Source organism: Actinokineospora lacus (assembly GCF_053813445.1).
Genome location: NZ_JBQERA010000019.1, coordinates 1 through 53,104 on the forward strand (window position 1 = coordinate 1; position 53,104 = coordinate 53,104).

At 70.2% G+C, this 53,104-nt stretch carries 64 protein-coding genes and 4 pseudogenes (1 of these 68 cut by a window edge); 34 read left to right on the top strand and 34 right to left on the bottom strand.

Annotation, left to right across the window (positions count from 1 at the left end):
• Positions 1-282: 282 nt before the first annotated feature.
• The gene (locus ACTG9Q_RS31320) at positions 283-423 is read left to right on the top strand and encodes a sigma 54 modulation/S30EA ribosomal C-terminal domain-containing protein (protein ID WP_455576565.1); all 141 of its coding nucleotides are present in this window, start codon (positions 283-285) and stop codon (positions 421-423) included.
• A gap of 416 nt (positions 424-839) precedes the next feature.
• Here the strand turns inward: ACTG9Q_RS31320 and ACTG9Q_RS31325 are convergent, their stop codons facing one another.
• The gene (locus tag ACTG9Q_RS31325) at positions 840-1,550 is read right to left on the bottom strand and encodes a CBS domain-containing protein (RefSeq protein WP_455576566.1); all 711 of its coding nucleotides are present in this window, start codon (positions 1,548-1,550) and stop codon (positions 840-842) included.
• Between the two features lie 147 nt (positions 1,551-1,697).
• Here ACTG9Q_RS31325 and ACTG9Q_RS31330 point away from each other — a divergent pair, with 147 nt between their 5' ends.
• Together ACTG9Q_RS31330 and ACTG9Q_RS31335 are read left to right on the top strand one after the other, a co-directional pair.
• Positions 1,698-2,708, top strand: a complete 1,011-nt coding sequence (locus ACTG9Q_RS31330; protein ID WP_455576567.1) for an Acg family FMN-binding oxidoreductase — start codon at positions 1,698-1,700, stop codon at positions 2,706-2,708.
• A gap of 25 nt (positions 2,709-2,733) precedes the next feature.
• A complete protein-coding gene (locus ACTG9Q_RS31335) occupies positions 2,734-3,324 on the top strand; it encodes a hypothetical protein (protein WP_455576568.1) in 591 nt (196 codons plus the stop codon).
• Positions 3,325-3,388: 64 nt separating this feature from the next.
• Here ACTG9Q_RS31335 and ACTG9Q_RS31340 read toward each other — a convergent pair whose 3' ends face one another.
• Positions 3,389-3,784, bottom strand: coding sequence for a hypothetical protein (locus ACTG9Q_RS31340; protein WP_455576569.1), 396 nt, complete (start codon positions 3,782-3,784; stop codon positions 3,389-3,391).
• 180 nt (positions 3,785-3,964) lie between these two features.
• On the opposite strand from ACTG9Q_RS31340, the gene ACTG9Q_RS31345 reads away from it, so the two are divergent.
• From ACTG9Q_RS31345 to ACTG9Q_RS31355, 3 genes are read left to right on the top strand one after another with little or no spacing between them, the layout of a single operon-like run.
• Positions 3,965-4,105 carry a hypothetical protein gene (locus tag ACTG9Q_RS31345; protein ID WP_455576570.1) on the top strand — a complete coding sequence of 47 codons (141 nt, stop codon included), beginning with the start codon at positions 3,965-3,967 and terminating at the stop codon, positions 4,103-4,105.
• Complete coding sequence (locus tag ACTG9Q_RS31350; protein WP_455576571.1) at positions 4,102-4,560, top strand: hypothetical protein; 459 nt, start codon at positions 4,102-4,104, stop codon at positions 4,558-4,560. The genes ACTG9Q_RS31345 and ACTG9Q_RS31350 overlap by 4 nt, the downstream gene beginning before the upstream one ends.
• Positions 4,547-4,978: a universal stress protein gene (locus ACTG9Q_RS31355; protein WP_455576572.1), complete on the top strand. Its 432-nt coding sequence runs from the start codon at positions 4,547-4,549 to the stop codon at positions 4,976-4,978. Before ACTG9Q_RS31350 ends, ACTG9Q_RS31355 begins: the two co-directional genes overlap by 14 nt.
• 77 nt (positions 4,979-5,055) lie before the next feature.
• Here ACTG9Q_RS31355 and ACTG9Q_RS31360 read toward each other — a convergent pair whose 3' ends face one another.
• From ACTG9Q_RS31360 to ppdK, 5 genes are all read right to left on the bottom strand, one after another.
• Complete coding sequence (locus ACTG9Q_RS31360) at positions 5,056-5,322, bottom strand: metal-sensitive transcriptional regulator (RefSeq protein WP_455576636.1); 267 nt, start codon at positions 5,320-5,322, stop codon at positions 5,056-5,058.
• A 99-nt stretch (positions 5,323-5,421) separates the two neighbouring features.
• Entirely contained in the window at positions 5,422-6,300 is an 879-nt protein-coding gene (locus ACTG9Q_RS31365) for a sulfite exporter TauE/SafE family protein (protein ID WP_455576573.1), read from the bottom strand.
• Between the two features lie 4 nt (positions 6,301-6,304).
• Positions 6,305-6,880, bottom strand: a complete 576-nt coding sequence (locus ACTG9Q_RS31370; RefSeq protein WP_455576574.1) for a rhodanese-like domain-containing protein — start codon at positions 6,878-6,880, stop codon at positions 6,305-6,307.
• Positions 6,877-8,265 (bottom strand): MBL fold metallo-hydrolase, encoded by a 1,389-nt coding sequence (locus ACTG9Q_RS31375; RefSeq protein WP_455576575.1) that lies wholly within the window; start codon positions 8,263-8,265, stop codon positions 6,877-6,879. Before ACTG9Q_RS31375 ends, ACTG9Q_RS31370 begins: the two co-directional genes overlap by 4 nt.
• A gap of 264 nt (positions 8,266-8,529) precedes the next feature.
• A complete protein-coding gene (gene ppdK, locus ACTG9Q_RS31380) occupies positions 8,530-11,223 on the bottom strand; it encodes a pyruvate, phosphate dikinase (RefSeq protein WP_455576576.1) in 2,694 nt (897 codons plus the stop codon).
• A 336-nt stretch (positions 11,224-11,559) separates the two neighbouring features.
• On the opposite strand from ppdK, the gene ACTG9Q_RS31385 reads away from it, so the two are divergent.
• From ACTG9Q_RS31385 to pflA, 3 genes are read left to right on the top strand one after another with little or no spacing between them, the layout of a single operon-like run.
• Complete coding sequence (locus ACTG9Q_RS31385) at positions 11,560-12,597, top strand: zinc-dependent alcohol dehydrogenase family protein (RefSeq protein WP_455576577.1); 1,038 nt, start codon at positions 11,560-11,562, stop codon at positions 12,595-12,597.
• Entirely contained in the window at positions 12,594-14,840 is a 2,247-nt protein-coding gene (gene pflB, locus ACTG9Q_RS31390; RefSeq protein ID WP_455576578.1) for a formate C-acetyltransferase, read from the top strand. The genes ACTG9Q_RS31385 and pflB overlap by 4 nt, the downstream gene beginning before the upstream one ends.
• Complete coding sequence (pflA, locus tag ACTG9Q_RS31395) at positions 14,837-15,562, top strand: pyruvate formate-lyase-activating protein (RefSeq protein ID WP_455576579.1); 726 nt, start codon at positions 14,837-14,839, stop codon at positions 15,560-15,562. Before pflB ends, pflA begins: the two co-directional genes overlap by 4 nt.
• Before the next feature lie 131 nt (positions 15,563-15,693).
• Here the strand turns inward: pflA and ACTG9Q_RS31400 are convergent, their stop codons facing one another.
• Positions 15,694-16,485 (bottom strand): universal stress protein, encoded by a 792-nt coding sequence (locus ACTG9Q_RS31400; RefSeq protein WP_455576580.1) that lies wholly within the window; start codon positions 16,483-16,485, stop codon positions 15,694-15,696.
• A 354-nt stretch (positions 16,486-16,839) separates the two neighbouring features.
• On the opposite strand from ACTG9Q_RS31400, the gene ACTG9Q_RS31405 reads away from it, so the two are divergent.
• Both ACTG9Q_RS31405 and ACTG9Q_RS31410 read left to right on the top strand, forming a co-directional pair.
• Positions 16,840-17,844 (top strand): Acg family FMN-binding oxidoreductase, encoded by a 1,005-nt coding sequence (locus ACTG9Q_RS31405; RefSeq protein WP_455576581.1) that lies wholly within the window; start codon positions 16,840-16,842, stop codon positions 17,842-17,844.
• Between the two features lie 170 nt (positions 17,845-18,014).
• Positions 18,015-18,167, top strand: coding sequence for a hypothetical protein (locus ACTG9Q_RS31410; protein WP_455576582.1), 153 nt, complete (start codon positions 18,015-18,017; stop codon positions 18,165-18,167).
• A gap of 66 nt (positions 18,168-18,233) precedes the next feature.
• Here ACTG9Q_RS31410 and ACTG9Q_RS31415 read toward each other — a convergent pair whose 3' ends face one another.
• Together ACTG9Q_RS31415 and ACTG9Q_RS31420 are read right to left on the bottom strand one after the other, a co-directional pair.
• Positions 18,234-18,563: a universal stress protein gene (locus tag ACTG9Q_RS31415; protein WP_455576583.1), complete on the bottom strand. Its 330-nt coding sequence runs from the start codon at positions 18,561-18,563 to the stop codon at positions 18,234-18,236.
• A gap of 184 nt (positions 18,564-18,747) precedes the next feature.
• Positions 18,748-19,119, bottom strand: a pseudogene (locus ACTG9Q_RS31420) (universal stress protein); the annotation flags it as partial.
• A 267-nt stretch (positions 19,120-19,386) separates the two neighbouring features.
• Between ACTG9Q_RS31420 and ACTG9Q_RS31425 the strand changes: the two are divergent.
• Together ACTG9Q_RS31425 and ACTG9Q_RS31430 are read left to right on the top strand one after the other, a co-directional pair.
• A complete protein-coding gene (locus ACTG9Q_RS31425; protein WP_455576584.1) occupies positions 19,387-20,031 on the top strand; it encodes a hypothetical protein in 645 nt (214 codons plus the stop codon).
• A gap of 98 nt (positions 20,032-20,129) precedes the next feature.
• Positions 20,130-20,837, top strand: a pseudogene (locus tag ACTG9Q_RS31430) (response regulator transcription factor).
• Here ACTG9Q_RS31430 and ACTG9Q_RS31435 read toward each other — a convergent pair.
• The 4 genes from ACTG9Q_RS31435 to ACTG9Q_RS31450 all read right to left on the bottom strand — a co-directional run bounded on the left by ACTG9Q_RS31435 (position 20,800) and on the right by ACTG9Q_RS31450 (position 24,708).
• The gene (locus ACTG9Q_RS31435) at positions 20,800-21,171 is read right to left on the bottom strand and encodes a CBS domain-containing protein (RefSeq protein WP_455576585.1); all 372 of its coding nucleotides are present in this window, start codon (positions 21,169-21,171) and stop codon (positions 20,800-20,802) included. The pseudogene ACTG9Q_RS31430 and the gene ACTG9Q_RS31435 overlap by 38 nt on opposite strands.
• Positions 21,168-21,392 carry a hypothetical protein gene (locus ACTG9Q_RS31440; RefSeq protein ID WP_455576586.1) on the bottom strand — a complete coding sequence of 75 codons (225 nt, stop codon included), beginning with the start codon at positions 21,390-21,392 and terminating at the stop codon, positions 21,168-21,170. Before ACTG9Q_RS31440 ends, ACTG9Q_RS31435 begins: the two co-directional genes overlap by 4 nt.
• A 182-nt stretch (positions 21,393-21,574) precedes the next feature.
• On the bottom strand, positions 21,575-24,097 hold the full coding sequence (locus tag ACTG9Q_RS31445) for a cation-translocating P-type ATPase (protein ID WP_455576587.1): 2,523 nt from the start codon (positions 24,095-24,097) through the stop codon (positions 21,575-21,577).
• A complete protein-coding gene (locus ACTG9Q_RS31450) occupies positions 24,094-24,708 on the bottom strand; it encodes a hypothetical protein (protein ID WP_455576588.1) in 615 nt (204 codons plus the stop codon). The genes ACTG9Q_RS31445 and ACTG9Q_RS31450 overlap by 4 nt, the downstream gene beginning before the upstream one ends.
• Positions 24,709-25,066: 358 nt before the next feature.
• Between ACTG9Q_RS31450 and ACTG9Q_RS31455 the strand changes: the two genes are divergently transcribed.
• The 4 genes from ACTG9Q_RS31455 (at position 25,067) to ACTG9Q_RS31470 (ending at position 27,024) form a co-directional block, all read left to right on the top strand.
• Entirely contained in the window at positions 25,067-25,507 is a 441-nt protein-coding gene (locus ACTG9Q_RS31455) for a universal stress protein (RefSeq protein ID WP_455576637.1), read from the top strand.
• Between the two features lie 18 nt (positions 25,508-25,525).
• Positions 25,526-25,786 carry a DUF1918 domain-containing protein gene (locus tag ACTG9Q_RS31460; protein WP_455576589.1) on the top strand — a complete coding sequence of 87 codons (261 nt, stop codon included), beginning with the start codon at positions 25,526-25,528 and terminating at the stop codon, positions 25,784-25,786.
• Positions 25,787-25,802: 16 nt separating this feature from the next.
• The gene (locus tag ACTG9Q_RS31465) at positions 25,803-26,234 is read left to right on the top strand and encodes a BON domain-containing protein (RefSeq protein WP_455576590.1); all 432 of its coding nucleotides are present in this window, start codon (positions 25,803-25,805) and stop codon (positions 26,232-26,234) included.
• Positions 26,235-26,442: 208 nt separating this feature from the next.
• Positions 26,443-27,024, top strand: a complete 582-nt coding sequence (locus ACTG9Q_RS31470) for a hypothetical protein (protein WP_455576591.1) — start codon at positions 26,443-26,445, stop codon at positions 27,022-27,024.
• A gap of 282 nt (positions 27,025-27,306) precedes the next feature.
• On the opposite strand, the gene ACTG9Q_RS31475 is transcribed toward ACTG9Q_RS31470, so the two are convergent.
• From ACTG9Q_RS31475 to ACTG9Q_RS31485, 3 genes are all read right to left on the bottom strand, one after another.
• Complete coding sequence (locus ACTG9Q_RS31475) at positions 27,307-28,065, bottom strand: TerC family protein (protein ID WP_455576592.1); 759 nt, start codon at positions 28,063-28,065, stop codon at positions 27,307-27,309.
• A gap of 199 nt (positions 28,066-28,264) precedes the next feature.
• The gene (locus tag ACTG9Q_RS31480) at positions 28,265-28,525 is read right to left on the bottom strand and encodes a GlsB/YeaQ/YmgE family stress response membrane protein (protein WP_455576593.1); all 261 of its coding nucleotides are present in this window, start codon (positions 28,523-28,525) and stop codon (positions 28,265-28,267) included.
• 29 nt (positions 28,526-28,554) lie between these two features.
• Positions 28,555-28,953 (bottom strand): helix-turn-helix domain-containing protein, encoded by a 399-nt coding sequence (locus tag ACTG9Q_RS31485; protein WP_455576594.1) that lies wholly within the window; start codon positions 28,951-28,953, stop codon positions 28,555-28,557.
• 185 nt (positions 28,954-29,138) lie between these two features.
• Here ACTG9Q_RS31485 and ACTG9Q_RS31490 point away from each other — a divergent pair, with 185 nt between their 5' ends.
• The 5 genes from ACTG9Q_RS31490 (at position 29,139) to ACTG9Q_RS31510 (ending at position 33,414) form a co-directional block, all read left to right on the top strand.
• Complete coding sequence (locus ACTG9Q_RS31490) at positions 29,139-30,494, top strand: hemolysin family protein (RefSeq protein WP_455576638.1); 1,356 nt, start codon at positions 29,139-29,141, stop codon at positions 30,492-30,494.
• The gene (locus tag ACTG9Q_RS31495; RefSeq protein ID WP_455576595.1) at positions 30,491-31,540 is read left to right on the top strand and encodes a hemolysin family protein; all 1,050 of its coding nucleotides are present in this window, start codon (positions 30,491-30,493) and stop codon (positions 31,538-31,540) included. The genes ACTG9Q_RS31490 and ACTG9Q_RS31495 overlap by 4 nt, the downstream gene beginning before the upstream one ends.
• 94 nt (positions 31,541-31,634) lie before the next feature.
• The gene (locus tag ACTG9Q_RS31500; protein ID WP_455576596.1) at positions 31,635-32,720 is read left to right on the top strand and encodes a sporulation protein; all 1,086 of its coding nucleotides are present in this window, start codon (positions 31,635-31,637) and stop codon (positions 32,718-32,720) included.
• Positions 32,721-32,778: 58 nt separating this feature from the next.
• A complete protein-coding gene (locus ACTG9Q_RS31505; protein ID WP_455576597.1) occupies positions 32,779-33,015 on the top strand; it encodes a hypothetical protein in 237 nt (78 codons plus the stop codon).
• A gap of 216 nt (positions 33,016-33,231) precedes the next feature.
• Positions 33,232-33,414: a PspC domain-containing protein gene (locus ACTG9Q_RS31510; protein WP_455576598.1), complete on the top strand. Its 183-nt coding sequence runs from the start codon at positions 33,232-33,234 to the stop codon at positions 33,412-33,414.
• Positions 33,415-33,438: 24 nt separating this feature from the next.
• Here the strand turns inward: ACTG9Q_RS31510 and ACTG9Q_RS31515 are convergent, their stop codons facing one another.
• From ACTG9Q_RS31515 to ACTG9Q_RS31530, 4 genes are all read right to left on the bottom strand, one after another.
• Positions 33,439-33,801, bottom strand: coding sequence for a hypothetical protein (locus ACTG9Q_RS31515; protein WP_455576599.1), 363 nt, complete (start codon positions 33,799-33,801; stop codon positions 33,439-33,441).
• 79 nt (positions 33,802-33,880) lie between these two features.
• Complete coding sequence (locus tag ACTG9Q_RS31520) at positions 33,881-34,369, bottom strand: transposase (RefSeq protein ID WP_455576600.1); 489 nt, start codon at positions 34,367-34,369, stop codon at positions 33,881-33,883.
• A gap of 107 nt (positions 34,370-34,476) precedes the next feature.
• Positions 34,477-34,968 (bottom strand): winged helix-turn-helix domain-containing protein, encoded by a 492-nt coding sequence (locus ACTG9Q_RS31525; RefSeq protein ID WP_455576601.1) that lies wholly within the window; start codon positions 34,966-34,968, stop codon positions 34,477-34,479.
• Positions 34,969-35,252: 284 nt separating this feature from the next.
• The gene (locus tag ACTG9Q_RS31530; protein WP_455576602.1) at positions 35,253-36,011 is read right to left on the bottom strand and encodes a recombinase family protein; all 759 of its coding nucleotides are present in this window, start codon (positions 36,009-36,011) and stop codon (positions 35,253-35,255) included.
• 808 nt (positions 36,012-36,819) lie between these two features.
• Between ACTG9Q_RS31530 and ACTG9Q_RS31535 the strand changes: the two genes are divergently transcribed.
• On the top strand, positions 36,820-37,059 hold the full coding sequence (locus tag ACTG9Q_RS31535; RefSeq protein WP_455576603.1) for a hypothetical protein: 240 nt from the start codon (positions 36,820-36,822) through the stop codon (positions 37,057-37,059).
• Between the two features lie 382 nt (positions 37,060-37,441).
• Here the strand turns inward: ACTG9Q_RS31535 and ACTG9Q_RS31540 are convergent, their stop codons facing one another.
• Positions 37,442-37,573, bottom strand: coding sequence for a hypothetical protein (locus tag ACTG9Q_RS31540; protein WP_455576604.1), 132 nt, complete (start codon positions 37,571-37,573; stop codon positions 37,442-37,444).
• 528 nt (positions 37,574-38,101) lie between these two features.
• Between ACTG9Q_RS31540 and ACTG9Q_RS31545 the strand changes: the two genes are divergently transcribed.
• Positions 38,102-38,404 (top strand): hypothetical protein, encoded by a 303-nt coding sequence (locus ACTG9Q_RS31545; protein WP_455576605.1) that lies wholly within the window; start codon positions 38,102-38,104, stop codon positions 38,402-38,404.
• A gap of 4 nt (positions 38,405-38,408) precedes the next feature.
• Here ACTG9Q_RS31545 and ACTG9Q_RS31550 read toward each other — a convergent pair whose 3' ends face one another.
• Positions 38,409-38,861, bottom strand: a complete 453-nt coding sequence (locus ACTG9Q_RS31550) for a hypothetical protein (protein ID WP_455576606.1) — start codon at positions 38,859-38,861, stop codon at positions 38,409-38,411.
• A 547-nt stretch (positions 38,862-39,408) separates the two neighbouring features.
• Between ACTG9Q_RS31550 and ACTG9Q_RS31555 the strand changes: the two genes are divergently transcribed.
• On the top strand, positions 39,409-39,609 hold the full coding sequence (locus tag ACTG9Q_RS31555) for a hypothetical protein (RefSeq protein ID WP_455576607.1): 201 nt from the start codon (positions 39,409-39,411) through the stop codon (positions 39,607-39,609).
• Positions 39,610-39,970: 361 nt separating this feature from the next.
• Here ACTG9Q_RS31555 and ACTG9Q_RS31560 read toward each other — a convergent pair whose 3' ends face one another.
• The 4 genes from ACTG9Q_RS31560 to ACTG9Q_RS31575 all read right to left on the bottom strand — a co-directional run bounded on the left by ACTG9Q_RS31560 (position 39,971) and on the right by ACTG9Q_RS31575 (position 42,244).
• Entirely contained in the window at positions 39,971-40,891 is a 921-nt protein-coding gene (locus ACTG9Q_RS31560) for a phosphotransferase family protein (protein WP_455576608.1), read from the bottom strand.
• Positions 40,892-40,896: 5 nt separating this feature from the next.
• Positions 40,897-41,409 carry a glycine-rich domain-containing protein gene (locus tag ACTG9Q_RS31565; RefSeq protein WP_455576609.1) on the bottom strand — a complete coding sequence of 171 codons (513 nt, stop codon included), beginning with the start codon at positions 41,407-41,409 and terminating at the stop codon, positions 40,897-40,899.
• Between the two features lie 388 nt (positions 41,410-41,797).
• Positions 41,798-41,983 carry a hypothetical protein gene (locus tag ACTG9Q_RS31570; protein WP_455576610.1) on the bottom strand — a complete coding sequence of 62 codons (186 nt, stop codon included), beginning with the start codon at positions 41,981-41,983 and terminating at the stop codon, positions 41,798-41,800.
• Positions 41,984-42,055: 72 nt separating this feature from the next.
• Positions 42,056-42,244 carry a hypothetical protein gene (locus ACTG9Q_RS31575; RefSeq protein ID WP_455576611.1) on the bottom strand — a complete coding sequence of 63 codons (189 nt, stop codon included), beginning with the start codon at positions 42,242-42,244 and terminating at the stop codon, positions 42,056-42,058.
• A 121-nt stretch (positions 42,245-42,365) separates the two neighbouring features.
• On the opposite strand from ACTG9Q_RS31575, the gene ACTG9Q_RS31580 reads away from it, so the two are divergent.
• From ACTG9Q_RS31580 to ACTG9Q_RS31615, 8 genes and pseudogenes are all read left to right on the top strand, one after another.
• Positions 42,366-42,509, top strand: coding sequence for a hypothetical protein (locus ACTG9Q_RS31580; RefSeq protein ID WP_455576612.1), 144 nt, complete (start codon positions 42,366-42,368; stop codon positions 42,507-42,509).
• A 370-nt stretch (positions 42,510-42,879) separates the two neighbouring features.
• The gene (locus ACTG9Q_RS31585; protein WP_455576613.1) at positions 42,880-43,320 is read left to right on the top strand and encodes an NUDIX domain-containing protein; all 441 of its coding nucleotides are present in this window, start codon (positions 42,880-42,882) and stop codon (positions 43,318-43,320) included.
• Positions 43,317-43,688, top strand: a pseudogene (locus tag ACTG9Q_RS31590) (RNA polymerase sigma factor); the annotation flags it as partial. The gene ACTG9Q_RS31585 and the pseudogene ACTG9Q_RS31590, both read left to right, overlap by 4 nt.
• 113 nt (positions 43,689-43,801) lie before the next feature.
• Positions 43,802-44,050 carry a zf-HC2 domain-containing protein gene (locus tag ACTG9Q_RS31595; protein WP_455576614.1) on the top strand — a complete coding sequence of 83 codons (249 nt, stop codon included), beginning with the start codon at positions 43,802-43,804 and terminating at the stop codon, positions 44,048-44,050.
• Between the two features lie 35 nt (positions 44,051-44,085).
• A complete protein-coding gene (locus tag ACTG9Q_RS31600; protein ID WP_455576615.1) occupies positions 44,086-44,553 on the top strand; it encodes a helix-turn-helix domain-containing protein in 468 nt (155 codons plus the stop codon).
• A 477-nt stretch (positions 44,554-45,030) separates the two neighbouring features.
• Positions 45,031-45,501, top strand: a complete 471-nt coding sequence (locus ACTG9Q_RS31605; RefSeq protein WP_455576616.1) for a hypothetical protein — start codon at positions 45,031-45,033, stop codon at positions 45,499-45,501.
• 516 nt (positions 45,502-46,017) lie between these two features.
• Positions 46,018-46,305: a hypothetical protein gene (locus ACTG9Q_RS31610; protein WP_455576617.1), complete on the top strand. Its 288-nt coding sequence runs from the start codon at positions 46,018-46,020 to the stop codon at positions 46,303-46,305.
• Positions 46,306-46,472: 167 nt separating this feature from the next.
• Positions 46,473-46,739, top strand: coding sequence for a hypothetical protein (locus tag ACTG9Q_RS31615; protein WP_455576618.1), 267 nt, complete (start codon positions 46,473-46,475; stop codon positions 46,737-46,739).
• Positions 46,740-46,831: 92 nt separating this feature from the next.
• Here ACTG9Q_RS31615 and ACTG9Q_RS31620 read toward each other — a convergent pair.
• The 6 genes and pseudogenes from ACTG9Q_RS31620 to ACTG9Q_RS31645 all read right to left on the bottom strand — a co-directional run.
• Positions 46,832-47,332 (bottom strand): annotated as a pseudogene (locus ACTG9Q_RS31620) (M50 family metallopeptidase); the annotation flags it as partial.
• A gap of 272 nt (positions 47,333-47,604) precedes the next feature.
• Positions 47,605-47,754 (bottom strand): hypothetical protein, encoded by a 150-nt coding sequence (locus ACTG9Q_RS31625; RefSeq protein ID WP_455576619.1) that lies wholly within the window; start codon positions 47,752-47,754, stop codon positions 47,605-47,607.
• 212 nt (positions 47,755-47,966) lie between these two features.
• Positions 47,967-48,191 carry a hypothetical protein gene (locus ACTG9Q_RS31630; RefSeq protein ID WP_455576620.1) on the bottom strand — a complete coding sequence of 75 codons (225 nt, stop codon included), beginning with the start codon at positions 48,189-48,191 and terminating at the stop codon, positions 47,967-47,969.
• A 119-nt stretch (positions 48,192-48,310) separates the two neighbouring features.
• On the bottom strand, positions 48,311-48,610 hold the full coding sequence (locus tag ACTG9Q_RS31635; RefSeq protein ID WP_455576621.1) for a hypothetical protein: 300 nt from the start codon (positions 48,608-48,610) through the stop codon (positions 48,311-48,313).
• Between the two features lie 159 nt (positions 48,611-48,769).
• Positions 48,770-49,714 (bottom strand): phosphotransferase family protein, encoded by a 945-nt coding sequence (locus ACTG9Q_RS31640; protein ID WP_455576622.1) that lies wholly within the window; start codon positions 49,712-49,714, stop codon positions 48,770-48,772.
• Between the two features lie 976 nt (positions 49,715-50,690).
• Complete coding sequence (locus ACTG9Q_RS31645; protein ID WP_455576623.1) at positions 50,691-52,229, bottom strand: recombinase family protein; 1,539 nt, start codon at positions 52,227-52,229, stop codon at positions 50,691-50,693.
• 381 nt (positions 52,230-52,610) lie between these two features.
• Here ACTG9Q_RS31645 and ACTG9Q_RS31650 point away from each other — a divergent pair, with 381 nt between their 5' ends.
• A complete protein-coding gene (locus tag ACTG9Q_RS31650; RefSeq protein ID WP_455576624.1) occupies positions 52,611-52,964 on the top strand; it encodes a DUF4365 domain-containing protein in 354 nt (117 codons plus the stop codon).
• On the opposite strand, the gene ACTG9Q_RS31655 is transcribed toward ACTG9Q_RS31650, so the two are convergent.
• Positions 52,943-53,104, bottom strand: partial view of an NACHT domain-containing protein gene (locus ACTG9Q_RS31655; protein WP_455576625.1) — the 3' end only. 3,069 nt of this gene lie beyond the right edge of the window; the window shows 162 of its 3,231 coding nt (coding positions 3,070-3,231); its start codon lies beyond the right edge, outside the window — the gene reads right to left on this strand; its stop codon occupies positions 52,943-52,945. The two genes, ACTG9Q_RS31650 and ACTG9Q_RS31655, sit on opposite strands and share 22 nt — an antisense overlap.

A 53,104-nucleotide genomic window follows, 5' to 3' on the forward strand; every position in this document is an offset into this window, starting at 1 on the left:
CTGGCCACGAGGTCTCCGGTAGTCACTGGTTTGCTTGGTCGCTAACCCGTCTACCGGAGACCTCACCTATCTGATCAACAACACGCCGGACCAGCACACACGACTTCGAGACACGGCCTAGAAGCCCTCGGTTACCGGTTCCACCTGTTCACCCACGACTCCGGCGAGGACTGCCTGCTGTCGCGCACGGAGGACGGCTACCGCCTCTCCGCCGCGCACGGCACGCCGCCGTCGGCTGGTCCTGGTCTGCGCGTCGAGGCGTCGGACCAGCACCCTCCCCGGTTGGACGCCCAGCAGGCGCAGGCGCGCTTGGACCTGTCCGCCGAGACCGCACTGTTCTACATCGACGCCGACACCGACCGCGGTCGCCTGCTGTACCGGCGCGACGACGGTGGCTATGCATTGGTAACGCCCGTGTCCTAGGTGGTCCGCGCCTTGGACCATCCGACCCCGGGGACCGCCTTGGCCCACTCCGGCTGCCGGAGTGGGACGAGGCGTGACCGGCGCGGCCCTTCCGGGCCGTGGAAAGAGAAAGCGGCCCCTGGGCAAGGGGTCGCCCTGGGGCCGCTCGTTCGCGGCATACCCCGGCCTGGCCGCCGCCGGGGACACCTGGCCGTTGTGGAAGCACTCGGCAGAAAGACCAATTTGGCAGGAACGCTTCTCCCCAGTCGGCGAAGCCGCACCGGCGGACTCCGCCGCGTGACCGAGGACGACCAAGTGGGTCCGTGCTGACTGACCGATCCACAGAACCGAGGAACCGGTCAGCAGACCCGCGCCGTCCACAACGCCGACGTCACCGGCACGAAAGCTCAAGTCGTCGGCGGTGGTCGGTCCGCCGGCTAGCGCTGCGGCTCGTAACGGATGTCGACGACCATCCCCTCGGGGATGGTCACACCGGTGTCGTCCCAGGACCAGCCGAGTCGGTTGTGGACGGACACGACGCCGTCGACGCGCTCGACGAGCGCCTCGGCGATCCGCGCCGAGCTGCGCCGGTCGACGGTGCCGTCGAGGACGACCTGGCCGCCGTCCACGGTGACCTGGACCTTCTCGACCGGGGTGTCCAGCGACCGCTGGAACACCTCGTGCCGGATCTCCTTCGCGATCGCGTCGTCGCCGCGCAGGAAGACACCTAGCAGGTCCGACCGGCTGACCACACCCACCAGCGCACCGTTCGCGGCCACGACCGGCAGACGCTTGACGCGGTGCTCGGACATCAACCGGGCGGCGGTGTTGAGCGAGGTGCCCGCGGTGGTGGTCACGGCGGGACTGCTCATCAACTCGACGGCGACGGTGCCCGCGGCACGCGTCTTGTCGGCGTGCCTGCGCAGCAGCGCTCGCAGGGAGTGCGGCGCGCCGTCGGCGCGGGCACTCTCCTTGGCCAGCAGGTCGGCCTCGGACACCACGCCGACCACAGCGCCGTTCTCGTCGGTCACCGGCAGGGCGCTGACCGAGTGCTCGGTCATCAGCCTGACCAACTCGGCGAATCCCGTGCCCTGCCGGGCGGTGACCACGTCTTGGGTCATCACATCGGCCACTGTGCGCTTGTTCATCTCGACCTCCTCGGAGTCTGTGCACACCAGTCAATCCGCTCCGCCACCTCGGGTGAGGAAGCCAAGGTCCCTGATCGATACCCACCTTCGACCCTCCTGCGCGCCCTGCCGAACGGTGAGAGTTGTGCCAAGACGGAAGGAGACGCCATGACCGCGAGGACGCCGGACACCGGCACGATCCGCACCGTGCTCGCCCTGGCCGGACGCGCACCGTCGGTGCACAACACCCAGCCGTGGCGCTGGGTCATCGGAGCGAAGTCGGTGCACTTGATGGCCGACTGGGACCGTCAGTTGCGAGCCACCGACCCCGACGGGCGGGACCTGCTGGTCAGCTGCGGCGCCGCACTGCACCACCTGCGCACCGCCTTCGCGGGCATGGGTTTCACAACCAGGGTCCACCGGCTGCCCAACCCGGCCGACCCGACCCACTTGGCCGCCGTGGAGCCCCGCGCGGCCACGGCCACCGACGAGCAGATCGCGCTGGCCTCGGCGATCGGCAAGCGGCGCACCGACCGACGCCGGTTCTCGTCATGGCCGGTGCCGGAGGGCCTCATCGACCTGTTCGCCGCGCGGGCCGCCGAGGAGGGTGTGCTCGCCATCCCGATCACCGACCCCGCGCGGCGGCGCGCTCTGGCGACGGCAGTCGTGCTGGCCGCGGCGGACCAGGAACACGCCGAGGGCTACGGCACCGAACTGCGGCTGTGGACCGGGCGCGGGCGGACGGGCACCGATGGCGTGCCCGCCTCCGCTGCCGCGCCATCGGCCACCTCGCACGGCGGCGTCCTCATGCGCCGGTTCAGCGCGGGTTCCCTCCCGGTGCCCGACCTGGACGAGGAAGACGCCGACGCGGGCGCACTGCTGGTGCTGGCCACCACCGGTGACGACACCCTGTCGCGGCTTCGCGCGGGGGAGGCGGCCAGCGCCGTGTTGCTCGCGGCGACCCACCTCGGCCTGGCGACCTGCCCGCTGTCCCAACCGCTCGAAATACCCGAGACCCGTGCGGCGATCCGGGATGACGTGCTCGACGGGAGCGCCATCCCGCAGCTGGTCCTGCGGATCGGCTGGGCGCCCACGTCGGCTCCCTCGCTGCCCGCGACTCCGCGCCGCCCGGTGGCGGAGGTCCTGTCCCGCCTGCCGGACATCGACTCGAACACCTGACGAACACCGATCAATGGAGGTAGAGATGTCCCTGCACCACGCCGAGCGCCCCACCCAGAGGGTCGCGCACCACGGTCCTGCCACCGGCACCGGCTGGACGGCGACCGCGGGCAAGCTGCTCGCCGCCACCCGGATCACGATGGGCCTGGTCTTCCTCTGGGCCTTCCTCGACAAGTTCTTCGGCCTGGGCTACGCCACCGCTTCGACGAATGCCTGGATCAACGGTGGCTCACCCACCAAGGGCTTCCTCGGCGGGATCGACCACGGCCCCTTCGGCGCGGTGTTCCGCTCCTGGGCAGGCCAGGCGTGGGCTGACTGGTTGTTCATGGCCGGGCTGCTCGGTGTCGGCGTCGCCCTGCTGCTCGGCATCGGCCTGCGTGTGGCCGCGGTGGCGGGCTCGCTGCAGATGCTGCTGATGTGGGCCGCGGAGTGGCCCCTCGCCCGCTTCACCGACACCGGTGAGCTGACCCGCTCGACCAACCCGGTGCTCGACTACCACATCGTCTACGCACTCGTGCTGGTCCTCCTCGCCGCCGCCCTCGCGGGCAACGTGTGGGGCATGGGCAAGCGCTGGGCCCGGCTGGACGTCGTCGACCGCAACCGCTGGCTGCGCTGATGCCCTCTGGCACAAGAATTCCCCGACCCGCAAAGGGTCGGGGAATCTCTGCGTCGGAGCCCGGTTATCGACCTGCCAGGGCGGTGGCCAGCCGCGCCACGGAGGTGACCGTGACCCGCGCCGTCAGGCCCGCGGGGGCGGCAGGTTCGACCAGCGGGTCCGCCTCGACCACGAACACCGGCCTGCCCGCCCGCAGCGCGCACACGACACCGTACTCGCGAACGGTGAGTTCCTCGTCGGTGCCGCGCACGTCCACCACCAGGTCGACGCGGTCGACCCTCCCGTCCAGGGGGCAGCTCGATCCAGGGGCCAGCGCGCGGCACAGACCGCTGTCTCCGTGGCAGGTGCTCACCTGCGCCCCGGTCTCGCGCAACCGGGCGGCGACGGGCTCGGCATCACCGAATCGGGCTTCGGTGAGCAGTACGTGCTGCTCACGGCGGTGGGTCGGTTCAGTGGACATGGTGTCCTCGCTTCTCTCGGCAGACCTGTGCTTCCACCGTCGTCCACCCCGGTGCCCGCGAGCAGTGGCGAAGGTCCCGCACGCACGGGGAGATCCGGCACCGCGACGGGGACCCGATTGCCCTGTCCGGGGCCACGCGCCCACCGCAAGCTCAAGGGGGGTGCGATCAGGAGGAGAATCATGAGCCGACGGACGATCAATTCACCCGCTGTGGGCAGCGGCGATGCCGAGCCCGTGGGCGGTGAAGGCATCAACCCCACGGTCATCACGCCAGTGGAACGTCACATCCCGCTGAACGTCGCCCTGTGGGGTGTCCGATGACCGCGGCGCTGCGCGGGCGCACCCGCAGGCGCTGGGAAGAGCTCGGCGGTGTCCTCACCGGGCTCATGGCGATCTGGGCGTACGCGGGCGCGGTCGGCGTCATTGGCGGCGGTGTCGACTTCGGGCGGGAGGTCACCGACCGGTTCCCCTGGGGAAGTACGGCAGTGGCCGGAACCGCGCTGCTGGTCTGCGTCGCACTGCCGATGACCACCGCCACCGCACTCGTCTGGCGACACTCACCCAAAGCACCCACAGCCCTGCTGGTCGCCGGGGCGATCCTCGTGGCCTGGATCATCGTGCAGCTGATGGTCATCCGGACGTTCTCCTGGCTACAGCCTGTCTGCTTCAGCTACGGCCTCATCGTCGCCCGGCTCGGCGCCTTGTCCCGAGTGGACATCAATCTTCTTTCCGGCTGGAAGCACATCGAAATGGAGGATCACCATGGGCACGGATAAACGGATCATCGTCGGCTTCGACGGGTCACCCTCGAGCGTGGCGGCGCTGCGGTGGGCGCTGGCGGAGGGCCGGGCACTGCCCGCGACGGTCACCGCCGTGGAGGTGTGCCCCCCGGAGACCACGTTCCTCCCCGCGACATCAATGAGCCTGCACCCCAGGGGCACGGTCCCGCACAGTGGTCTCAGTCCGCTCGCCCGCATCGCCGGGCAGGTCGCCGACGAGGCGGGTGCGCGGCTGGAGGTGCGCCGGGTGAGCGGCCGGACCGGCAAGGCTCTGGCCGAGACCGGCGACGCCGACCTCATCGTCATCGGCGCCCACCACCGGGCCATGAACCTGACCACCGGCATGGGCGCCTTCGCGATGGACTGCGTCCGCCATGCCCGCTGCCCGGTGGCCATCGTCCCCGAGAACGCTTAGCCAGGGCCGCGGGCAGAAGCGCAGGTGCTGCCCGCGGCCTGATGACCACCCACTTGGTCGTGGCCGGGTTCAACCGGTCAGGCGAGGGAGAGGAAGAGCTTCTCCAAACGGGCGCGATCCAGGGTGTTGCCCTCCTCGCCCGCGGTGATGCACTGCTCCAGACCGGTGGCGATGATGGCGAAGCCCGCCTTGTCCAGGGCGCGGGAGACGGCGGCCAGCTGGGTGACGACGTCCTCGCAGTCCCGGCCCGCCTCCAGCATCCGAACCACCCCGGCCAACTGGCCCTCCGCCCGGCGCAGGCGCTTGATCACGTCGTTGACGACCTGGGTGTTCTCCAGTTGCATTTCCCTCATCCTCATTCCAGCTCATACCCCAGCGGGTACCCGTATGGTGCAGCGCCGCGCGGCCCCCGGACATTCCGGAGGTGTCGCCCGGCAGGGCGGTCAGGTCTTGGCGGTCGTCGACCGGTGCCCGGTGCCGAGGTGCCGCAGCGGGCACCGGGACGTCAGACCCGCGCACACGCCCGCGGCGACACCGATGACCGCAACCACGATAAGCGCGGGGACCCTGAGCCGGTCCGGGGCCTGCTGGGCCAGCACGAAGGCTCCCATGGCCAGCACGAACCAGCCAAAGCCCCGGCGCAGCGCGTCGGCGGGAATCCGGTCCACCAGCCGGTTGCCCACGAAGCTGCCCGCGACCGCCGCGGCGGTGACCGTTCCGGTGAGCGCCCAGTCGATGGGCACGGTGGCCAGGTAGCCCGCCAGGCCCGCGAACGACTTCATGGCGATGACCAGCAGTGAGGTGCCGACCGCGACCGTCATGGGCAGCCCGGCGAGCAAGGTCAGCGCCGGGACCACCAAGAAGCCCCCGCCCGCGCCGACCAGGCCGGTGGCCAGGCCGACGACGACCCCGTCCACCAGTACCCGAACCGTGGACAGCTGGGCATGCGCGGTGGCGGGCACGGGTGCGCGGCGACCACGGATCATGGCCACCGCGGTGGCGATCATCATCGCCGCGAAGACCCCCATCAGCACCGGGCCGGGCAGGTGGCCACCCACCAGTCCGCCCGCGAAGGCCCCCGCCATGCCCGCGACGCCGAACAGCAGGCCGGTGCGCCAGCGGACCCGCCCTTGGCGAGCGTGTCCGACGACGCTGATCGCAGAAGTCACCCCCACGACCACCAGGGAGGCGGCGATGGCCTCCTTGGTGCCCATCCCCGCCACATAGACCAGCAGCGGCACCATGAGGATCGACCCGCCGCCGCCGAGCAGCCCCAGCGTGATCCCCACAACGACGGCGAGCGCCACGGTCAGCACCACCATGGGGTCACCGGCCCCTGGAGAGCTGGTCGATCCCCGAGACGCCGTGGGCATGCCCCCGCCGATTCCAGGGCATCCTGGCCAAGGCCATGCCCAAGGCGCAGGTGTTGGTCAAGGCGGCGAAGACCAGTCCGGCGCCGACCAGGCCCGCGACCCACTTCGCGGCGGGCAGGGCCGCGCTGGCGAGCACGGCCGTGAGGACCAGCGAACCTGACAGGAAGCGCACCTGGCGCTCCAGCTCCCACACCCGGCGACCGCGGTTGAGCTCGCCGCCGGTCCGCTCCCAGTCGGCGATGCCGCCCGCGAGCACCGCGCTGTCGTCGACGCCTGCGCGGGCGAGTGCCTCTTGGGCCTGACCTGCCCGCTGACCCGACCGGCAGACCAGGACGACGTCCTGGCCGTGGAGCAGCGGGCAAAGGGCTTCCAACTGCTCCCTGAGCACGTCCAACGGCACGTTGACCGCGCCGGGGATGTGCCCGGCCTCGAACTCCGCGGGTGTGCGGGCGTCGATCAGGCGCGAGGTGGAGGCATCCCCGCCGAGTTGTTCCCGCAGCGACGGCGCATCGATGAAGGCCCTGGTCATGCCGAGACTCCCTGGTCGTCGAGGGCGGGGGTGCTGAGGGGTAGGCCTGCCGGGCCCGCGTTGTCGAAGGAGTCGTCGACCGCGACGACATCGACGCCGCGGGCGTTGAGGAGGGCGGCCACCACGGCGGCGCGGTAGCCCCCGGCGCAGTGGACCCAGACCGGGCCGGGTGGGATCTCGTCCAGGCGGTCGAGCACCTCGTGGATCGGGATGTGCGCGGAGCCGGTGATGTGCTGTTCGGCGCGCTCCTGGTTTCGGCGGACGTCGAGGACGACCGCCTCCGGGTTCCGGGACAGCTCGGCGGCGAGGTCGGCGAACGAGGCGGTGGCGTGGCGGCGCAGCGGCTTGTCGCCTGCCCAGTCCTCGGGCCCGCCGGTGGCCATCGCGGCGGGGCGGTCGATGCCGATGCGGACCAATTCGCGCTGGGCCTCGGCGACGTCCTGCGCGGTCGCGCCCAGCAGCGTCACCGGTGTGCCCCAGGGGATGAGCCAGCCGAGGTAGGTGACGAACGGGCCGTCGAGGCCGAAGTTCACCGTGCCTGCCACGTGCCCCGCCGCGAACGCGGTCCGCTCGCGCAGGTCGACGACCCATTCGCCGTCCCCGATGCGGCGGCGCAGTTCGACCGGATCGGCCTCGACGGGCGGGGACAGGTCCGGCGCGCCGGGGCCGGCGGAGTTCACGGGTCCCATGTGCGCGTAGTACGCCGGGTAGGCGTCGAGGCCAGCGAGCAGGTGTTCGACGTAGGCGTCGATGTCCCTGGTCAGCACCGGGTTGACCAGCTTCTCCTGCCCGATCGTGCCCGAGGCCCCGCCGGACTGGGTGGCCGAGCAGAAACTGCCGAAGCCGTGCGTCGGGTAGACGGCGGTGGAGTCGGGCAGCTCGCCCGCCAGCCTGCGGGCGGAGTGCCACTGGGCGTGCGCCAGCGCATCGGTGTGGTCGGGGCCGAGCAGGTCCGGGCGTCCGGTGGAGCCGTGGAGCAGTGACCCGCCGGTGAACACCGCGACCGGTTCACCGCCCTCCGACAGGGCGAAGGACAGGTGGGTGTGCGTGTGGCCAGGGGTGAGCAGGACCTTCACCCGCATCCGGTCCCCGACCTCGACGACGTCGCCGTCACGCACGCCGACCCGCTCGAAGGACACCGGATCGTCGGCGTTGAGCAGGTACTGCGCGCCCACCTCGCGTGCCAACTGGTGGCCGCCGCTCACGTAGTCGTTGTGGATGTGGGACTCGAAGACGTGGGTGACGCGCACACCCGCCGCGCGCGCCAAGTCGAGCACCCGGTCGTAGTCGCGCTGCGGGTCGACCACCAAGGCGACCTCGCCGTCATGGGCCAGGTAGGTGCGGTCTCCGAGCCCAGGTGTGTCGATGGGCAGGACAGTGATCATCGGCTCAGCCCCTCTCAGGCTGTCACGGTCTCGACGGGCGGCAAGGCCCCCCCGCCTCATACCCCAGGGGGTATATCCAAGACAACGGTAGCATCCCTGCACGTATGCCCCCGGGGGTATGCTTGCTCTGATGGGCCCGATCACAGAACAACCGCACTTGCCCGGAGTGGCTGACGACAGACCCCGCCGACGGCAAACGCCCCGGAGCGAGGTGTGGTCGCTCCGGGGCGTTTCGCTGGCTGCCGTCACGCGGACTCGGTCTTCCTAGCGGTTGTCGGTGGCGGCGCCTGCCTCGCCGACCACGGCACGGCCCGCTTCGAGGCGGGCGACGGGCACTCGGAACGGTGAGCAGGAGACGTAGTCGAGGCCGACCTCGTGGAAGAAGCGGATCGATGCGGGATCGCCGCCGTGCTCGCCGCACACGCCCAAGGTGAGTTCCGGGCGGGCGGCGCGGCCCTCCCGCACCGCGATCGCGATCAGCCTGCCGACCCCCTCGCGGTCGATCGTCTCGAACGGGGACACCTCGAACACGCCCTCGGCGAGGTACACCGGGAAGAACGACCCTTCGACGTCGTCCCGGGAGAAGCCCCACACCGTCTGCGTCAGGTCGTTGGTGCCGAAGGAGAAGAACTCGGCGGTCTCGGAGATGCGGCCCGCGGTGAGCGCGGCGCGCGGCAGCTCGATCATCGTGCCGATGTGGAATGGGATGTCCACGCCGGAGCCTCGGGCGACGTCGGCGAGGGTTCGCTGGGCTCGCGCCGCGACCACCTCCAGCTCGCGCGCGTCGCCGACGAGCGGGATCATGATTTCCACCCGCGGTTCCCCGCCCGCTCGGATTCGCGCCGCCGCGGCCTCCGCGATCGCGCGAACTTGCAGGTCGTACAGTGCCGGGATGATCAGCCCGAGCCGCACGCCACGCGTGCCGAGCATCGGGTTCTGCTCGTGCAGCCGGTCGACCGCGCGCAGGAGGTCCTCCGGTGCGTCGGTCTCGCCGAGTGCCTTCGCGACCGCGACCCGTGCGGTGAGCTCGACGTGGTCGGGCAGGAACTCGTGCAGTGGCGGGTCGAGCAGCCTGATGGTGACCGGCAGGCCGTCCATCTCCTCGAGGATGCGCGTGAAGTCCGCGCGCTGCAACGGGAGCAACGCGGCGAGCGCCTCGGCGCGAGTGGTGTCGTCGGTCGCCAGGATCAGTCGTTCGACGAGCACCCTGCGGTCGCCGAGGAACATGTGCTCGGTGCGGCACAGTCCGATCCCGGCGGCGCCGAGCCGGCGGGCCCGCCTCGCGTCCTCCGGGGTGTCGGCGTTGGCCCGCACCTCCAGCCGGTGCCTGCGGTCGGCGTGGGTGATGATCCGGTCCACGGCCCGCAGCAGGTCGTCGCTGTCGGCGGGGCGGCGGCCCTCGAAGTAGTCGGCGACCGGGGATGGGGCCACGGCCAGCTCGCCGAGGTACACCGTGCCCGCCGTCCCGTCGACCGAGATCACATCGCCTTCGGCGACCACCGTGCCGTCGGCGGTGGTGAAGCGGCGGGCCTCGACGTCGATGGTCAGCGACTCCGCACCGCACACGCAGGTCCGACCGAGGCCGCGGGCGACGACGGCGGCGTGCGAGGTCTTGCCGCCGCGGCTGGTGAGGACCCCTCGGGCGTGGATCAACCCGTCGAGGTCGTCGGGGTTGGTCTCGCGGCGCACGAGGATCACCGCCGCACCCGTCTCCGCCCGGCGGACCGCGGTCGCGGAGTCGAACACCACCTCACCGACCGCCGCGCCCGGCGACGCGGCGACGCCGGTGGCCAGCGGCGCCCGGTCGGTGTCGCCGAAGCGCGGGAACATCAACTGGGCCAGTTGCGCACCGGTCACCCGCCGCAACGCCTCATCGGCGTCGATCAGGCCCTCCTCGCGCAGTGCGTTGGCGATGCGGAACGCGGCGGCCGCGGTGCGCTTCCCGACACGGGTCTGCAGCATCCACAGCTTGCGGCGTTCGATGGTGAACTCGATGTCGCACAGGTCGCGGTAGTGCTCCTCCAACGTGCCCATGATCTCCAGCAGCCGCTCGTGCGCCTGGGGATGCAGGGCGGCGAGCCGGTGCAACGGCAGCGTGTTGCGGATGCCTGCCACGACGTCCTCGCCTTGGGCGTTGGGCAGGTAGTCGCCGTAGACGCCGGGCGCGCCCGTGGCGGGGTCGCGCGTGAACGCGACGCCCGTGCCCGAGTTCTCGCCCAGGTTGCCGAACACCATCGCGCACACGTTGACCGCCGTGCCGAGGTCGTCCGAGATGTGTTCGGCGCGCCGGTAGGTCCGGGCCCGCTCGGTGCGCCAGGACTCGAAGACCGACGCGATCGCCATGTCCAACTGCTCACGCGGGTCCTGCGGGAACTCCCGGCCTGACCGTTCGCGGACGATGTCCTTGAACGTCGTGGTCAGCGCGCGCAGGTCCTCGGCGTCCAGGCCGAGGTCGCCGTCGACGCCCTTGGCCCGCTTGGCCTCCCGCAACGCGCCCGCGAAGTGCTCCGCGTCGACACCGAGCACCGTCGTGCCGAACATCTGCACCAGCCTGCGGTAGGAGTCCCACGCGAGCCGCTCGTCCCCCGCCCAGGCGGCGAGCCCGGCCACCGAGTCGTCGGTCAGGCCGATGTCGAGGACCGTGTCCATCATCCCGGGCATCGAGAACCGCGCGCCAGAGCGGACCGCGACCAGCAGCGGCTCGTCGACCTGCCCGAGCTTGCGGCCCATCGCCCGCTCCAGCGTGTGCAGGTGCTCGTCCACCTCCGCGGCGAGCCCTTGCGGCGCCTCACCGGTGGCCAGGTAGGCGCGGCAGGCTTCGGTGGTGATCGTGAAACCGGGCGGCACGGGCAGCCCCATCACGGTCATCTCGGCGAGGTTGGCGCCCTTGCCGCCGAGCAGGTCCGCCATGAACCGGTTGCCCTCAGCGAAGTCGTACACGTATTTGGGCATCGTCATCACTCCTCGTTTAGTCACTTGTGGACAGTGCGACGACCCGATCGCTCATGACGGCACTCCGTCCGGTTCCATCCCGTCCTCCCAAGGTGCACCGGCCGCGGCGGTCGCGCCGCCGCCGAAGGTCCCCCGGTCGACCCGCCGAACGTCCCTGATCACCACGCGGCACCGAGCCCCGGGATGCGCCCTTCCTCCTCAAGGACCTCAACCCTGTACCTGCGGTGTGCCGGCTCCGTTTGGTTGACAGCGGCGAAGAACCCTGCCCTGGCGGGACCTCGGGCCCTGTCTCGCCGCCGCGCCCGGGGAGACGCTCTGAGTGACCCATCAAGGAGGAAAACCATGAAGGCGCTCGTTTATCGCGGCCCTGGTCATCGCGCATGGGAGGACGTGCCCGCCCCCGAGTTGGTCGACCCGACCGACGCGATCGTGCGGGTCACCGCGGCCACGATCTGCGGCACGGACCTGCACATCCTGAAGGGGGACGTGCCCGAGGTGGAACCCGGCCAGGTGCTGGGCCACGAGGGTGTGGGCGTGGTGGAGTGGGTCGGCGCGGCGGTGACCGGGATCAAGCCGGGTGACCGGGTGCTGGTGTCGTGCATCAGCGCGTGCGGGCGCTGCTCGTACTGCCGGACCGGGGTGTACGGCCAGTGCCTGGGCGGTGGCGGCTGGATCCTGGGCCACACCGTGGACGGAACGCACGCGGAGTACGTGCGGGTGCCGTTCGCGGACACCTCGACCTACGTGCTGCCCAGCGGCGTCACCGACGCCGCCGCGGTCATGCTGTCGGACATCCTGCCCACGGCGTTCGAGGTCGGTGTGCTCAACGGCAAGGTCGAGCCGGGGCAGACGGTGGTGATCGTGGGCGCCGGGCCGATCGGGCTGGCCGCGATCGAGACCGCGCGCTTCTACAGCCCTGGTCACATCGTGGCGGTGGACCTGGCCGCGTCGCGGCTGGAGGCGGCCAAGCAGTTCGGCGCGGACGTGACCGTGAACGCGGCCGACGACGTCGAGCGGGTGGTGGCCGAGCTGACCGGCGGCCTGGGCGCGGACCTCGCCATCGAGGCGGTGGGCGTGCCGGAGACCTTCGAGCTGTGCGCGCGGCTGGTCCGCCCCGGCGGGCGGATCGCGAACGTCGGCGTGCACGGCAAGCCCGCGACGCTGCACCTGGAGCAGCTGTGGATCCGCAACGTCACCATCACCACCGGCCTGGTGGACACGGTGACCACGCCCAGGCTGCTGACGATGCTGGCCAACGGCAGGCTCGACGCCGAGCGGTTCGCCACGCACCGCTTCGCGCTGGAGGACATGGACGAGGCCTACGACGTGTTCGCGCGCGCGGGCGAGACCGGCGCGCTGAAGGTGGTGCTGACGCGATGACCACCGTGACGGAGCGATCCGACGCGTGGACCGGCTTCCGCGACGGGGATTGGCGGCACGACATCGATGTGCGCGGGTTCATCCAGGCGAACCACACCTCGTACGAGGGCGACGACGCGTTCCTGGCCGGGCCGACCGAGCGGACGGCAGGGCTGTGGCGCGACCTGTCGGGGCTGTTCGCCGAGGAGCGCAGGCGCGGCATCCTGGACGTGGACGTGCACACACCGTCGACCATCACCTCGCACCGGCCGGGCTACCTCGACCGGACACAAGAGCTGATCGTCGGCCTGCAGACCGACGCACCGCTCAAGCGGGCGATCATGCCCAACGGCGGGCTGCGGATGGTGGAGGCGAGCCTGCAGGCGTACGGCTACGAGCTGGACCCCGCGGTGCGGGAAATCTTCTCGAAGTACCGCAAGACGCACAACGACGGTGTCTTCGACGCTTACACCGACGAGATCCTGCGCGCCCGGCGGGCAGGCGTCATCACCGGGCTGCCGGACGCCTACGGGCGCGGGCGGATCATCGGCGACTACCGGCGGGTCGCGCTGTACGGCGTGGACCGGCTGATCGAGGCCAAACGGGCCGAGCGGGCAGCCATCGACGCGATTCCGTCCACCGAGGACGTCATCCGTGACCGCGAGGAATTGGCCGAGCAGGTCCGAGCGCTGGACGAGCTCAAGCGGATGGCCGCCTCCTACGGCGACGACATCTCCGGTCCCGCGACGACCGCCCGCGAGGCCGTCCAGTGGCTGTACTACGCCTACCTGGCCGCGGTGAAGGAGCAGAACGGCGCGGCGATGTCGCTCGGCCGCACCTCGACGTTCCTGGACGTATACTTCCAGCGCGACCTGGAGGCCGGGCGGCTGACCGAGTCGCAGGCCCAGGAACTGGTCGACGACCTGGTGATCAAGCTGCGGATCGTGCGGTTCCTGCGCACCCCCGCCTACGACGAGCTGTTCTCCGGCGACCCGACCTGGGTCACCGAGAGCATCGGCGGCATCGGCGAGGACGGCAGGCCGCTGGTCACCAGGACCAGCTTCCGTTTCCTCAAGACCCTGTACAACCTGGGTCCGGCGCCGGAGCCGAATCTGACCGTGCTGTGGTCGCCCGCGCTGCCGGAGGGCTTCAAGCGGTTCTGCGCACGGGTCTCGGTGGACACCAGCTCGATCCAGTACGAGAACGACGAGCTGATCCGACCCAGGTTCGGCGACGACACCGCGATCGCCTGCTGCGTCTCGGCCATGAAGGTCGGCAAGCAGATGCAGTTCTTCGGCGCGCGGGTGAACCTGGCCAAGGCGCTGCTGTACGCGGTCAACGGCGGCCGCGACGAGATGACCGGCGAGCAGGTCTCACCCGCGCGGCCCCCGCTCGCGGGCGAGTACCTCGACTACGAGCAGGTACGCGCGGAGTTCGGCCGGACGCTCGACTGGCTGGCCCGCACCTACGTGGACGCGCTGAACATCATCCACTACATGCACGACAAGTACGCCTACGAACGCATCGAGATGGCCCTGCACGACCACCCCGCGGAACGGCTGCTCGGCTGCGGCATCGCGGGCCTGTCGGTCGTCGCGGACAGCCTCTCGGCGATCAAGCATGCGCAGGTGCGGGTGATCCGTGACGACACCGGCCTGGCCGTCGACTTCGCGGTGGAGGGCGACTTCCCCCGCTACGGCAACAACGACGACCGGGCCGACGCCCTGGCGGTGGGGCTGGTCCAGGACTTCATGGCGCTGGTCCGCCGCTACCCGACCTACCGGCACGCGGGGCACACCCAGTCGGTGCTCACCATCACCTCGAACGTGGTCTACGGCCGCCACACCGGCAACACCCCGGACGGAAGGCGCGCGGGCGAACCGTTCGCGCCCGGCGCCAACCCGATGAACGGCCAAGACCGCCACGGCCTGGTCGCCGCCGCCCTGTCGGTGGCGAAGCTGCCCTACGACGAGGCGCTGGACGGCATCTCGCTGACCGCGAGCATCACGCCGGACGGGTTGGGCCGCGACATCGGGGAACGGGTCACCAACCTCGTCGGCGTGCTCGACGGGTACACCGACGCCGGTGGGTTCCACCTCAACGCCAACGTGCTCAACCGGGAGGTGCTGCTGGACGCGATGGAGCACCCGGAGAAGTACCCGCAGCTGACCATCCGGGTGTCGGGGTACGCGGTCAACTTCGTGCGCCTGACACCCGAACAACAGCGGGACGTGGTCAACCGCACGTTCCACGGGTCACTGTGACCACCGGGGCGGTCCACTCCTGGGACCTCGCCACGGCGGTGGACGGCCCCGGCACCCGGTTCGTCGTGTTCACGGCCGGGTGCCCCCTGCGCTGCCTGTACTGCCACAACCCGGAGACCCGGTTCGCGCGGTACGGGCAGCGCGTCGGCGTGGACGACCTGGTGGCCGAGATCGGCAAGTACCGCCGGTTCATCCAGGTCGCAGGCGGCGGAGTCACGATCAGCGGTGGAGAACCGCTGCTACAGCCGGAATTCACCGCAGAGCTGCTGCACCGGGTGAAGGAACTCGGCCTGCACACCGCCCTGGACACCTCCGGGTTCCTCGGTGACCGGGCCACCGACGAGCTGCTGGCCGACACGGACCTGGTGCTGCTGGACATCAAGTCGTGGGACCCGACCACCTACCGGCACGTGACCGGCGGCGAGGTCGAACCGACACTGCGCTTCGCCCGCAGGCTCGCAGACCTGGGCAAGCCGATGTGGATCCGGTTCGTACTGGTGCCGGGACAGACCGACGACCCTGACAACGTGGCGGGCATCGCCTCCTTCGTCGCCACCCTGCCGTCGGTCGAGCGCGTGGACGTGCTGCCCTTCCACAAGATGGGCACGCCCAAGTACGAGGCCATCGGCCTCCCGTTCCCGCTCGCCGACACCCCGACCCCGGACGCCGAACTGGTCGAACGGGTGCGCGCGCAGTTCACCGCCCACGGTCTGCGGGCATGAGAAGGCTCGCGGCACAGGGACCACGGCCAGCCGATGTGATGGATGGTGAAACGCCCCGGAGCGATCGCATGATCGCTCCGGGGCGTTCACCGCCAGCGTTGACAGGCCGAATGCTGTCGGGCACCCCCGCCTCACGGTGCGGGGACGACCGCCACGGGGCATTCGGCGTGATACATCACGCTCTGGGCGGTGCTGCCGAGAACGAGACCGCCGAGGGGGCTGTGGCCGCGGCTGCCGACGACCAGCAGTTGGGCGTCGTCGGCGTGGTCGAGGATGGCGCGGGCGGGCCGGTCACGGACGACGACGCGCTCGACGGAGACCTCGGGGTACTTCTCGTTCCAGCCCGCCAGCCGTTCCGCCAGGAACGCGGCCTCGTCCTCGACGATCGCGTCCCAGCCAGCCAGGTAGGGCAGCGGGGCCCAGCCGCTGGCGTAGACGGTGTCCTTCCAGGCGTGGACGGCGCGCAGGCCGACGCCGTGGTGCGCGGCCTGGTCGAAGGCGAAGGCGAGTGCCGCCTCGCCCGCCGGGGACCCGTCCACGCCCACGACCACCGGCCCCTGCCGGGGCACGGTGCCGCGGATGACGACGACCGGGCTGTGGGAGTGGGCGGTCATCGTCAGCGCCAGCGAGCCCGCGAGGAGACCGCGGAACCCGCCGAGACCGCGGCTGCCCATGACGACGGCGTGCGCGCCATCGGATGCCTCGACGACCACCTGGGACGGCGGGCCCATGCGCTGGTCGAGAATGGGATCGATGCCGGGCGCCGCGGCGCGGGCGGTGGCGGAGGCGTCGGCGAGCACCCGGTCGGCGAACTCGGTCATGGCCGCCACCCACCGGTCGACAGGGTCGAGGGCGGCCGGCAGCCGGGGCGGGGGCGGCGGATAGGCGTGCAGCAGCCGCAGCGGCAGGCCCCGCTGCCTCACGGGCCGCCCAGCGAACGGCGTCGAGGGCAGGGGCAGAGCCGTCGACAGCAGCGATGATCTGGGACATCAGCGAACCTTTCCGGACGAGCGCGGCTGCGCCGCGCGAGAACGATGGAACATCGGCGCACCCTCGATAACGGGGCGCCCAACCGCTGGACGGCCTGCGAACCACCGACCACTGTCACTTCGGCTCCATCCACATCGGACATGGCGGTCTCCTTGGTGGCTTCGACCAGCCTCCCGCCGTTCCCCGCGCACGGAGAGGGTCCAACGTCCCGGCAAGGCGGGACATCCGACGACAGCGCCCAGAACCCTCATCCGGTGTGATGAGTGGAAACGAACCGAGGAGCCGCTATGTCCGATTCGCCGCCGCGGCCGGACGACGAGACACTCAGGTCCGCGATCACTCTCGCCTGCCGCGCCCCGTCCGTGCACAACACCCAGCCGTGGGCGTGGGTGACCGGGGAGCACTCTCTGCACCTGATGGCCGATCGCACCCGATGGCTGACCGCCACCGACCCACACGGCCGTGACCTGCTGATGAGCTGTGGCGCCGCCCTGCACCACCTGAGGGTGGCGCTCGCGGCCCAGGGATGGTCCACCGTGGATCTCCTGATCGATCCGGTTGACCGTGACCACCTCGCCGCCCTCAGCCTCCAGCCCAGCCTGCCGCAGGGCGCGCCGCTCGCCGCGGCGATCCCGCTGCGGCGGACCGACCGACGCCGCTACAGCGCGCGCCCCGTCCCGGACGAGGCCATCGCGGCGCTGGTGCGGGCGGCGTCGGACTTCGCCGTGACCGCCGTCCCGATCGAGGACCGGGATGACCGGCTGGAGGTGGCCGTCAGCCTCTTGGCCGGAGCGACCCGCCAGCAAGCCGACCAGCGAATCCATCGAGAACTGACCTATTGGGCGGGCCGCACCGGTGGTCTCCCCGAAGGCGTCTCGGCCGCCAGTGCGCTCCCAGGCGCACCTCGTCACGGCGGCGTGCCCATGCGGTACTTCCCCAGCGGGGTGCTCGACGACCCGCTCCGCGGACCGGGCGAGCCCGACGCGGCGCTGTTGCTGTTCCTGACCACCGGCGACGACTCGCCGACCGCGTGGCTCCGCGCGGGCGAGGCGATGAGCGCCGTGCTGCTCACGGCCACCGCACTGGGCCTGGCCAGCTGCCCGCTCTCGCAGAACGTCGAGGTCGACGGCATCCGAGCACGGTTGCGCGCACGCGTCCTCTTCGGCGCGGGCGAGCCACAACTGGTCATCCGGGTCGGCTACGCGGCGGAGAAGGCGGCCGCGTTGCCCGTCACCCCGCGCCGACCCGTGAACGAGGTGTGCCACCCGCTGCCCGGCGCCGGAAGGCGATGACCTGACGGAGAAGGCCACCACAAGCACGCGACAGGTCGGGGCAGCGCTCCCGACGGGCGACCCGTGCGCAGCACGGCTTGGAGCAGACCTCGGAGGTCGCACTTCGCGGCGAGCGCGTATCCGGCATCGTTGGCGGGACCACGTCGACGGTGAAGGTGGTCACGCCATCGGTGCGGACGAGTGCGATCAACTCCTCCAGCAGCACGTGCGCCTGCTCGTGGTGGGCGATCGAGGACGACCCCGCCGACCGGCACGTGGCCCGCGTCCTGGCCGAATCCGTTCCCGGCGTCCAAGCGGTGACGGTCGCCGCCAAGCCGTCCTGATAACCGGCACAGCCCGAGAGGAAGGGCCGCTTCCGAATCCGGAAGCGGCCCTTCCTCTCAGCCCACTCACGCCCGCGAGCGCACAATGGCCACAGGGCAGGTCGCGTGGTGCAGCACACCCTGGCTCACCGAGCCCAGCAGCAGGCCGCGGAAGCCGCCCGCTCCCCGGGAGCCGACCACCAGCAGGGCGGCGCCCGCGGCGATACCGGTGAGCGTGCGCGCCGGGTGGCCCCGGGTGACCGCGCGGCGCACCGGCACGTCCGGGTACTTCTCCGTCCACCCGGACATGGCCTCGGCGAGGGCCCGCGCGTGGCCGGGCTCGTCGTCGTCGGCCAGCAGCACACCGGCGGCGACGGGGTCGGTGATCGCGTACGGGCTGACGGACAGCGCCAGCACCCCGGTGCCCAGCCCGCCGCGCCTCGACGAAGGCGAAGTCGATGGCGTCGGCCGAGTGGCGGGAACCGTCGACGCCGACCACGACGTCGCCGCGGGCCACCGTCCGCGCGTCGGAGTCGCCTGTGCGGACCACCACGACCGGCACCGGGGCGTGCGCGGCGACCTGGACGGCGGTCGAGCCCAGCAGCAGGCCACTGAACCCGCCCAGGCCACGCGATCCCAGCACGACGAGACAGGCCGAACCAGACTCGCGCAGCAGGGCGGGGACGGGGACGGTCTCCGGCATGGTGCTGTCGATCTCGATGTCCGGCGCCGTCTCGCGGGCCCGGTGCACCGCCTCGACGAGGATGCGCCGCGCGCCGTTGCGCAGCCCGCCGTCGATGTCGCCGAACTCGGCGGGACCGAGCGGGACACCCAGCTTGGGCCAGATGAACGCGTGCACGATGCGCAAATCCGTGCCCCTCGCTGCGGCTTCGCGCGCCGCCCACTGAACGGCGGCCAGACTCGACTCCGACCCGTCGGCCCCGACGACGACCGGGGCGCTGTTGACCGACATGAATCCTTTTTGGTCGCTTCACCTCCAGAATCCGCGAAACCGACAGGTCACGGACAGCAGCGGAGAGCATCTCCGGCCAGGACCTGAATCCTTCGAGCGTGGTGTGCGATGGCCCTGGCAGCAGCTCCCGCTCCAGTGTGGACTGGCCGCACGAGCGGCGGGAGGAGCGAGATGGCAGGCGAATTTCCGGACGCGGCCGTCATGCGTGCCGCGCTGGCTTTGGTGGACCGGACTGCGAACCCGCACGGTCACCGAGGTTGGCACTGGATGCCTGCCGCAGGCGGGATGCACCAGTGTGCTGCCGACACGTCCGCCGAGACCGTCCTCGCCGCGGGCGCCGCGCTGTACGACGCGTCGGTGGTGTTCGCGGCCTTCGGGTGGCAAGCGGTCGTGCGCAGGCTGCCTGACCCGGTTTCCCTGGCCCACATCGGGTTCCGCCCGCGCGCTGCCTGCCCCGACGACATCGACCGGGCGGCGGCCTTGTTCCGGCGACGCGCCGACCACCACCAGTACATGGGGTGGGATCTGCGCCCCGACCAGGTAGCGACACTCGCCGCCACAGCCGAGAGTGCTGGTGTGCGCGCTGCCGTCGTGTCCGCGGACACGGTGTGTGGGTCCCTGCTGCCTACCTTGACCTATGCCGAGGCAGCCGGGAGGCCCGCTCCGTGGCGAGCGGGTTCGACACCCGGTCCGGGCACGCTGCTGGTGCTCGGTGGCACCGAGGTCACCACCGCCGCGCTGCTGCGCGCGGGTGAGGCGACCAGCGCGGTCCTGCTGGCCGCCACCCGGCTCGGCCTGTCATCATGCGCCCTGACCTGGCCCCTGGCACGCAAGGCTGTCAGCACGGCGCTGGAGCGCGGCGTGGACATGTTTCCCCTGGTGGTGATCAGGGTCGGGCTGTCCGCCGAGTAGACGGTGGGACTTTGGTCCCTGGCCTGCCGGGCCGGTGGTCGCCTGCCTCTCGTTCCTCGCGTGCCTGGGCTGTCCGCAGAACGCGAGAAGGGTGTTCGATGACACGGATCTTCCTGGTGGACGACCACGAGATCGTCCGCGGAGGCATCACCGACCTGTTCGAGGACGTGCCCGACTTCGAGGTGGTCGGCCAAGCGGGGCTCGGTGGCCGAGGCCTTGGTCCGGGTGCCGGTCAGCGGCGCGGAGGTGGCGGTGCTGGACGTGCACCTGCCCGATGGCACCGATGTGGAGCTGTGCCGTGAGCTGCGCTCCCGTCTCCCCGAACTGCGCTGCCTCATGCTGACCTCGTTCGCCGATGACGAAGCCCTCTTCGATGACGAAGCCCCCTTCGAGGCCATCATGGCCGGGGCATCCCGGGTACCTGCTCAAGCAGGTGCTCGGCGCCGACTTGGTCGCCGCCGTGCGGACCGTCGGCGCGGGCGGCTCCCTGCTACACAGCCGGACCACCACCGCGCTGCTGGAGCGCATCCGCCGCGAGCGCATCGAGTCCGGCCGCTGACTCCCTTGATCGAGCAGGAGCGCGCCGTCTTCGAACTCATCGGCGAGGGGCTGACCAACCGCCAGATCGGTGATCGCATGGCCTGGCCGAGAAAACGGTGCAGAACTACGTCTCCAAGGTGCTGGCCAAGCTGCAGATCGAGCGCCGCACCCAAGCCGCCGTGCTCGCCGGCAGGCTGCGCAAGGGGGACCACGCCGCCCGCCGAGTGATCAACAGCTCACGACCCGTACCAGGTCCGCGCTGGTGAGGATGCCGACCACCGCGCCCGCCGACGTGACCACGACCGCGTCCGCCCCGGACTCCAGCACCGCCGCCGCTGCCTCCGGCAGCGGGACCGCCAGGTCCACCGACGGGGTTGGCGTGCGCATGACCTCGGTCACCGAGCAGCTCGCGTCGCCGCTGGCCCACGCGTGCCAGAGGGCGTCGGACTCGGTCAACAACCCCACACACCGCCCATTGGTGATCACCGGCAGGTGGCGGACTCGGGCCTGCGCCATCATCCGCAGCGCCGTGTCGAGGGTGGCCTCGGGCACGATGCCGAGGACGCGGTCGGTCATGGCGGCTTCGACGGTGGCGCTCATGCTGCGCCCCTCCGGATCACGGCGACCATCGCGAGTCCCACCATCCGGCCCGCGGTGAGGTCGACAGCGCTCGACGACGCGGGCGCTGGAGGTTCGGGGGCGGGGGCGATGCCCTCGGCCGCGGTGAGGCCGAGCATCTCCAGCAGGTCGGCGGTCTCAGTGGCGTCGACTGACCGCGCGGCGACGACCCGGGCGGCTCGGTGGCGTTCCCAATTGCTCATCGCGAGCTCCTCTCGAGAGTGGTGCCCGGATAGCGGGCCAATTCGATGTTCGACAGGGGCAGGATGTGGTGATCCAGCCGGCACCTGTCGGTCGAGGACGGCGCGTTGGCACGATCGCCGCCGTGGACGGATTGGGCAGGCTCTCAGGCTCGATGAATCCCGGCCCTTAGTTGGCACAGTGGTCATCGCCGCCGCCTCCAGACCGCTTTCGCCGTCAGGTCCGCGCCGAGCACCAGTGGCACAACCGCCACGGCCAGCATCCAGCCCAGCGCGGTGGGTCCGGTACCGCCGAGCAGTTCGGGCATGGGCGGCACGTAGAGGAAGACACCGAGCACGACCAGTTCGACCGCGATCGCGGCGAGCAGTGCCGGGTTTCCGCGCCAGCCCGCCCAGCGGCTCTCGGAGCGGCAGGCGAGCGCGGTGCCGAGTTGGCCGAGGACGATCGCGGCGAACGCGGTGCCCGACGCCGTGGCGAGCAGGGCGGGATCGGGGTCGGTGCCGAAACGCCAGCCGCCGACTGTCAGGACGATGAGGAAGGCGGTGAGGGCCGCCACGGCTTGGACCGGGCCGAGCAGTCCGAACGAGCGGCGCACGACCGGGCCATCGAGCAGCTGACCACGCCGGGCCGGACCGGAGAGCGTGCGCCGATTGGCAGGCTCGGCGCCCAAAGCCAGCGCGGGCAGCAGGTCGGTGCCGATGTCGATGGCCAGCACCTGCAGCACCGTGATGGCCAGCGGGATCTGCCCACCCGACAGCGCCCACATCACGAACGGCGCCAGCTCGGCGACGTTGTCGGTCAGGTGGTAGGTGAGGAACCGGCGGATGTTGGCGAACGTGGCCCGGCCCAGCTCGACAGCGGCCACGATGGTGCCGAAGTGGTCGTCGAGCAGCACCAGGTCCGCGGCTTCGCGGGCGACATCGGTGCCGGAGGCCCCCATCGCCACGCCGATGTCCGCCGCGCGCAGCGCGGGGCCGTCGTTGACGCCGTCGCCGGTCATGGCCACCACGTGCCCGCGGGATTGCAGCGCCCGCGCGATGCGCAGCTTGTCCTCCGGCTGGACACGGGCGACGACCACGCCGTCACGGTCGACCAGCTCGGCGAGGGCGGCGTCGTCGGCGGGCAGGTCCGCCCCGGTCAGGACGGGGGCTCCGGGGGTGGCCAAACCGACCTCGCGGGCGATGGCCGCGGCGGTGCCCGGGTGGTCCCCGGTGACCATGCCGACGCGGATGCCCGCTCGCCTGCACGCGGCGATCGACTCGGTGATGTCCGGCCGAGGCGGGTCCTCCAGTGCGATGAGGCCGAGCAGGTCCAGGTCGCGCTCGTCTTCGCCAGGGCCGGACCGGTGGGCGACGGCCAGCAGCCGCAGCCCCCGCGTGCTGAGCGCCGCCATCTGGCGGTGCGCTTCCTCTGGTACCGCCCGGCACAGCGGCAGGACAGCGTCAGGGGCGCCGACGACGTGGACGCCGTCGCGGTCCACCACCGACGAGCGCCGCCTGCGCGGGTCGAACGCCGTGCGCGCGGTGGGGGCAGGCGGCGCGGGCACGCCCGCCTTGGTCGCCAGCACGTGCAGGGCGACCTCCATCGGGTCGCCGACAGGGTGCGGTCGGCCGTGCAGGGTGACGACGTGCGCGTCCGGTGAGCACCGCGCGGCGGAGTCGGCCACCGCGGGAACCAGTGCCAGGGCGTCCGCCGCTCCCGTCGCGGCGCCTTCCTCCCCGTATCCGCTGCCGGAGATCTCGACCAGGCCTGCCGGAGTCCACACGCGGACGGCGGTCATCTCGTTGCGGGTGAGGGTGCCGGTCTTGTCGGTGCAGATGAACGTCGTGGCCCCCAGCGTCTCCACGGCCTCCAGTCTGCGGACCAGCGCCTTGCGCGCGGCCATCCGCCGAGCGGCCACCGCCAGCGACAACGTCACCGTGGGCAGCAGGCCCTCCGGGACCAAGGCCACGGTGACACCGATGGCGAACAGGAAGCTCTCGGCCAAGGGGAGTTCCAGCAGCATGGCGATGCCGAAGAAGAGCAGGCCGACACCGAGGGCCACCCCCGCGACGATCAGCTCCGTGTGGTGCAGCCGCACAGCCAGCGGGCTGGGCGGGCGACGGGCACCCGCGGTCACCGCCGCCACGGCGGCCAAGCGGGTGCCCGCCCCGGTCGCGGTCACGTGGGCCTGACAGATCCCTTCCACGACGTGGGTTCCCGCGGTGAGCGGATCACCGGGTTGCTTGCGCACCGGCAGGCTCTCACCGGTCAGCGTGGACTCGTCCACGGCAAGTCCACTACCGGCGAGCACTTCGGCGTCGGCGCACACACGGTCGCCCGCCTCCAGCACGAGGAGGTCGCCGACCACCAGGTCCTCCGCCGCGACGACGACTGCCCGTCCACCGCGGCGCACGGTTGCCCGCACGGGCATCAGGTCGCGCAGCCGCTGTGCGGCGCGGTCGGCGCGGTATTCCTGGGCGAAGGAGAACAGGGCGTTGACGACCACCACCACCGCGATCGCCACGCCCAGTTCCGGCATGCCCGCGAGCACCGCCAGCCCCGCGGCCGCCCACAGCATCATCGCGAAGAAGTGCACCAACTGACGGGCCAGCACGAGCACGGCAGGTGTGCGGCGCGGCTCGGGCAGCCGGTTGGGGCCGTCATGGCGCAGGCGGGTGGCGGCTTCGGCCGCCGAGAGCCCCGCGTCGAGAGTGGTCGCGGTCATCGCAGGATCTCCCGCAGCCCGAGCCCGGTGATCAGGGCGACGATCGCGGCCATCACCAGTCCGGCGCCCGCGCCGATCAGGATGCTCTCAGCCACCGCCTGTCCCTCGTGCCACAACGGCGTCGCCAGGGCGAGGAACGCGGCCAAACCGGCGATCCACGCCATCGCCGTCACCGCGATCCAGCTCGCCGACCGGGCCACGAGGCGACGCAGCACGAGCCACTGGAGGAACCCGATGGTCAGCGGCAAAGCGCCCAATCCCGCCAGCGCCCACGGCGATAGCAGCATCGACGGCAGAAGCCCCAGGAAGTACGCGATTAGCGCGCCCACCGCTGTTGCTCCCACCCACCGAAAAAGCGGCAGACCGGGCACTACAGCACGCAGGACGACCGCCTGACCGAAACCAAGCGCCGCACCCTCCAACGCCCCCGCCACGAGCAAGACGGGAACGGCAACCTCCGTGGCCGCATGCACGGTGAGCACGCCAACCACCGCGGGCGCCAGGAAACCACTGAACTCGGCCACGGTGACGACACCGACCCACCGCCCCAGCGGCAGACCACGCACACGTGCCACGGCCGGAGACCCCGCGCTCGGGGAAGTCGTGCTCATACGACCACCATCGCCTGGCACCGGACCAAGCCCCAGTGCCGCAAGCGGCTCAACGCGCGGGACCTTCGGCCCACCCGCACCGGGACGGGTGTCATCACCACCAAGGCGGATCCCAAGGTCCCGAACCCAAGCACAAACGGACATCGCGGTGGTAGGCCGAACCCCGCGGCAGGCCGTCCGCGCGATCTTCGGTGGCTCGTGCCGCTCCCCGCCCGGTGCCGTCCGTGCATCGTCGCCGTCGACGCGCCCAGCGTCGGGGACAAAGTCCCGTCCAGCAGGGACCGTCGTGCGTAGTGGCAACCAGTCGCGCCGGTCAGGATCGATGTACCGACGAGTTAAGGAGCACATCGTGAAAGCAATGTCGACCGGCGTGATCGTCGTGGGTGTTGACGGTTCGGACCTCGCGCTCGCCGCACTGCGCTGGGCGATCGCGGAGGCCGACCGACGCGGTCACCACCGCGTCAGCGCCGTCACCGTGAGCCCCCGCGGTGTCCACCCCGACGCCGCGGAAATCGCCGCTCAGGTTGAGGACGCCGCGGCGCGGCACCCGGATGTCCCGGTGGAGCACCAGGTCCTCGGGGGCACCATCGCCGACTCCCTCCTCGCCGCCGCCGACGGCGCCGCCATGCTCGTGCTCGGCAGCCACGGCGCGGGCCCGGTGCTATCGGCGCTCCTGGGGTCGGTGGCCGCCTACTGCGTCCGCCACGCCCGCGTGCCCGTCGTGCTCATCCCGAACGCCCTCGCGCCCACGCGGGCCAACTCCCCGGCGAAGGCATCCACCGCCGGCCCGCTGCTCTGACACCAGGAGAGAACCGCCATGCACGCCCACCCCGGAGACTGGCTGGTCGTCGAACGCGCCGACGACCACCGCGAAGCACGCCTCGGCCACATCGAGGAGGTCGGCCACCCCGACGGCACCCCGCCCTACCTCGTCCGCTGGACCGACACCGACCGCCACACGCTGGTCTTCCCCGGCCCCGACGCCCACGTCCTCACCCCCGCCGAAATCCGCGAACGCGCCCAAGCCACCCAACGCCGCGCCACGCGCGTGCAGCACGCCATCCGCGCCCGCGGTTGACCCCTTGGAGGTCGACATGCCCAGCACCATCACCCCGATTCCCACGCCCAGGACCCCACCACTCGAATCGGACCCGCTGGCCCTCGCCGAAGCCGCCCTGCGCACAGTCCCTGGCATCGACACCACACGGGTTCGGGCAGCTTTCCAGGACGGCAGGGTCCTGCTCGTCGGTCGCGTCCAGTGGAGCAGCGAGGCAGCCGCGATCGGGGCGCACCTCCGCCGCGACCCGGCCCTGCGCGACCTCCGCAACCGCATCGGCTTCCACTACGACGACGACCCGCACGGCCGAGCCTGGGGACACACCAATGAACGCGGGGACACAAACAGACCATGGCGCATCAATGCCCCGCATGGCCATGAACCTGCTCGCGGTCACCGGCACCTCTCGAGTTCCGCGGCGCGCGACAGCCACGAGGACAGCTTGACCTCGGCATCCCCGCAGGCATGAAACAGTGGAGCGGCAGGCCGTGCCTCGAAGTGGGTGCGGCGTGTTGCCTCGCCGAGCCGCCGCCAGGCCCTTGGCCTCTCATGTCCTGGTACTTGGGCGGTGTCGACCGGGCCCACGGCGGCAATAGCGTCATGTGTGGAATCGACCGGTGGTTGCCGGGCTATGTGAGCCGCCGCCCTGAGACGGGCCGAACGGGAGGGGGAGTCACGTGCGAGGAGCACTGCGCCGCCTACCCGGCCTGATCGCCGCCGTGGGAGCGGCGGTAGCGGCGACCGGCTTGCTCTGGCGGCCGTCCGGAGACCCGACACCTGTCGTGACCCCCCGCGGGCAGATGGCGCAGCTGGCCGGGGACGGGCTGTACCGCTACGACACGGTCTTCACCGCCGCGAGCAACACCGCCGTGGACGCCGTCATCCTCGCGCTCGGCATCCCGCTGCTGGTCGGTGCCTGGCTGCGACACCGCGACCGCTCCCCGCGCGGGACGCTGCTGATGACCGGCTCGCTGGGCTACCTGCTGTACGTCTACGCCAACTACGCCCTCGGGGTGGCGTACAACCCGCTGTACCTCGCGTACGTCACGCTGCTGTCGGCGTCGCTGTTCGGTTTCATCGCCGCGCTGAGGGAGACCAGCCGCGCAGCCCTGGCCACTGTCGCCAGGGACCCCGAGGTCCCCCACCGTTCCCTGCATGGGACGGCGCCAGCAGCGCTGCAGGCGACGCCGTCAACAACATCGGCAAAAATCTGCGTCTGTAGCAGGCCGACCTCCACGAAAGCAGCGCGACCACGGTGATCACAGCCGCGCGTTGGACTACGTAGAGATCCGTGCGCTCGTCATCGGTGATCAACGCACTTCCCAGGTGGCCTCCAGTGCGAGCGACCGCAGTTTCCTGCTTGCGCCGGAACGCTGGCTGGTCGTCCCAACAGGAGGTTTACCGCTCGCCTCGATGGGCAAACGGTCCCAGCTCTGAGGGACCACGCGTGGTAGGTCAGGGTCGGGCTCCGGAGGCTCAACCGGTCCGATTGGTCGGCCACCAGGGCGGGATGTCGATCGGGTCGTTTGTCCATATGGTGGTCAGTTCTGTGAGGGGTCGTTCTTGACGTAGGTGGGGTGCAGGTGCACCGGTTGTTGGGCGCGTTTGGCGCGGGCGCGGAGGTTGAGGGATTCCACGAGGATGGAGAAGGCGATGGGGCCGTAGACGTAGCCCTTGGGGATGTGTTGGTCGAGGCCCTCGGCGATGAGGCTGCCGCCGATGAGCAGCAGGAACGACAGGGCCAGCATCTTCACGCTGGGGTGGCGGTTGACGAACTCGCTGATCTTCTTGGCCGAGACGAGCATGATGGCCATCGCCACGACCACGGCGGCGATCATGATGCCGAGTTCGTCGACCATGCCGACGGCGGTGATCACCGAGTCGAGGGAGAACACCACGTCGAGGACGAGGATTTGGGCGATCACCGCGGCGAAGGAGACCGTTTTGCGGTTGGTGCCGTGCTCGGGGCCTTCGAGTTGTTCGTGGATCTCGTAGGTGGCCTTGCCGAGCAGGAACAGTCCGCCCAGCAGCAGGATCAGGTCGCGGCCGGAGATGTCCTGCCCGAGTGCGGTGAACAGCGGCGCGGTCAGGCCGATGACCCAGGACAGCGAGGCCAGCAGGAGCAGGCGGGTGATCAGGGCCAGTGACAGGCCGATGAGGCGGGCGCGTTGTTGTTGGTGGGCGGGCAGTCGGTCGGCGAGGATGGAGATGAACACGATGTTGTCGATGCCGAGCACGACCTCCAGCAGCAGAAGGGTGCCGAAGGCGATCCACAGCTCGGGGCTGAGCATCCATTCCATGTGTGGGGCCTGTTCTGTCGTGCTGGGCGCTGTCGGGCGTCGCCTGCGCGGGTGCGGTGGTGGACGGTGTGGCAGGTGGACGGGATAGGGCCGTCAGTCGCGTCGGTCGGTGGGTATCAGATTCCTTTGTGACCGTACATACCGGCCGGCGATACCGCTGGCGACGAGCACCACGCCAGCGCCCGGGTTGCCTCGCGGGTCAGTGGCTGCGCTTGCGCCGTGTGGTGAGGGTTTCGGCGACGCCGATGAGCAGGAACGCGGCGATGACGGCGATGATGAAGCCGAGGACGTTGAGTTCGAAGATGTCGCCGGTGTCGAGGAGGTTGGCGATGGTGCCGCCGATGACCGAGCCCGCGAGGCCGAGCAGCAGGGTGGCCAGGACGCTGAGGTTCTGCTTGCCGGGTTTGACGAGGCGGGCGAGCATGCCGATGACGAGTCCGGCGACGATGAAGCCGATCATGTGTGCCTCCTGTGGTGTGCTGCTGGGGGTTAGGGCAGGAACAGGTCGGGCGGGATGTGCAGGGCGAGGTTGATCAGGCTGTGGACGCGGGCGGTGATGGCGGCGAGCAGGCCGTGCGCTTCGGGGGCGGCGGTGTCGGCGGCGGCCTGCAGGGCACGCAGGTCGTGGGCGACGCGGTCCAGGGCGGCGGGCAGGCCGGTGCCGGGGGTGGTGAGGGCGGCGGCGATGTCCTCGAGGCTGATGCCGTGGGTTTCCAACTCGCGGATGAGGGCTATCCGGTCGATGTCGGCCGGGCGGTAGAGGCGGTAGTTGCCGCCGCTGCGCTCGGCGGGAACAAGCAGGCCCAGGCGGGTGTAGTGGTCGACGGTGCGGGTGCTGACCCCGGCGTGCGCGGCGAGTTCGCCGATGCGCAGCAAGTCCGTGGGCATGGGCGTCTCCTTCCGGCTCGCGCGGTCCGCCGCAACCATACAGTGCTACGTGCTACTGTCGGCTTTATGCAGTCCGGCGATGCTGAGGCGTGTAGTAGTCAGCCGGGTCCGGCCCGGCAGCACAGTGGGCGCGCGTCCCGCGTTGGTGCGGGGGCGAGGCCGTGTTGATCATATCCGGCTTGCTGGTGATCACCCTGTTGACGGTGGCCACCGGCTATTTTGTGGCCCAGGAGTTCGCGTACCTGGCGGTGGACCGGGGCCGGTTGCGCCAGCACGCCGAGGACGGGGACAAGGCCGCCGAGCGCGCCTACCGGGTGACTGGGCGCCTGTCGTTCATGCTCTCGGGGGCGCAGTTCGGGATCACGGTGACGGCGCTGCTCGCCGGGTATGTGGCCGAGCCGCTGCTGGGTGAGGGCCTGGCGGCGGTGTTGGGGGCGGCCGGGCTGCCCGAGGCGGTGTCGCTGTCGGTGTCGGTGGTGCTGGCGTTGACCTTCGCCACGGTGGTGCAGATGGTGCTGGGTGAGTTGTTCCCGAAGAACCTGGCCATCGCCGAGCCGCAGCGGCTGGCGCGGGCGCTGAGCCGCTCGACGCTGCTCTACTTGAAGGTCGCGGGCCCGTTGATCCGGTTCTTCGACGCCTCGGCCAACAAGTTGCTGCGCGCGGTCGGCATCGAGCCGGTGGAGGAACTGCCCCAAGGGGTGACCCCGCAGGACCTGCAGCGCATCATCGACGACTCCGAGGCCGGTGGGCAGCTCGACCCGGAGCTCTCGCGGCTGCTGGACCGGGGACTGGACTTCCGGGAGCTGACCGCGGGGCAGGCGATGACACCCAGGGTCGTGGTGCACACCGTGCGCGCCGACGCTCCCGCGGCCGAGGTCGTGCGGATGATCGACACCGGGCACTCCCGGTTCCCGGTGGTCGGCTCCGATGTGGACGACCTGATCGGCGTGGTGGGCTTGGCGGAGGTGCTGGGCGTGGAGCCCGAGCAGCGGGAAACAACCACCGTCGGCGAGATCGCGGTGCGGGCGCTGCTGGTGCCGGACTCGCTGCCGCTGCCCGCGGTGCTGGAGCGGTTGCGCGGCGAGCGCAGGCAGATGGCGTGCGTGCTGGATGAGTTCGGCGGGTTCGCCGGGGTGATCTCCCTGGAGGACCTGGCCGAGGAGCTGGTCGGCGAGATCCACGACGAGGACGACACCACCGAGCCCGCCATCGAACGCGCTCCCGACGGCTCCTGGGTGGTGCCGGGGCGGATGCGCATGGACGAGATCGCCGATGCCACCGGGCTGCCGCTGGCCGAGCACGACGTCTACGAGACGGTCTCGGGGTTGGTGCTGCACGAACTGGGACGGGTGACCCGGGTGGGCGACACCGTGCGCGTCGGGCTTGCCCCGACCCTGGACGAGGCCGATGAGGACGGACCCGGGCCGGGGCGCGTCGTGGTGATCGAGGTGGTCGCGGTGTCCCGGCACGTGCCGCAGACGGTGCGGCTGTCCGTGGCCGAGGCCACCGCGGACGATGACCAGGCGCAGGTGCGGCGATGAGCATCGGCTGGGCACTGGTCGTCTCCCTCGTCCTTCTGGTGGGCAACGCCTTCTTCGTCGCCGCCGAGTTCGCCCTCACCGCGGCCAAGCGCTACCGGCTGGAGGACGCCGCCGCCGGGGGCAGCCGCGCCGCGCGGGCGGCCATCGCCGGGATCGATGAGCTCTCGGTGATGCTGGCGGGCGCCCAACTCGGCATCACCCTGTGCACCCTGGGCCTCGGAGCGCTGGCCAAACCCGCCATCGCGGAGCTGACCGACCCGCTGTTCCGGGCACTGGGTCTGCCCAGCGGCCTGAGCTACGGCATCGCGTTCGCCCTGAGCCTGGTCATCGTGGTGTTCCTGCACATGGTCATCGGGGAGATGGCCCCCAAATCCTGGGCGATCGCGCACCCGGAGACCTCCGCGCTGATGCTGTCGCTGCCCTTCCGCTGGTTCACCCGCGCGGTGCGGTGGCTGCTCACCAGCCTCAACCATGTCGCCAACGCCATGCTGCGCCTGGTCAAGGTCAACCCCGTCGACACCCTCACCCACAGCTACGGCGCCGAGGACCTGCGGATGCTGCTGCGCCAGTCCGGCGAGCACGGCACCATCCACGAGGGCCAGCAGCGGCTGCTGACCCGCATGCTCGCCCTGCAGAACACCACCCTGGCCCAGGTCATGGTGCCCCGCGACGACACGGTCACCGTCACCGAGGCGCACACCGCCCGCGAGGTGGAGAAGCTCAGCCACCTCAGCGGCCGCTCCCGCTTCCCCGTCACCGACCCCACCGGCCGGGTCACCGGACTCATCCACATCCGCGAAGCCATGCGCGCCACCGCCGCGGGCACCGACATCCCCGCCCGCGACCTCATGTCCGACGTGCTGCCGCTGCCCGCGACCGCACCCCTGCCCACCGCCGTCACCACCATGCGCGCCCACCGCACCCAACTGGCCCTGGTCACCGACGACGACGGCACCGTCATCGGCATCGCCGCCCTGGAAGACCTGCTCGAAGAACTCATCGGCGAGTTCGACGACGAAACCGACACCCCCACAGCCACGACCTGACCCCATCCCCACCCCCTTTGACCCCCTGGTCCCCCGCCCCACTCCCCCTGGCGGGGGCCAGGGCCTTTCCCGCACCCCACCGAGAGGACTCTCCGTGTTCAAACGCATGCTCTCCGCCTTCGGAGTCGGCGGGCCCACCGTCGACACCGTGCTCGACTCCCCCACCGCGATGCCCGGCCAGGTCGTCACCGGCCGCGTGAGCATCTCCGGTGGCAGCAACGACGCGGCCATCGACCAGATCGTGCTGTCCCTGGTCACCCGCGCCGAGGCCGAGCACGGTGAGCACGAGGCCCACGGCATCGCCGAGTTCCACCGCGTCGTCGTCCACCAGGGCGTCCACGTCGCCGCCAACCAGCGACTGGACATCCCCTTCCAGCTCCCCCTGCCCTGGGAAACCCCGATCACCGCGGTCGGCTCCACCCCGCTGCCCGGGATGACCGTCGGCGTGCGCACCGAGCTGGTCATCTCCAGCGCCCCCGACAAGGGCGACCTCGACCCGCTGACCATCGTGCCGCTGCCCTCCCAGAACCAGGTGCTCGACGCCTTCGGCCGACTCGGCGCCACCTTCCGCGCCGCCGACGTCGAGGTCGGCCGCCTCCACGGCCTGCCCCAGGTCCTCGGCTTCTACCAGGAGATCGAGTTCTTCCCACCCGGCCACCACGCAGGCCGGATCAACCAGATCGAGCTCACCTTCATCACCACCCCCGAGCAGCTGTGGGTCGTGCTGGAGGCCGACCGCCGCCGCGGCTTCCTACAGCCCGGCGGCGGCGACGCCTTCGGCCGCTTCCAGCTCACCCACGCCGACGCCCAGCGCACCGACTGGGCCCCACTCATCGACGACTGGCTCACCCAGATCGCCGAACGCGGCGCCAACCCCGCCTTCGGCGCCAACCCGGCCTTCGGCGGCGGCAACGCCGCGTTCGGCGGGCAGCCCGCGTACGGCCAACCCGCATACGGGCAGCCCGCGTACGGGCAGCAGGGCTACGGCCAACAGGGTCACGGTCAGCCCGCCTACGGCCAGCACGGCCACCACGACAGCCATGAACGCCGCGGCCCCGGCATGGGCGGCGTCATCGCAGGCGCAGCCGCGGGCGCCATCGGCGGCATGATCATCGGTGACATGATCGGCGACGCCTTCGAAGGCGACGACGACGGCGGCGACGCCTCGGGCGACGAATGACCACACCCCACCCACCAGACCCCAACAAGATCAAATCCCCGCCGGAAGGAACCCCACCATGACCGTCTCCGCGAACCTGGCCACACAGCTCGACAAGGCCTACGAGAACCTCCCCCTCGCCGAGATCCTCGACGCCCCCGTCGCCGCCCTCTCCGGAGTCAGCAACGCCGACGCGCAGAAACTCGACGCCGCCTTCGGCATCAAAACCGTCCGCGACCTCGGCACCAACAAGTACTTCCGCCTCGCCGCCACCCTCACCGACCTCCACACCCACACCCACACCCACACCAACTGAACCCCGCGCCCGCCCCGCCCCAGCAAGCCAACCGGGGCGGGCCGCCCAATCCGTGGCGCCTGACACAGGAATCTGTCACGCCGCGAAGCCGGCTCATGGTGGCGGTCTCGGTCGAGCGCTGTTCGACAACGGCAACCGCTCCACCTCACGATCCACCAACCCAGGGGGTAAGCCCACAGTGCGGAAACTCCGTCCCCGACTTCTGAACGGTGCAGAATGACCAGCTTGACCAGACCACAAAGCCACAAGATGATCGCCGGGGTGTGCGCGGGCCTCGCCGCCCGCTACAACTGGCCCACCAGCCGCATGCGCCTGCTCTTCGTGGCGTCCTGCCTGCTGCCGGGACCCCAGTTCGTCATCTACCTCATACTCTGGGCAATGACGCCCAAGCGGCCCTAAGACCACGCACGTGCTGCCCAGTCGTCAAATAGCGACTGGGCAGCAGCGAATCCCCGCTCGAAGCAGGAACGAATCATCCGAAGTGAACAGTCCGGTCCGCGTTAAACGATCATCTCGGTCCCTCACAGCCATGGCGCGCACCACCCCGATCATCTCCACGAACGCGACCCTGCCCGGCAGGCTGCCGTCGTTCTTGCTCAGTCGACCTGAGAGGAAACCGACCGGAGTTCCCTGTCCGTCACGGGCGACCAGACAGGTCACCCCCGTGTACCTCCACGGCTCGGCGCGGCTGGCGAACCGGATGTTGTCGGCCAGTGGCCGTTCGAGGTCGAGGCGGTCCAACAGATCGGTGACCGCCTGGTCCTTCTCAGAGCGTCTGTTGGGCATAGGTCTCGACGGTGCAGGTCATGATCCGCAGGGTCTCAGCATCCGGGCCGCGCCCGCTACAGAGGTTGAATGGTCAGGGTTAGGGTGGTTCTGGGTCGAGGGTGAGGCCGGTCTGGGCGAGGAAGCTGGTCAGGAGTTCGGGTCGGTACTGGATGCGTTTGAGGCGGTTGCGCACGATGTCGGCCAGGTGGTCGGTGTTCGTGACGGCGAGGTTGCCGAGGCTGCGTTTGACGTGGGACCACACCCCCTCGGTCGGGTTGAGGTCGGGGGCGTAGGCCGGTAGTTGGATGACGTGTAGCCAGTCGCGGGCGGTGACCAGTTGCCGCATCGCGGCGCTGATGTGGGTGTTGAGGTTGTCCCAGATCACCACGATCTCGGCCTTGAGGTACTGGTGTGCGGCGTCGAGCAGTGCGATGTAGTCGGTTTCGGCGAAGCTGCGGCGTTCGCCTTTGCGGGCGCGGTGGGTCTTGAGGCGGTACAAAAGATGCGGGCGTTGTTGTGCGGGTTCGGTGGGGCGGACGCAGAGCAGTCCGGCGACCGAGATGCGGCCGGACCCCTTTCCCGACACCGGGATCGTCGGGGTCTGTCCGCGTGGAGCCCAGGTTCGTGCCTTCGGCGGCCGTAGCGTGTGACCCGCCTCGTCCTCGAAGCAGATCCACGCCCCACGCTCGACCGCTAACCTTTTGCCTGGCGCCACGTCTCCCGCCGCCACGTCGCCACGGCCTCCTCGTCGCGCTCGACCGGCCTGTGTGTGGGCATCTGCGGGCTGAACCCCATGCGGTGCAACAACATCGACACTCCACGCAGGGTGTAGCGGACCCGGAACAGCCGGCCGATCAGGTCGGCGACCCGCGTCAGGGTCCATCGCTGGTCCTCGGTGTAGCCGTGCGCGGCGGGACCTTCCTCCAACGCCGCGGCCAGTCGATCCACCTGCTTCGGCGAGAGTCGGCAGTCCGCGCCCGAAGGACCCTTGGACGCCAATCCGCCATCGCCTTCGGCCAGCCAGCGCCGCCGCCACACGTACACCGCGTTGTGCGACACCCGCAGCCGCCGGGCGATCTCCGGCACCGACACGTCCTGGACGAACAACTCCGCCGCCCGCAACCGGACAGCCTCACGCCGGGCACGGCCCTCGGCCGTCAGCCCACCACCATCGGGATAACGCATACCTACCGCATACCGCATCCCCACGCCCAAGCCAGCCGGACACGCCGCCAGCTAACCCTGATCATTCAATCTCTGTAGTCCAATACGGACAGGCCAAGCCACAGCCGCAGCAGATGTCGTTGCGCTTCAAGCCGCCCACTCAGCGTGGGAGATCTCCCCCATTTGCAAGCTGGCAGATCCGCCTGTTATGTTGCAATTATGACATCTCACGCCCGACTGGGCATGGGATATCTCCCACGTTTCTGTCGGACACATAACTGCCCCACGGGTGCATTCTGAGTCTATCAGGTGCGGTCCGTGGGGCTTGTTGTTTCGGCGTCCTTCGGCTCGATGACGGTGCCGTTCACGGAGTGACGGATCACCATTCCGGTACGACACAAGTAGCCCTCCACGCCCGATTCCGAGGTGCCGTCGCCGGGGTGGGCGAGCTGGGCGGTGACGGTTTCCAGGAGATGGTCCTCGCGTACGTACACCGGTTTCGGCACGTCGGGGCTCAGGGTGTGCGCGCTGGTGCGGCCGTGGCGGCAGCGGTAGCCGGGTCGTCCGTGCACCCAGTGCGAGTCCATCCGTCGTTCGCACACCCCGCAGCGCACCAGCCCGGACAGCCGATACCTGCGCGTACGACCGCACTGATCGACCCTCGCCACCTGCGCGGCCTGCGCCGCGACGAAGTCCGCCTCCGGGATCAGCGGCTCGTGCGCCAACCGCTCCGAGACCGCCCACTCCCCCATCGGTCGCCGCACCGACGGCCGCCGACCACTCGCAGACCGCTGGCCACGATCGGCGGCTGTCCGGCTCCACACCTGCCTGCCCGTGTAGCGCGGGTTCTCCAGAATCTCGATCACCGACCGCAACGACCACCGCAAGCCCGCACGGTGTTGGTTGCGTTCCCGGTCGACCGCCGAGGGACACGCCACGCCGCGCTCGTTCAGCCCGCGCGCGATCCCCGCCGCGCTCTTCCCCGCGATCCGCTGGGCAAAATCCACCGCACCGTCTCCGCGGTCGCCGGGTCCGGCTCCAAGCGCTGCAGACGGCGACCCCACCCGGCATGACGCCGGTTCGGATCGCCAACGCTCGCAATATCACTGGTTAGACCATCTCACTATCGGCCCGCCCGTTGACACGTCCAAGCCCGGATTTCAGCCCGTGGTCTTGGCTCGGCCAAGGCTCTACTCCAGATGCGGATGCCAAGATCGCGGCGCGCGGCGTAGTCGCCCTCTACTCCCGCCCCCACCCGACGCCGAGCCGCCCACCGCATCCCCGAACACGGCCACACCGTCGAGATCGCCGAGCCGGGCGAGCCGTGACCGACCCCGGCCAGGTGATCGGCCGCAGGCGGGCCCGCGCGCCGCAGCCACAGGCATGGCTGACCGCCGGCCCCGGGCCCAGGACCCTGCGCCCAGGCGCGGGCGGGCCGGGGGCGAGCGGGCCCGCGCGGCGCGGGAACTGGCCGCCGTCGTCGCCGACGCTGGTGGCGACCCAACGAACCCCGCGAAGGCCAGTCGGAGCGAGGCAACCATGCTGGGTAATCAACCACCGCAGGTGAAGCACGGCCGCTAGGTCGGTAGATCGTCGCGGTCGGTCCGCCGTGCACTCGCCCGCGGCCACCATTTGGCCTCCGAACAGGATTGGTACGCCACCGAAGTTGCGCTGTTCCCCTCCCGAAGGCTGTGTAGTGCTGTGCGATAGTGCGATCCAGGTACGCCGCTGTCCCTCAATGACGATCGGGGTGACACATGGCATTCTCCGCGAGAACCAAAGTCGGTGGTCTCCCGCTGCAACGGGAAACCACCGAGATCGCAAACACCCACCCAGCCCGGCAGCCACCGAGACCAAAGGACATCCGCTTCCATGAACGATAGAACCTCGCGCGAGCCCGCACCGCACCCCAGCAGCACAGATCACCCCAACCACGAGCCTGATCCGGCAACCTGGCCGGGCCTGTTCCACCGGCTCACCCACAACTGGTCAAGCATCACCCGGCTGGTGGCCGTCGCCACCGTGCTCAGCGCCCTCGCGGTCGGCATCGTCCTGATACTCGGCCTCAACACGCTTCACTTGGGCCCGCTCGGCCTCGACCGCGCCCCCTGACCAGCGCATCGACGTCGTGATCGACGAACCTCCCTGCCAAGAACCCGCCATCACCGATTCACCTTGACAAGGCGATCCGCATCAAGCACGGAGCCGTGAACGTATCGGTCACCAGCGGTCACCGGCGGACGGATTGGTCCACTAATCGCGCACACCAAAGCAACGGGCGGCACGGGCCCGCGAGGATGGCGACCACCAGCCCGCGCGGTGCGGAGTACGTCCCGGCCGCACCGCCGAGCCGCGGGCGCAGCTACCCACGGAACGAACCCGAACCCCGTGCCGGCCGGATCTGGTCGACACGTTCCGGACGCTCTGACCGATCTTGCAGAGGTGACCGGTAACCGTCAAAGGATCACCCCGCCGCCGTGGTCATCGCATCAACTCAGGACGTGGTTCGGGTGGGTGGCCAGCTACGCGGGTCGACGAGAACGGCGTCGGTGACCAGGTACAGCGCGGCCAAGCCGTACTGCGAGTCCACGTAGGCGCACGGATTTCCGCCGGACGGAGCCCCCACTCCCGCAACTGGCTCTCCAACCGCAGAAAAGGCGGCGCCTGCCCGGAGCGGTAACAGGGCAACCCGTGCGGCGTCCACTCATACGGCGTGCTCACCCGGCGACCATAGCGGCCGACACCGACACATCGCGGGCCCGCCAAAGATCACCGGACACCAACCCGGGCACCAACCTTCCACTCCCGGGCACCAACCTTCCGGCCAACCCTCCCACCCACACCCGTCGGGCACGGTGGCCACATGATCGAAACCAGCACCCGCATTCGCCCCGCACTGAACCCGCGTTCACCCCGCACCCGCCGAGCAACGTGAACGCCATGCCCCAGATCCCCGCGTGGGTGACCAGCCTGCCCACCCCGTCACCCTGGCCGGTCATCGCCCTGGCCGCGGTGATCCAGCTCCCCCGGCTGCTACCCGCAGCCGTCGAAGCCCTGACCCACCTGCTCGCCCTCTACTCCCGCCACCCCACCCGGCGCCGCGCGGCACACCGCATCCTCGAACACGACCACACCGTGCCCCGTCACCGCTCGCATGTCCCTCGCCGACGTCGAAGACGTGCCGTCGGTCGCCGAGAACGACGAGAACCAGCACGAGCACGGCCCAGAGTGTCCGGTCGACGTCCGGCTGGTCGACAGGCTGCCCGCGCGGCGGGCCGAGTACGTCCTCCAGCCGCCCGCACCGGTCAGTTTCGCTCAGGCCGTCGGCAGCATCCTCGCCCACTGCCTGAGCGGGCAGCGCAGGGTGACGGAGAACGGCAGGGCCAGGAGCGCAAGCGCAGCCCGGTCCTGCCGGTCAACCCTGTGGCTGGTTGGCGAGCTCTTCGGCCGCGCCTGATCGCTCAGCGCTTGACCAGCGCCGCGGCGAGCACCGAGGTCAGCTCGCCGCTGCCCGGGTAGCTGCCCACGTAGCGCGTGCCGTCGGCGAGGAACCGAACCGACTCGGGGAGGCCCGAGGTGTAGTGGGCCTCGATGAACCGGACCCGCTCCCCGTGCAGCCGCCGCGCCACCGGCGCGGTGTGCCTGCGGAACCCGAGGCCGTGGATGCCGGTGAGCATGCGGTCGCTGCCGTCAGGGTGCGCCAGCACGGTGCCCTTCTCGAACTGCGACCGCCGCGCCTTAGCCAGGAACTCCGCGACGAGCGCGCGGTCGCCTGCGGGCACCTGTTCCACGGTCGTCTTGAACGGCAACTCCGCCACCGGCCCGGCATAGCGGCGCGTCCAGTCCTCGACGGCCCGCCGCGTCGCCTCGAGCGCCTGCTCCCGCTTGACCGCACGGTCCAACGATTCACCCATACCCGTGGAATGGTTCCGCGGGCCGCCCGCGTTACAGCGCCTGGCGGCCGCCATCGCGAAGCCACGCCCAGCACGGGCCCGGCGGCTTCGGCCTCCGGGCCGCACTACGCCTGGTCATAACCGGACATCGGCGCGCGCAAGGCGGCCGAGCTTCACGCCCCATCGAGGTCCGGGGCGTGGCGATCCTGTCCTCGTCCCTGGCCAGGGACGCCGCGACCGTGCCGGACCCCGACACCAACCCGGCATGGGCACCCGACCAGCGCGCGTACGTCTCGGCGTCGGCCTGGGCGGCAGCGCGCGCCTATCCCCACCTTATGCCCGCACATCTCGCTACCGCCGAAAGGACGCCAGTGTGGTGCTGTCACGGACAAGAGTGGGATCCCGTAAGCTGATTCAGCGAATGTGGATCACTTTCCTCTGCGCCGGTACCCGTTCATGAGGGGACTCCGGCGCGGACCCGAGATCCGGCCCGTGCCTCTGGCGCGGATCCGACTCGGTCCCCCGTGCCCCTGGCGAAAGCCAGGCGGAACGAGGAGAGGAAAACTCCATGTCCGAGCGGGACGATTCCACCGGGTCCGAGCCTCCGGCTCACCCACGGAAGACCTCGCTGCAGCAGTACACGACCCTGGTGCCATACGTGGCGGACTTGGTGCTCGCGCTCATGACGATGAGCGAAAGCCCGGCCACCACTGTCGTGAGGGCCGGGCTGCTGCTCGTCCTGGTGCTGCTGGTTTACAGGCCTGCCTAGCACCGAGGTGAGTTAGGTCGAGGGCCGTCACCCGACCCTGTCGCTAGTCCCGGTGTTGGCGCACCGGGCAGACGGGGGACGGTGGCGGCCCTTCTTCCTGCGCGGATTTTCCGATTTCCGGTTGACCGGAAATTTTTCGGTGTTCCGGAAAACGGTAATCCCGCACCCACAGGCTACCCCGCCCAGCGCGAGACGATCGAGATAGGGTCGCGCTAACCGACCTGCCGGACCGCCCCACACGCAAGACGTCCACGCTGCCCAGGAACGACCACAACAGCCAGCAACGCCATCAGCCCTGGTCGAGCCGGAAAGTACTGAATCGATCTTGCCGCCGCAGAACGCTGACCAGGTTCAGCCGGTGTCAGTGCGTGGAGGTCGAGACCGGGTAGCGCGTCAACCGCCACCGGAGATGGTCGCGGGCGAGTTGGGCACGTCGGGGTGATCCAGGGCCGCCTGTGACGGCCAGGTGGGTCCAGAACCCGGCGACGTAGGCGGTCCACGCCGTCAACGCCGACCCATCGACATCGGCGAAGGTGCGCCGGGCGTAGGCCCAGGTCTCAGCGGCGTCAGGAGTGTGGCCTGCTTCGATGAGGCGCAGCATCACGAACGCCGTGTCGATCCACGCGGCGCCGGCCCCTGGGAAGCCCCAGTCGATGACCTTCGCGGAGCCATCGGGGGTGATGAGGATCTGGTCGCCGTGCAGGTCGGTGTGCAGGAGCCGGTCCCCGTCCACCAGGGCGGGGACCAGCTCGCTGAGCCGGGTCATCTCGGCGATGTCGAAGCCGACGATCGTATCCGGGGCCAGGGCTGCGACCCGGTGCCACCAGTCGGTCGGGGCCCACCTCTGCCGCAACGGCCGCATCCCTCCCGCGGGCAGAGCGGCGATCGCCTCGACGGCGGCGGCGACCAGGGGCAGGTCCGGAGAGCCAGGGGCAAGGTGGGCCGAGCGGCCGGGGACGTGCTCGAACCCGACGACGAGCCAGTCCCGGCCCGTCTCGGCGGCGTCGAGGTCGGCGTGAAACAGCACCTGGGGGGCGAGACCCACGGCCACGGTGTTGCCGGTGATCTCATTGCGCAGCCACCGCATCCTGCGGTCGACCCCGGCCACCGCCTTCACGAACACCCGACCCCTGTCGACCAAGCGCAACACGGCAACGAAGTCGCCGGCGCTGCCTTCCTCGACCTGTTCGACCTCCGCGACCGCGCCGACATGCCGCTCGACGGCGTCGCGAACCGCGCAGGGCAGCTCCTGCCACGTCACCGACGCCGTCGCCTCACCCAATACAGTCACCTCGGGTCTTTCTTGCGGCCGTCGGTGTTCTCGTTGCCGTCGCGGCCGGAGTTGGTGCAGTTGCCGTCTTCATGACATGGCCCGCACTTGGCTCGCAACGGCCACAGCTCACCGTCCACGACGAACCCCGCCGCCGTGATCGCCTCGATCGTACGGCCGACCGTCCCCGGCTCGCGGTCACCAGGCGCGGTGGGTGGGTCGTCGGGGACGTGGTGCACGAACTCGCCCGCAAGTTCGCGGCACAGCCGGGCGTAGAGCCGGGTGTCCAGGATCAGCTGGTGCCAGCCCAGATCGACCATCGGGCTCGGTACCAGACCACGGCCCGGCTGCCGCCCGACAGCGGCCAGGAACGCCAACGCCTGATCCACGATCCGCTCCGCCACTGGAGCGACCTGCGGATGGTCGAGCGCCAACCGCGCGGACACCCGCGCGAACACCACCGGATCGACCAGATCACGACCACGACGAGACATGACGACAGCGGTCACATGCTCCTCCAGACGCTCCAACCCCGAACCCGAGCGTCACACGCTACGCGCACAAACCACCACTCAGCGTCCACACAACGAGTGGTTTCCGCCCACAACCCACCACACCCAGGCCAAAGCAGGTCACCCCATCAACCGAAGCAACCCGCCTTAGCCCGGAACGGTCATGGCACGCCGCACCGCGCCGCCTGAAGGTCACTCAAATGTCGAGCAGCCAGAATGAGGTGAAGCAACAACTTGATGGTGCGCTTGCACCGCGGCCGCACCGACAACCTTCGGTACCAGTTCCCCAACGTGCTTCGCCACGACCCCACCGCCCCGACTGATCTTCGTCCTGGCCGTGGTGGTCCAGCTCCCCCCACCACTTGCCCGCAGCCGCCGAAGCCCTGGCCCACCTCATCGCCCTGCCTCAGCTGGTCAACAGCGGCTCCGTGCGTCCTTCCGCCGGGGCCGGGCAGACTCCGCTCCCCCGGCGGCCGAGGTGGGCGAGGCGGTGCGATTGGTCGCGGTCACGTGGCTGGTCCTGGCCCAGGACCACGCTGTCGATGTCGCCCGAGGTGCGCGGGTCCAGGTCGGCGCGCCACGCCCTCGCCATGGGCGGGGCGCTCCCGCCGAGATCGCAGTTCGCGCCGTCGAGATCGACCGCGGGCCGCTTGGCATGGGTTTGTCAGGGGCGCATGGTCGCGCGTGCGCCGAGGTCGTCGTTGTCGCGGTGCCTGCTGCTGATGGACTGCGGTCTCGCCGCGCCGGCCAAGTTGCCGAGGCCGCTTCTGAGGCGCCGAGAACGGACTTCGAGAACGTAGAGAACGCCCAAAAGAGCTACCACCAGCACGGCCATGATGATGAAGAGCGGCATGGTTCTCCCTGGACAAGGGCACGCTCCGGACGTGCCGGTTCTCTTGAGGCTAGGGGCATCCACGCGCCGAGGACAGGAACTTGATCGGGACTTAGGGAAACCGGCGTCGGAGGACTCGTCCATGGACCGAAACGTTTCGACGCCCCTCGCCCACATCTCCCCCGCGCACAGCGAGAACATCAACTTCTCCGGCGCGATCAAGGACAGCATCCAAGCCACCCTCGCCGTCCTGATCCCCGAAGCCCGCAACGAGGTCACCCACTGAACCCACCTCCTCCAGCCAAATGCCCTGCCCCCTCGCCGCAGCGTCGGCCAGGGCTCTACTCCAGGTGCGGATGCCAAGATCGCGGCGCGCGGCGTTGTCGCCCTCTAATCCCACCCCTCACCCGACGCCGCGCCGCCCACCGCATCCTCGAACACGGCCACACCATCGAGCAGGGCACGGCCGAACCCGGCGAGCCGTGACCGACCCCGGCCAAGTGGTCGACCGCGGGCGGGCCCGCGCGCCGCAGCCAGTCGACAGGCGCGGGCCCGAAAGGATGACGGCCACCAGACGACGAGCAGGAAGGGCCCCGGGGTGGCCGAGGACAACGAGGGCCGAGCGGCGACGCGATGGCGTCGCCGTCACCTATCACGTGCTCGCCCCGCCCGCGGTGACCATGCTGGCGGTCACCAAGCGGTACGAGGTGGTGATGACCCGGCAGTGGATCTACACCCTGGGGTGCGACCACTGGCGACTGCCCAGCGGCGCGGTCGACCCGCAGGACACCGACGCGGCCGAGGCCGCGCACCGCGAACTCGCCGACGAGACCGGCCTCCGGGCCTCGACCTGGACACACCTGGGCCGGGTGCACGAGGCCATCGACGTCACCAACCGGGCCGTCGACGTCTTCCTGGCCATGGGCCTGACCCAGGGAGCGGCCAACCTGGAAGGCGGAGAGGCCGACCTGACCCACAAGCTGATCCCGTTCACCAAGGCCATCGCCTGGGTGGAGAACGGCTGGATCACCCACGGGCCCAGCGCCTACGCGGTGCTGCGCGTCGCCCAGCAGATGCACCGGGACGCGAGCCCATGACCAGGGCCCTGGTGGACGCGGTCCGCGCCGGCGACACCGGCGCCTACACCCAGCTGTACCGGGAGCACCACGACGCGGCCCACCGTCAAGCCCGACAGCTCACCCGGACCCCGGCCGACGCCGACGACCTGGTCGCCACCGCCGTCATCCGCGTGCTGGAGACCCTGGGCAGAGGCCGCGGGCCCACCTCCGACCGGCAGTTCCGCGCCTACCTGCTGACGACGATCCGCCACCTCGCCTACGAACGCACCCGGCGAAACTGCCGCATCAGGGTCAAGCCGTACGCCGATATCACCGAGGCCGCCCCGGAGGCGATGGTGGCGCGCGACCTGGACACGGCCCTGGCGGGGCTGGAGCGGGCGATGGTGCGCGCGGCGTTCGCCACGCTGCCCGAGCGCTGGCAGCGCGTGCTCTGGCACACCGAGATCACAGGCCGGCCCCCGCCGAGGTCGCGCCCCAGCTGGGACTCTCGCCCGACGGGGTGTCCTCGCTGGCCCGCCGCGCCCGCGAGGGCCTGCGCCAGGCATATCTCCAACAACACCTCCAGCGCCCCCCGGCCCGAGGCCGGTGCCAGGCCGCAGCAGACCGCTTCGGCGCCTGGACGCGCGGCGGCCTGTCCACACGGGACCACGCCGCGGTACGCGGCCACCTCGCCGTGTGCGCCCCCTGCCGCGGCCTGGCCGCCGAGCTGGCCGACGTCGCCGACGGCCTGGCACAGACAGCGGCCTGACAGAAACTCACCCCCGGGCACGACGGGAGAACCACATGACGTCAGCGGCAGAGGTCGCGCGCGCGGTCGGACAGGAGATCCGCCGAGCGCGCTCCGCCCTCGGCTGGACCAGGGCCGACCTGGTCGAACGGATGGACTCCGACATGCACGTGCAGACCATCGCCAGCTACGAACAGGGCACCCGGCACTGCACCGTCGCCCGGCTCGTGGAGATCAGCCGCGCCCTGGGCACAGTGGCGCCGGAGCTGTTCGCCTTCGCCCTGCAACGCGCCGAGATCGACCTCGACCGCACCGGCGTGCGGGTGGACCTGCACGCCATCACCGGCGACCACCGCGCCGAACTCGCCCCCTGCGGGTCTGGGCCCGACACCGGCTGGAACACGACGTCGACAAGTCCGGCCTCGCTTGGCTTGAGCCGACGGTGGTCCAGAACATGGCGCACTTCTGCCGACTGCCCCGCACCGCGATGTTCACCGTCCTGGTCGGCTTCACACCCGAGCTGATCACCCGCCGCGCGTAACTCACCCGGCATCAGCCGGGAGCATCCCGCGCTGTGGGCAGAAAAAAAGCCGCCAAGGGTTACCTCTTGGCGGCGATGCGGAAATCGACCTAGCAAGTCTGACCGCAGCTCAACGATACCGCTGATCATCTGAGAGGCAGCTCGGTGAACGGAGCTATCCACTCCGACCGCGACGACGAGATCACCTGCACCCAAACATGATCACCCACACGCCATACAACCGATCACCGGGTTACGAGACATCCCTTAGAACGCATCGCCGCTGACCGAATCCGAATCATTCCGATCATCGCAGCCGCCACCAGCACAAACCAACTGTGACGATCTCCTGGGGTCCTCCCGGTCGGCACACGACCTTGCCTACGTTAGAATCGAAGGGCAGCACTACCGGGGAGGGCGCGTGGCCGGGCGTAGCGTTCCATATGGAGGCTCGTCCGGGACAGGATGTGCGCTTCTTGTCGTGGCGATAAGCGCCCTCCTTGCCTACTTCATCGTCACATCGGACCCGACTGAGGGGCTGGATTACGCATCCGGCGATCAACCCGAGGAGATGAAGCGGTCAATCTGCTTCAGTGACTCCGGTCCCTGCCCGTCGACCGGCTTCGAATGGGGCATCCCCGCGTCAGGTGTCATCAGGACACGGTTCGAACGGGAGGATATCGACGACCGCACAGAGCTTCGAGGCTGGTTCCGCCTGGAGGCGGTGGTGTTGGTTCAGGAAGAGGTTCGAGACTGCCCGACCGTGGTGGACTGGTCGCTGCTGGCGGACGGCAAGCCCGTCGCGCAGGGCACGGTCACAGCCGGCAGCGACGACCAGGAGGTCACTGGCACTCCGCCGCGCGATGCCCGGTTCATCGTGCTCACCGCGCGGCGCACAGACTCTTTGGCCTGTCACTCCACCTTTCAGTGGATCTACGGAGGCCTGGACTGACGACATGGCCTCACGCCGACCGCCTCCGCGACATCCGTCCCAATGTTGATCTGCGGTTAGCGTGTCTCCCTTCTCCGATCTCGTGTTCGGCGTCCCAGGCCGAGTAGGTCAGGGTCTGCCAAGTCGGTTTCGCTGTTGAACGGCTTTCCCGGCGCGGCGAGGAGCACCTTCGCGACATCGGTGCCCAGGTGCCGTGACGAGCACCAGCACGACTTTGCCGACCCCCTGGCACCCCACCCGGGTCGACAGGTTCCCGATCACGCCCGTTGAAGGCGGCACGGCAAGCCAACCGACGTCCTCAGGTCGGGAGGACGAGCGCCGTCACTCGCCCGCTGACACGGCTGACGACAAGCGTCAGGGAAGATGATCGACCATGAGCCGCACAACACGTCGAACTGTGGCCGTCGCGGCCGTGGTGGTGGCGCTGCCGCTGGTTTCCCCTCGGGATGCCCTTTTTCTGACCCGAGCAAGGCGTGCGGGATCACCTACGCGGGCCTGAGCGTCCAAGGCGGCCTGGTGGTCGACACGGTGCGACCACACTGCTCCCCCAGCCCTCGGTCCCACGATCTTCGGGCGCAACTTCAGTTCAGCGTCGGTGGGCAGTGGCTCGACCGGGGCCGCACCGCGGTTCGGGTCACCATCCCCGACGCGGCGGGGTTCGCCGTGGAACTCGGCGCGCCGTGCCAGGAAGGCGTGTGGCGCACGCGGGTCGTCACCGATGGCATCGGCCCCGGGGGGACGCCGTTCACCTACACCGACACCGGCGCCGAGCGGGAGTTCTCCCTGGTCGAGTGCGCGCGCTGAGCAGGGTTGCCCTGGTGTAGGACAATCAGGGTGTGCAGACCCCGACGCTGACCGGCACGCGCGTGCGATGGCGCGGGCGGATGCCGATGACCTTGACGACGACCGCATATCAAGCCACCAGCTTGGCCGGTGACCCGCGACCGCCAGGCCCAGATGACGTCCACGAGTTGACCGAGGGCGACCACGGCGTCGTCGGGGAGCTGGTGAGCACCGATCCCACGGCCGGGCACATCTACGTCGTGCGCTGGGACGCGGGCAGCGAGATCACCACCGAGCTGCCCTCCCGGCTGATCGAACCCCTCGACGCCCATCCCGCCGCCGAGATGCCCCTTCCGCGTCGCTATGCCGAGTTCAGCCCTCCGGGCACGTGGGCGCGTATCCGCAGCACGATCAGCCGCGCCGTCCTCGGCACCGCCCGCCGCAGGGTCCACTAGATCAGGTTCATGCGTGACAACGGGCCTGCGGAGTGAGTGCGTGTCGCCGCCGAGCACCAGACCGCCGAGCACGCCGGTTCAGACGGCCCGCCTCACCCCCACAGCAGCGGCGCGGCCGTCCACACCGCCCAGCCGATCAGCGCGTACCAGCCCAGAATCCAGACCACGCCGGGGATGCGGGTCGCCTCGGCCAGGTCGTCGGCATCGTCACTGCCGCCTCGGCCGTTCCAGCGTGCCCGGATCAGCACGGCCAGGGCGGGGATTTCCGAGACGAGCAGCAGCCAGGCCAGGCAGTGGGCGACCCAGTGCTGGGCCGGCAGGGAACCCCAGTGCAGCACGGCGAAGCATCCGCCGCCGACGGCCAGGACCACGGCGAGGGTGACCAGGTCGCGGGTGACCAGCAGCACCAGGCCCGCGATGACCACGCCGACGGTGAGCACGAGCGGGGTGTGACCGCGGGAGATCAGCGACGCCGCGCCGAGGCCGAGCAGGGGCGGCATGGCGTAGCCCGCGGCCGAGATGACGATGTCGGCCAACCGTGAGGTGTACCAGGTGTGGGTGCTGCCGCTGTCGGGGGTGCGGACCTCGATGAGGTAGACCCGCCGCCGGTGGCCACGCTGGCCAGGGCGTGGCCGAACTCGTGGGCGAGGGTGCCCACACTGTTGACCAGGTGCAGCAGCGAGCCGACGCGGCCTGTGGTGGGGGCCAGGGCGGTGGCCGCGATCAACAGCGCGATCAGCCCGGCCCCGACCACGACCACGGTGTCGGGCAGTGGAACGGGATCAGTCACCGACACGCGCGCCCCCGCGGCGACGGTGTCCGGTGTCAAGGGCCAGGACGTCGAGCACGGGCCGGGTCCGGCCGGTCAGGGGCGCGGTTCCCGCCGGGTGTCGCCGCCGGGGCCCGGGTCGGGGGGATCGTTGGCGGCATCGATCTCCGCGTCGGTGGGCAGCGCCACCCCGAAGTGGGCGGCGAGGGCTTCCACGGTCAGGCGCGTGCGGATGAGCTCCCGCATGGGGTTGTGGAGATCCTTTCGAGCCGTGACGCTGATCAGTCAAGGGTAGAGGCCCTGATCTGAATCCGGGCGGGGTGACGCGGCCGCCGCGCCCGTCCCTCCCGAGGGCGCGGCGTGGTCGCGTAACTGGCCGTCGACGAGCCACGCGCACAGCCGCTCCGGTGCCGGCCACCAGGACGCCGCGGGGTTGTCCGGGCGGTTGTCGAGGCTGGTCAGCACGGGGCGGGGTCCTCGGCCGCGGTGGTGGCCTGGGCCGGGTCGGGGGTGATGAGGGCGAGCGCGGCCAGGGGGCCCTCGAGCTGGACGTGGTCGAAGTCGGCGAGGGCCTGGCCGAGGTCGACTGGCACCCCGGCCGCCACGCTCGCGGCGAGCTGGAGCAGCCGCGTGGCCCCGACCGGCCCGAAGGAACCGGCGCGGCCACGGGCCCATGCGGCCATTGCCGTCCAGTCGGAGACCTGGGCCGAGGCCGTCCCGCCGTGGATGCCGGGGCGGTAGTGCGGATCTTGAACATCCTTTGTCCGTCTCCGGACCTCACCCCGGCTTACGTGTTACTCGTCTAGGTCTGGAAGGTGCAGGTGCTGCCGGCGATTGTCCCTTGGGGGGTCAACGAGTAGGTGGCGCAGGTGGCCACAGCGTTCGAGTAGGTGGAGAACTGCGGAAGGGGTGGGGAGTACACGTGATTCCAGACCATGAGCGTCGCGAGCTGGAAGACGTAGGGCGAGCCCGCGTCGACAAAGCCAACGCAGCTCGCCGTGGTGAGGGACCGGCTGTTGAGCGCCGTGAAGCCGCTTGTGCAGGACGTGGTGGTGGCTGCGTTGGCCGCGGGTGCGACGAGGAACGCGGACGCGGTGAACACCGCGCCGAGGACGAGAGAGCGACGTAGCAGCGCTGTCGGTGACATGTACGACCTTCCCGAGATGGTTGCCCATCAGGTAACCGCATCGGAGATCGACCGACCTACAGCCGTACGAGTGGTCATGGAGCGGTCGCCCACATCGTGAAGGCACCGTCTGCGTTAGGAAGCGACGGTTGCGGGGATGTGCGTGCGGTGAGCGGTTGGGCTTTCGTCGGTGGTCCAGCGGTGGCCGAGCCAGGCCAGGGCGGCGTCGGCGAGGTCGGGACGGAACCCGCCTTGATGGGCGCGGTGCAGCCAGATGCCGGTGATGGTGGCGAGCAGGGCCAGGCGCTCTGCCGGGTCGGGGCGGTCGTTGCGTTGGGCGTGGTTCACCCAGTCGGCCGCGGCCGCGGGGGTGTGGCCGGCGGCGATCAGCCGGGGGCCGAGCCATTCGGATTCTGCCCAGGCCGGGCCGGTGCAGGCCCATGCCCAGTCGACCACGGTCGTGCGCCCGTCGGGGCCGATGATCCAGTTGTGGGGGTTGAGGTCGGTGTGCAGGAGGGTGCTCCCGCCCAGCTCGCCGACGGCCGCGTTCGCGGCGACGAGCTGCTCGAGGCCGTCGCGGGCCCAGTCGGGCAGGGTGGGCGGGGGGTAGTCGCGGTATCGGGCCCAGACCTGCCAGTCCTCCAACCTCGCGGCGAGGGTGCCCAGACCGGCGGCCGGGGGTGGGGTGAGCGCGCGGGGGAAGCGGGCAAGCACGTCGGCCAGCAGCGGCAGGTCGGGCGAGCCGAGGGCGAGATCGGCGGGGCGTCCGGGATGGTGTTCCATCCCGAGCAGCCACCAGCCCCCGGCCTGGACCTGCCAGAGCAGGCGCGGGCCCAGGCCGGGGGGCAGCGCGGCCAGCGTGGTGGCTTCCCGCTCGAACATGGCCAGCAGGTACGGGGCGGAGCCGAGCGGAACACCCTTGCAGAACACCCGCCCGCCGTCCTCGACGTCGAGGACGACGGCAACAGCCGAGTTCACCCCGGCCGACACCGGGCGCGCGTCGACCACCGCGGCGGCGCACACCTCGGCCACAGCCGCGGTCGTAGCGGCCGGGAGGTCGGCCCAGGTGACTCGATCCATTGTCGTCTCCGTCCTGTCGGTTCGAGCAGGTATCGCGGTGGTTAGTGGGCCGGGGGGGCGTCCTGCGGCGCATCCGGACTCACCGCAGGATGCGGTGTCCCCGGCCGCCCAGAAGGCGGGATTGACGACATATCCGGCGGCGCGGATGGCCGCCACGGTGTCGGCGAGGGCGTCCGGTGCGCCGGGGGTGTCGGTGGGGTCGTGGTGCAGGAACCGGCCCGCGACGCGCCGGCAGAAGTCGGCGTAGTCGCGGGTGTGCGCGACCCGGGACGGCAACCGACCCGACACGGTGACCAACGGCCCCACCGCAATGCGCGAGGACCGTCCCGCCTATCTGTCCACCCGCACAGTGAACTCCTGCCGCACAGCCGGATGCCCATGGTGTTGGCACCGAGATGGGGACCGGAGCGACGCTAACAGCCACCTACCAGGTCACCGGGAGTCGTACCACCAACGGGGCAGGACAACGGCATCGACGACGACAACCCAGGCCTGGACACCTCGACGCTGTGGTACTTCGCCCGCGCGGCGGGAGATCAGGTGGGCTACATCTCCGCCGTCTGGATCTCCCCCGGGCAACGGACGGGACTGGGCCTGCCCACCTGCTGAGCGGTCGCGGACCAATAGGCCTTCCGCAGTGACTCAGGGCAGAAGACGAGCGGGGGATGACCTCGCTGACCACGGCGTCAGCGTTCCTGTCGCGCTCGGTGGAGCTCCACCATTCAGTCCGAATGATGAATTTACTGGCCTGCGAAACTGGCCGCGACAACCCGAGTACCACCAGATGATGAGGAAGCCGAGACTTCTCCACCACTCCGCGTGGGAGATCTCCCTCATTTGCAAGCTGGCAGATCTCCCTGTCATACTGCACTTATGACATCTCATGCCCAGTTGGGCGTGGGATATCTCCCACGTTTCTGTGTCTCGGATTCGGCACGTTCTTATCCCACGGATTCACCAGAGTCCGTGGGATGTTCTATGTGGGCAGGTCGCCGTTGTCCAACGACTGTAGCCGACGAGTCCCAACCGCTGTACTCGTTTGGGTGGGCGTGTCGTTCGATCTTGCGCTCGTCGGACCTGGATCTGGCGGCTGAGGGATTCCTGGGGTGTAGATCATGGCCGTCTGTCCGGCCAGCGGAGGTCCAGGCGCATCGGGCGGCTGCTCAGCTGGTCGGAGGTGCCATCTGCCCTGTCCTCCGCACACGACGACCAGCCCGGCGGTGCGGAGCCGCGTGGCCTTGTCATCGTTGGACGCCGCCAGGCTCCAGTCGGACATCGCCCGTCGCAGTAGCGTCGGCAGGTCGTCGAGGACCTGGTCCTCGCGGACGTTGACGATGCCCAGGCCGTTCTCGGGACGCGGGTTCGAGCTGCTATAGCCATGCCGACACCGATAGCCCGGGCGCCCGTGCACCCAGTGTGGCTCCAGCCGCCGCTGGCACACCTGGCACACCAGCAGCCCGGTGAGCGCGTAGGCGTGGGTGCTGCCGTCCTGGGCGGTACGGGCCGCGCGCATACCCTGGATCGCGAGGAACGTGTCCTCATCGACCAGCGGCTCGTGCGCGATCCGCTCGGAGAACACCCATTCCGACACCGGGTTGCACACCACCCGCCCAGAACCTCGCCCACCAGCGCGTCCACCCTCGCCGTGACCGACGGTGGACTGCCGATTCCAGACCTGACGCCCGGTGTACCGCGGATTCCCTAGGATCGCCTGCACGGTCGTCAACGACCACCGCTCCCCCGACCTATGCGGATTCCGCGCCCGATCCGCCGCCGACGGACACGGCGCCCCGCGCGCATTCAACTCCCGCACCAGCGAGGCGACCGAGCGGCCTTTCGCGCGTTCGGCGAACAGCCACCCCACCCACGGAGCCGTCGCCGAATCCGGCACCAACACCTTCACCCGACGCCCCCACCTCGCGTGGACTCGGTTCGGATGCGGGCCACCATCGACCAGCATGTACCCGTACGGCGGACGACCCCCGAGCTGGCGGCCCTGCTCCTGGGCCTGCACCACCATCGCCTCTTTCGCCCGGACCCGCGCCCGCGCCACCTCGCGCTGCGCCTGCGCCCCGAGCAGCACCATCAACGCCTGATGCACCGGGCTGTCCAACTCCACCGGCCCACTCGCCTCCGGCAACCACACCTGAACACCCAGCGCATTGAGACGAGCAACGATGTCCCAAAACTGATCACCGTGAAAAGCTCGCTCGTACTCCCCCACCACCACCGCGTCAAACTCACGATCCGGACGCTCCGCCGCCGCCAACAACGCCGACGCCGCAGCACGATCCGGCCACGCCCACCGACGCGACCGACCCTCATCGAAAAACTCCACCGTGATCCGACCGAACCCCTCGATCAGCTCAACGGCCACCGCACGCTGCCACCCACGCGAGGTATGCGGATCCTGAAACCCGAACGTCGACATCCGACCATAGAACGCAAACCGCAGACCCCCGCACGGCTCCACACCCACCTGACGCGGCCTACGACGCTCAACCAACGCCGCCACGAATCCGTCCCGCCCACACCAACACCTCCCAGCAGAGGAACAATCCCCGCCGAGACGCAGACCCACACCGACCAATGACGCCAGCCACAGCCCAACCACCCGAACAGAGTAGCGAGACGGTATGGCCACTGGGTATGTCGAAGATCGGAAACAGGCGAGGTCTCGTGGACACCTAGCGGTGGCGAGGCGGTTCGACCTGACCGATGCGCAGTGTGCAGCCCTGGAGCCGTTGCTGCCTGCGCCGAAACGGCAGGGTCGACCGTCGTCATGGAGCACGCGGCAGTTGATCGATAAGATCCGGTGGCGGATCGGGTGGGGCCCCGATCGGCACCGAGTTGTTGATCATGGTGAACGACCGGAACTTGTCTAGCCCTGGGTGTGGTGTTAGGCGCCCAGGCTAGACCGGCCAGTCATTCTTTCTCCCGACCCAAACGCGACGCGGGCGAGGTGGTCGGGTGGTGGTTCACTGACGAGGACGATGAGCATTCCGAGTACTGGCTGACGCACTCGCTGCCTCACCTGCTGGTGATGCACGACGAGCACACCGAGCGGTCCTACTGGGTCATGCTAACCCGGAAGGTCGTGGTGTCCACCGGCAAGGGCCGCAAGGTACTGGTGCCTGCAGCGAACCTGCTGGACGGCGAGCACCTCGACGAACTCATCGGAATCGCCGAACTCCTCGCATCAGAGCTTCCACCGTCTGAACTCGCCCACTACTGGCGCGCAAATCCGTAGCGAACCATATCCACGAAAGCGTCGAGCCCATATTCGAAATGTTCGCCAAGGCGTAATTCGCGTTCAATTCTTCGCCTCAATTCGCGCAACCGTAGTTCAGAAAGAAGCGGTGCCGAAGTGTCATCCCGATCTGGCTTGTG

Excerpts from the sequence above, each read along its gene's own strand:
- ACTG9Q_RS31625 (WP_455576619.1), bottom strand. The coding sequence starts at position 47,754 with ATGCGGGAGCTCATCCGCACGCGCCTGACCGTGGAAGCCCTCGCCGCC.
- ACTG9Q_RS31485 (WP_455576594.1), bottom strand. The coding sequence starts at position 28,953 with ATGCCCACGGACTTGCTGCGCATCGGCGAACTCGCCGCGCACGCCGGG.
- ACTG9Q_RS31345 (WP_455576570.1), top strand. The coding sequence starts at position 3,965 with ATGAGCCGACGGACGATCAATTCACCCGCTGTGGGCAGCGGCGATGCC.
- ACTG9Q_RS31505 (WP_455576597.1), top strand. The coding sequence starts at position 32,779 with ATGACCGTCTCCGCGAACCTGGCCACACAGCTCGACAAGGCCTACGAG.
- ACTG9Q_RS31365 (WP_455576573.1), bottom strand. The coding sequence starts at position 6,300 with ATGGTGGTGCTGACCGTGGCGCTCGCCGTCGTTGTGGGGATCACGCTG.
- ACTG9Q_RS31360 (WP_455576636.1), bottom strand. The coding sequence starts at position 5,322 with ATGCAACTGGAGAACACCCAGGTCGTCAACGACGTGATCAAGCGCCTG.
- ACTG9Q_RS31440 (WP_455576586.1), bottom strand. The coding sequence starts at position 21,392 with ATGAGCAATTGGGAACGCCACCGAGCCGCCCGGGTCGTCGCCGCGCGG.
- ACTG9Q_RS31550 (WP_455576606.1), bottom strand. The coding sequence starts at position 38,861 with ATGGGTGAATCGTTGGACCGTGCGGTCAAGCGGGAGCAGGCGCTCGAG.
- ACTG9Q_RS31350 (WP_455576571.1), top strand. The coding sequence starts at position 4,102 with ATGACCGCGGCGCTGCGCGGGCGCACCCGCAGGCGCTGGGAAGAGCTC.
- ACTG9Q_RS31325 (WP_455576566.1), bottom strand. The coding sequence starts at position 1,550 with ATGAACAAGCGCACAGTGGCCGATGTGATGACCCAAGACGTGGTCACC.
- ACTG9Q_RS31600 (WP_455576615.1), top strand. The coding sequence starts at position 44,086 with ATGACGTCAGCGGCAGAGGTCGCGCGCGCGGTCGGACAGGAGATCCGC.
- ACTG9Q_RS31335 (WP_455576568.1), top strand. The coding sequence starts at position 2,734 with ATGTCCCTGCACCACGCCGAGCGCCCCACCCAGAGGGTCGCGCACCAC.
- ACTG9Q_RS31460 (WP_455576589.1), top strand. The coding sequence starts at position 25,526 with ATGCACGCCCACCCCGGAGACTGGCTGGTCGTCGAACGCGCCGACGAC.
- ACTG9Q_RS31355 (WP_455576572.1), top strand. The coding sequence starts at position 4,547 with ATGGGCACGGATAAACGGATCATCGTCGGCTTCGACGGGTCACCCTCG.
- ACTG9Q_RS31630 (WP_455576620.1), bottom strand. The coding sequence starts at position 48,191 with ATGGCCGCATGGGCCCGTGGCCGCGCCGGTTCCTTCGGGCCGGTCGGG.
- ACTG9Q_RS31445 (WP_455576587.1), bottom strand. The coding sequence starts at position 24,097 with ATGACCGCGACCACTCTCGACGCGGGGCTCTCGGCGGCCGAAGCCGCC.
- ACTG9Q_RS31425 (WP_455576584.1), top strand. The coding sequence starts at position 19,387 with ATGCCTGCCGCAGGCGGGATGCACCAGTGTGCTGCCGACACGTCCGCC.
- ACTG9Q_RS31510 (WP_455576598.1), top strand. The coding sequence starts at position 33,232 with ATGACCAGCTTGACCAGACCACAAAGCCACAAGATGATCGCCGGGGTG.
- ACTG9Q_RS31545 (WP_455576605.1), top strand. The coding sequence starts at position 38,102 with ATGTCCCTCGCCGACGTCGAAGACGTGCCGTCGGTCGCCGAGAACGAC.
- ACTG9Q_RS31385 (WP_455576577.1), top strand. The coding sequence starts at position 11,560 with ATGAAGGCGCTCGTTTATCGCGGCCCTGGTCATCGCGCATGGGAGGAC.
- ACTG9Q_RS31495 (WP_455576595.1), top strand. The coding sequence starts at position 30,491 with ATGAGCATCGGCTGGGCACTGGTCGTCTCCCTCGTCCTTCTGGTGGGC.
- ACTG9Q_RS31525 (WP_455576601.1), bottom strand. The coding sequence starts at position 34,968 with ATGCGTTATCCCGATGGTGGTGGGCTGACGGCCGAGGGCCGTGCCCGG.
- ACTG9Q_RS31465 (WP_455576590.1), top strand. The coding sequence starts at position 25,803 with ATGCCCAGCACCATCACCCCGATTCCCACGCCCAGGACCCCACCACTC.
- ACTG9Q_RS31580 (WP_455576612.1), top strand. The coding sequence starts at position 42,366 with ATGGACCGAAACGTTTCGACGCCCCTCGCCCACATCTCCCCCGCGCAC.
- ACTG9Q_RS31340 (WP_455576569.1), bottom strand. The coding sequence starts at position 3,784 with ATGTCCACTGAACCGACCCACCGCCGTGAGCAGCACGTACTGCTCACC.
- ACTG9Q_RS31480 (WP_455576593.1), bottom strand. The coding sequence starts at position 28,525 with ATGATCGGCTTCATCGTCGCCGGACTCGTCATCGGCATGCTCGCCCGC.
- pflB (WP_455576578.1), top strand. The coding sequence starts at position 12,594 with ATGACCACCGTGACGGAGCGATCCGACGCGTGGACCGGCTTCCGCGAC.
- ACTG9Q_RS31375 (WP_455576575.1), bottom strand. The coding sequence starts at position 8,265 with ATGATCACTGTCCTGCCCATCGACACACCTGGGCTCGGAGACCGCACC.
- ACTG9Q_RS31640 (WP_455576622.1), bottom strand. The coding sequence starts at position 49,714 with ATGGATCGAGTCACCTGGGCCGACCTCCCGGCCGCTACGACCGCGGCT.
- ACTG9Q_RS31555 (WP_455576607.1), top strand. The coding sequence starts at position 39,409 with ATGTCCGAGCGGGACGATTCCACCGGGTCCGAGCCTCCGGCTCACCCA.
- ACTG9Q_RS31455 (WP_455576637.1), top strand. The coding sequence starts at position 25,067 with ATGTCGACCGGCGTGATCGTCGTGGGTGTTGACGGTTCGGACCTCGCG.
- ACTG9Q_RS31535 (WP_455576603.1), top strand. The coding sequence starts at position 36,820 with ATGAACGATAGAACCTCGCGCGAGCCCGCACCGCACCCCAGCAGCACA.
- ACTG9Q_RS31475 (WP_455576592.1), bottom strand. The coding sequence starts at position 28,065 with ATGGAATGGATGCTCAGCCCCGAGCTGTGGATCGCCTTCGGCACCCTT.
- ACTG9Q_RS31405 (WP_455576581.1), top strand. The coding sequence starts at position 16,840 with ATGTCCGATTCGCCGCCGCGGCCGGACGACGAGACACTCAGGTCCGCG.
- ACTG9Q_RS31575 (WP_455576611.1), bottom strand. The coding sequence starts at position 42,244 with ATGCCGCTCTTCATCATCATGGCCGTGCTGGTGGTAGCTCTTTTGGGC.
- ACTG9Q_RS31450 (WP_455576588.1), bottom strand. The coding sequence starts at position 24,708 with ATGAGCACGACTTCCCCGAGCGCGGGGTCTCCGGCCGTGGCACGTGTG.
- ppdK (WP_455576576.1), bottom strand. The coding sequence starts at position 11,223 with ATGACGATGCCCAAATACGTGTACGACTTCGCTGAGGGCAACCGGTTC.
- ACTG9Q_RS31515 (WP_455576599.1), bottom strand. The coding sequence starts at position 33,801 with ATGCCCAACAGACGCTCTGAGAAGGACCAGGCGGTCACCGATCTGTTG.
- ACTG9Q_RS31370 (WP_455576574.1), bottom strand. The coding sequence starts at position 6,880 with ATGACCAGGGCCTTCATCGATGCGCCGTCGCTGCGGGAACAACTCGGC.
- ACTG9Q_RS31330 (WP_455576567.1), top strand. The coding sequence starts at position 1,698 with ATGACCGCGAGGACGCCGGACACCGGCACGATCCGCACCGTGCTCGCC.
- ACTG9Q_RS31570 (WP_455576610.1), bottom strand. The coding sequence starts at position 41,983 with ATGGCGAGGGCGTGGCGCGCCGACCTGGACCCGCGCACCTCGGGCGAC.
- ACTG9Q_RS31435 (WP_455576585.1), bottom strand. The coding sequence starts at position 21,171 with ATGAGCGCCACCGTCGAAGCCGCCATGACCGACCGCGTCCTCGGCATC.